Genomic DNA, 55744 nt, shown 5'->3' with positions numbered 1-55744 from the left:
GGTGTCCTTTCGCTCCCGACCGAGTGTATGCGGAAGGACGCATACACCGCGCGGCGCGCGCCTCAGTTCTGCGCCGGAACGGGCTGCGGCATAGGCTCGCCCGTCTCCAGCAGCGTCTTGAGCCCGGCGATGATGCCCGGCCAGCCCTGCCCGATGGAACGCCGTACCGCGCTCTCGTACGGGAATCCGTCGTGCACGACGGTCAGCTTCACGACCTCGCCCTGCGGCTCGATCTCGAAGCTCACCGTGGACCGGGGCTCGGCGGCGAACGCCGCGAGTTCGGCTGTGCTGAAACCGAATTCCCGGCCGAAGGCGGCGTCGAAGGTGTGCCAGGTGTAGGCCAGCCGCCGATACGGCTCCGATATCAGCACCTGCTGCGCCGGATCGCTGCCTGTCCAGTCGCGCTGCTGCCAGACCATGGACGAGCCTGCCCGCCAGTCGGTCTCGAAGGTGGCGCCCCAGTAGCGGCGGGTGAATTCGGGCTCGGTGAGCGCGCGCCACAACTGCTCCGGCGTGGTCCTGATGTATGTGGTGTAGACGAATTCGTCGGTCGTGTCGGCACGGGTGGTCATGTGCGTGTCCTCCGATGTCATTGCGGCACTCTCCAATACGGATTTCAGGTCGGCCAGGGCCTGCGCCCGGCCACGGTCGTAGCGATTGATCCAGCGATCGGCGATGGCGTTGATGGGCTCGGCGTTGAGGTAGTGCAGCTTCTCCCGGCCGTTGCGGCGTGTGCTCACCAGGTTGGCCGACTCCAGCACCGCGAGATGCTTGCTCACGGCCTGCCTGGTCATCTCGAGGCCGGCGCACAGCTGCCGCAGGGTCTGACCGTTGTGCGCGTTCAGGCTGTCCAGCAGGCGGCGGCGACTGCCGTCGGCCAGCGCCTTGAAGACCGCCGCCCGATAGGCCTCGTCGTCCACACCTGCTCACCACTCTCCATAGGCAACCATTCGGATGCATATTTCACGATAGGCATCCAAATGGTTGCCTGTCAATGTTCGAGGGCATGCTTCCGACAACACACGCGGACGTCGCGGCCGGCGGTGCGGCGGCCCGGTGTCGGCCCCGTGCAACCCGGACGGCAGGATTACTCGCGTGCTGCGCAGTTTTCAGGTGACGAATCACAGATCGCTGGCCGGACCGCAGGAGCTGCGACTGACCGGCAGCCGAGCCGGGGCACTCCCCGCGCCGGTCACCGCCGTGCACGGCCCGGCCGCGTCCGGTAAGTCCAGCCTCGTCGATGCCCTCGGCCACATGCGCGACGCGGTGCTGAACTCGGTCACCGGCTGGGACCCGTATGCCGGGCCGGCGCGCACCCCGCACCTCGGATTTGCCGACCGTCCTTCGGAATTCGCCGTCACGTTCGTCGCCGAGGGCATCCCGTACAGCTACGGGTTCCGCCTGGACAACGCCGACATCTGCGCCGAGTGGCTGCACAGCCACCCGCACAATCGCAAGCGGATCGTCTACGAGCGCGAGGGCGAACAGATCCGCGTCGGCCCGATGTTCGAGCCGGTCCGCTACGGCATCGGCGCCCTGGCGCCGCTGGTACGCCCGAATGCGTTGCTGCTGAGCCTGGCGGGGCAGATGTATGCCGAGGCGCTGGTGCCCGCGTACCGCTGGTTCTCCACCCAGCTGGAGGTGGTGCGCGGGCACCAGGACGCACAGACGACCGCGCACCGCCTGAGCAGCCACATCTCCCGCTCGGCCGACAACGCCGCCCGGCTGCTGACCCTGCTGCGCTCCGCCGAGCTGGGCATCGAGGACATCTTGATCGCCGAGCACGATCCGATGTACGCCGATTATCTGCGCGATCTCGATGCCGAGATCGCGGGCGCGGCAACCGAACTCGATGCCTGCCTGGCCTCACCCGCGCGCGCCGCCGACCTCGAGCGCACGCACGGTCTGTCCCCCGTCGGCCTCGAGCGCGAGCTGAGCAACCTGCGCGCGGCCCGCGATACCCTCTTCACCCGCATGGTGACCCGGCGCGGCGCCGGGCTCAGCCTGGTGCACGAGGGTTCGGCCACGCCCTTCGACATCGCCGACGAATCCACCGCGACCCTGGCCCTGCTGCGGCTGCTGCCCACCGTGCTCGACGCCCTGGACACCGGGCGCGTGCTGGCCGTGGACGATATCGACGCCCACCTGACCGGTGACACGGCGGATCGGCTGATCCAGCTGTTCCAGAATCCGGAGACCAATTCCCGTGGGGCCCAGCTGATCTTCACCACGCGTAACCGCACCCTGGTCGATCGCGGCAACGGGCGCTCGCAGTCCCGGCGCACGACGGTCTGGCAGCTGCGCCGCACAGCACAGGGGACCAGCGAGCTGACCGCGAGCTGAGCGGCCCGAAGGCCGCGCCCGCCACGCGCCACCCACCGCACGCGCGCCTAGCATGGAGTTCATGCTGCTGCAGATCGTGTTCATCGTGGTGATCGCCGGCGCGCTGGTGAGCATGCTGACGATGTATCGGCGCGGGCGCGGCAGATCGTTCTTCGCCGGAGCCCAGGCCGAGTCGGGCACGCTGTACGTCACCGGCGTCAGCCCGCGACCGGCGGCACAGGGCGAGCAGTACGTCACCATCACCGGCACCATTTCGGGCCCGTCGGTCGCCGGGGAGACCGTGTACGGCCGTTATGCCTGGGATGTGAACCGGTGGCCCTCCCCCGGCGAGATGATCCCGGTGACCTACCCACCCGGCAAGCCCCGCAACTGGACCCTCGCCCATCCGGGCGCTCGGCCTTACTTCGGCTCCTGAGGACTAGCTACTTGCCCCGGTGCCGGTGGGCACGGCGGTGCCACCTACGCCTCGAGTCAGTCGAACGTCAGTGCTTCCGGTTCGTCGGCGAAGGCGCGTGCCGTTTCGGTGGCCAGCGTCAACGCCCGGCGGGCCCAGGACAGCGGGGCATTCGCGAGTCCGCAGGCCGGGGTGACCAGGACGCGATCGGCCAGGGCGCGGCGCGGGAATCCCAGCCGATCGACCAGACGCACGGCGGGTTCGGCAACCTCGCGCCAGGTGAACGGCCCGGGTGGGGTTTGCGCCGGAATCAGGCCCAGCGCCAGCTGTTTTCCGGCCTCCAGGAGTTCGCCGATGTCGTCGAGATCGGCGGTGCCGATGGTGGCGAGGTCGAAACCGATTGCGGCGGCGGCGCTCCCACGCAGGAAGCCCAGGGCGGGCCGCGAGGCGCAGGTGTGCACCAGGACCGGCCCCGGCACACCGGTGATCACGGGGTCCAGCACGGCCAGCGCCTCGGGCGCGGGAATCGCTCGCACCGTGTCGAGCACATCGGTCCCCTTCAGGGATCCTTCCAGCACCGCGGTCAGCGACGGCTCATCGAACTGCACAACGACTTTCGCGCCGAGCCTCGACTCGATTTCGGCGGCGTGCCGGGTCATGCCCTCGGCCAGCGATTCCGAAAGGTCGCGCACCGCACCGGAGTCCGTGAGCACGCGATGCCCACCCACCAGCTCCACCTGCGCGGCCAACGTCAGCGGACCCGGGGCCTGCACCTTGAGCGCGCGGCCCGATCCCGCGAATCCCGCACCCTCCCAGGCCTCTTCGAGGGCGTCGAGATCCGTCCGCAACAGGTCGCGGGCGCGCCGAGACACCGCTCCCGGCCGCGCCGCGAGGCGGTAGCCGCGGGTGGTCGTATCGAAGGGCAGATCGACCAGCAGCGCGCTCGCTCGCCCGATCATGTCCGAACCGGCACCCCGCCCTGGCAATTCGACCAGGTGCACCAGATCGCCCAGCTCGCCGACGATGGTCGCGGCGGCCTCCCGCGGATCGGTTCCGGGCCAGGACCCGACGCCGGTCGCGATGCCGCCGCGCAGTACCTCACCATTTACCTCAGTACCCACAGCGCACAATCCCCACTCGCTCGTTGTCGTCCCGGATTCGCAGGCGGATACGCCACCATCCGATGATCATCGCATCACCCGGAGCAGGAGCGATTCTCCGGACAGCCGATTCGACAGCCGCCCCACGGCGGAACGACCATCGTGCTCGCGACGGCGACGACTTCCGGCTTTCCGGCGACACCGTCGCAGCAGTGCCGCCGACAGGCTCACTCGCCGCTGTTCGAGGCGGACCGGGTCGCGACGACCTCGTCCCGCTCGTTTCCGGTACCGGTGATGGTGCCGCTGCCGATCACCTCGTCGCCGAGCGTGTCCGGCCGGTACAGCACGACGGCCTGGCCACGGGCGACGCCGGTCAACGGCTCCCGGAGGCGCGCCACGAGCCCGCCGTCCACGGCCTCGGCGATGGCGGGGGCGGTGCCCCCGTGCGCGCGCACCTGCACGACGCACTCGAGGGGGCCGGCGGGCGCCGCACCGGAGGTCCAGATCGCCCGATCCGCCCGCACGCTCCACACGTCGAGATCCTCGGCCGCGCCGACGCGGACGGTTCCCGAGTCGGGGTCGATCCCGGTGACGTAGCGGGGACGCCCGTCCGCGGCGGGGCCGGGCAGCCCGAGTCCCTTGCGCTGACCGATGGTGAAGCCGTGCACGCCGTCGTGATCGCCGAGCTTGTGCCCGCCGGAATCGACGATCGCGCCCGGCCGGATGCCGATCCTGGCGCCCAGGAACGCACGGGTGTCGCCGGAGGGAATGAAGCAGATGTCGTGTGAGTCGGGTTTGTTCGCGACCGCCAGCCCGCGCTCGGCAGCCTCGGCGCGGATCTGCGGCTTGGGAGTGTCCCCGATGGGGAACATCGCGCGCGAAAGCTGCTGGGCGGTCAGCACCGCGAGCACATAGGATTGATCCTTGTCCGCGTCGACCGCGCGGCGCAGCACGCCGTCGTCCAGGCGCGCGTAGTGACCGGTGGCGACCGCGTCGAAGCCCAGTGCCACCGCGCGATCGGCCAGCGCGGAAAACTTGATCTTCTCGTTACAGCGCAGGCACGGATTCGGCGTCTCACCCGCCGCATAGGACGCGACGAAATCGTCGATCACGTCCTGCTTGAACCGGTCCGCGAAATCCCAGACATAGAAAGGGATGCCGAGCACATCGGCCGCCCGGCGGGCATCGCCGGCGTCCTCCTTGGAGCAGCAGCCGCGGGAGCCGGTACGCAACGTCCCCGGCGCCTCGGACAGCGCCAGATGCACGCCGACCACCTCGTGCCCCGCATCCACCGCGCGCGCGGCGGCCACGGCCGAATCCACGCCGCCGCTCATTGCCGCAAGCACTCTCATCACATACCTCCCTTCATACTTGCCAATCCTGCCGCCCGAGCCCGCTCCACCACCGGCGGCAGCGCCTCGAGCACTCTGTCGATATCGGCTCGGGTCGTGGTGTGCCCCAGCGAGAATCGCAGCGATCCCCGGGCCTCGCGCGGGTTCGCCCCCATTGCCAGCAGCACGTGGCTGGGAGCGGAAACCCCGGCGTTGCAGGCCGATCCGGTGGAGCACTCGACCCCGGCGGCATCCAGCAGCATCAGCAGCGAATCGCCCTCGCAGCCGGAGAAGGTGAAGTGCGCGATGCCGGGCAGCCGCCCGCGCGCGGGACCGTTGAGCACCGCATCGGGCACCGCGGCCCGCACACCGGCGATCAGTTCGTCACGCAACAGCGTCAATTCCACTGCGCGGTCGGCCATTTCCCGCACCGTCTGGCGCAGCGCGGTCGCCAGCCCGACGGCGCCGGGCACATCGGAGGACCCCGAGCGCAGATCGCGTTCGTGCCCGCCGCCGTGCAGCAGCGGTACGCACGGCACCTGGCGGCCCAGCAGTAGCACGCCCGCGCCGTGCGGCCCGCCGAGCTTGTGCGCGGCGAAACTGGCCGCGGCCGCACCGCTCGCACCGAAGTCGATGGGCAGCTGGGCAGCGGCCTGCACCGCGTCGGTATGCAGCGGCACGTCGAATTCCTGTGCCACGGCCGCCAATTCGGTGATCGGTTCGATGGTGCCGACCTCGTTGTTGGCCCACATGACCGAGATCAGGGCGACCTCGTCGGCGTGCCGCTCCAGGGCCGCGCGCAGCGTCTGCGGGGACACCACACCGTCACGGTCGACCTCGAGCAGGCTCACCCGGGCGCCCTCGTGCTGTTCGAGCCATTCGGCGGCGTCGAGCACCGCATGATGCTCGATCGCGCTCACCAGGATCCGGGTGCGCGTGGGACTGGCGTCGCGGCGCGCCCAGTAGATGCCCTTGAGGGCGAGATTGTCGCTCTCGGTCCCGCCCGAGGTGAAGATCACCTCCGAGGGCCGCGCCCCCAGATCGGCGGCGATCGACTCCCGCGCCTCCTCGAGGGTCCGCCGCGCGGCCCGCCCGGACCCATGCAGCGACGAGGCATTGCCGACCGTGCTCAGCGCAGCGGCCATCGCCTCGATGGCGGCAGGGAACATCGGTGTGGTGGCCGCGTGATCGAGGTAGACCGTCTGGGGCACCGCACCGACCGCACCCGGGAAGACCGACTTCATGACCGTGTAAGCCTAACCGACCGTTGACCTGCGCATCGTGGGGGTATCCCTCCTGGATCTACGATTTTTCTACGATTTACCCACGAGTCGTAACCCGGTGACCGTCTTGCGGTATTCCCGCAGACCGCTGTGCAACGCTTCGCCCAGGGAGAGCGCGCCTGTCCGCTGGCCGTCCACCAGATGGGTGTAGACGTCAAGAGTGGTGGTGTTGTGGCGCATCCGCCGAGTGACGTCGGCCAGGCTGTAGGCACCGTCGGCCAGCAGCGAGCCGTAGAGGTGGCGCAGCGAGTGCCCTTTTCCACTTCGGGCCGTAATGCGGATCTCGAATTCAAGCCGCGGCTTCCCGTGCAGTTGCCGCACATCTCGCCGCGCGTCGTCGCGACCGTGCTGATACACGGCCGCGATGACGCGTGCGACGCCGAGGCGGTGAGCGTCGACCCCCAGGCGATCGGCGGGTCTTCACCGTCCAATGGTGAGAATCGCTTTGCCGCGTAGCGTGCGGTCGGCGAGAGCCTCGAAAGCTTCCGGGGTTCGCGTCCAGTCGAGGGTGAGGCCGATGCGGGGTCGCAGGCGGCCGTCAGCGACGAGTGCGGCGAGAATGCCGACGTCGTCGCCGAGGGTTTCCTCGGGTACCGGGCTGATGAAGCCGACGATGTGGGCGTTCCAGGCGCCGGCGTGGCCGAAGAAGTCGGCGAGGGTCAATTCGGCTGCGCCACCGACGTTTCCGTACCAGGCCAGGTGGCCGCCCGGAGCCATGCGACGGATCGCCTGCGCGAGCAGCGGTCCACCGATCCCGTCCAGAACCAGATGGAACGGGCCGAGTGATTCGTCGGCGAGATCGGTGACGACATGGTGCGCGCCGAGTTCGTAGGCTTCCTGGATACGGCCGGGGCCGCTCACCTGCGCGGTCACCCGAGCGCCCGCCGCCACCGCCAATTGCACGGCGAACTGGCCGACGCCGCCGGTGGCTCCGGTCACCAGCACCTCACGCCCCAGGATCGCGCCGCCCACCCGGACGGCACGCAGGGCGGTCACACCGGCGATCGGCAGCGATGCCGCCTGTTCGAAGCCGACGGCGTCGGGCAGCACCGCCACCCGCCGGGTGGGGACGGGAACGCGCTCGGCCCAGCCCTCCCAGTCCATGTAGCACACGACCCGGGCTCCCACCGCGGGCCCACTGCCGTCGTCGGCCGCCCGGATCACCACACCGGCGACGTCCTGCCCGGGTCGCCAGCCGGTGGGTCGTCGCGCGATCAGGTTCCGTTCGTCGTGATTGATCGCGTAGGCCTTTACCTCGACGACGACCTCGTCGGCGGCAGGTGTCGGTTCCGGCAGGTCGTCGGCGAGCCGCAACCCGGCTCGGCCGGCCGTGTCAGTGATGAAGCCAAGCATGCCGGATAGTTCAACACGCCGACGGCAGCGCCGCGAAAACGGGGCAGCGGAAGGGCCCGAGCACGTGTGCACTGGTCATTTCATTGCCAGGGATTGCGGTATCCCTCGGGAACCATGCTGTCGAACATCGCGCGAACCTGTGGGGACAGGCGCAGCAATTCGATGTACGCGCCCAGCGGCCCGCCGTCCAGGTAGATCGACTCCATGCCGATCTCGGGGAAGACTCCTCGCGCGACGATATCCGTGCCGTTCGCCTCGATCGCGGTCAACGCGGCATCGAAATCCTCCGGCACCCAAGCGATGTGGTGCAGGCCGGGCCCGGACCGTGTGAGCATGTCGGTGTAGTGGCTGTCTCCGGACACCGGAGTGATGAGTTCCACCTGCTGCCCACCCGCATAGCCGAGTGAGGAATCGATCGTGAAATCCGCCGGCTTGCCGTGGAATAGGCAATGTTCTGGGCCGAAATGGATGCCCGGCACCCGCACCCAACGCTCGACGCCGTAGCGGTCGCCGAGCTCCTTCTCGGCGGAGTCGAGGTCGTGGACCACCCACGCCACCTGAAAGATCGGTCCGAAGGCGATGTTCATTGCGATGCTCCTTAGAGATGCTGGTCGGTAGGACTGTCCGGCCCGGCCGGTCGGCCGCGCCGCAGGAGAAGGCCGCAGACGAGTGCGGCGAGAAGCATGACCACGGCTCCGACCGCCGCCATGGTGTCGAGGCCGTCGGTGAACGCGACGCGCGCGGCGGACAGCAGCGGGTCACCGATGCGCGCGGGCAGCTCGGAGGCGACCCCTGCCGCACCGCCCAGGGTTTCGCGCAGGGTGTGCGCGGCCCGCGCGGGCAGGTCCGCCGGGATCGCCGTTTCCACCCGGTGGCGATAGACGGCCGCGCCGATACTGCCGAGAATCGCGATCCCCAGTGCGCCTCCGAGCTCGCCGCCGGTCTCCAGCACCGCGGACGCCGCGCCGGCGCGCTCCGGGGTCACCGTGCCGACGGCCAGGTCGGTGACGAGGGTCATCACGATCACCAGCCCGGCACCCAGCAGGCCCGCGCCGATCAGGATCGGGATCAGTGCGTGCATTCCGATCGTGGCCATCACGGCGAAACCCGCTGCGGCGATGATGAATCCGGCGGCCACCACGGGTCCGGCCCCCAGCTTCGGGGCCAGCACGGCGGCCAACGGGGCCGCGCCACCCACGAGAACCGCCGGCGCGAGGCTCCACAGCGCGGAGATGAAGGGGCTCATGCCGAGCACGGACTGCAGGTACTGGGTGACGAAAACGGCGTTGCCGACGAGGGCGAACATGGCGAGCAGCTGTGCGGCCACCGATACCGTGAAGGCACGCTGGGTGAACAGACTCGCATCGAGCACCGAATCGGGAACTCTGCGCTGCCGCCGCACGAACAGGGCGCCGATCACCGAGCCGGCCAGCACGCAGGCCAATCGGGCCACGGTGAATCCGTCGGCCGCCCACTCCTTGATCCCGTAGATCGCGGGCATCACCGCGGCCAGCGACAGGATTGCGCTGACTCCGTCGAAAGACCCGCCACGCGCACCGCGGAATTCCGGCAGCAGCAGCGGTGCCAGTATCAGGAGCAGAACCATGGCCGGGATATTGATCAGAAATACCGATCCCCACCAGAAGTATTGCAGCAGCGCCCCACTCGAGATGGGACCGATGGCCACGCCGCCGCTCATCACTCCCGCCCACACGGCCATGGCCTTGGCGCGGTCGCTGTCGTGCGCGAAGATGTTGCGGATCAGCGCCAATGTGGACGGCATGAGTGTCGCTCCGGCGATGCCGAGAACACCACGGGCCGCGATGAGAGATTCCGCATTCGGCGCGTAGGCGGCGGCGAAGGAGGCCGCGCTGAATCCGGCCGCGCCGATGAGCAGCAGTCGCCGCCGCCCGATGCGATCACCGACCGCGCCCATCGTCAGCAGCAGTCCGGCGAGGACGAATCCGTAGATGTCGAAAATCCAGAGTTGTTGTGTCGCCGTCGGATTCAAATCGCGAGCGATGAAGGGCACCGCGAAGTAGAGCACCGAGACATCCATGGACACCAGCAATAAGGGGAGGATCAGGACCGCGAGCGCGGTCCATTCCCTGCGACCCGCGCGCTGCGGGAGTTGATCGACCGTCATTTTCGGCTCGCTTTCGAGATCTCGTTTCGGTCGGTAAGACCTGTGGTACAGCGCCGACGACGCGGAGGCTGCTGCGCCGCCCGTCGACCGGAGCGGCGCGGGGAGAGGGGACGTGTGATCGGGCGTCGCGCTACGGGAGCGGTCTCGAGCGTGAATGCCCGGATTGTTTCGAGCATGCGGAAGCGATGGCCATCGAAGTCGACGAAGGACCGGCTCACGAGCAAGGCCAGCGTCCCGAGCACATCGCCGGTGCACGATTGTTCCAGCGTGTCGAGTGAGGTGCCGTCCGGCAGTGTCGCAAGCTCCCGCGCGAGCCGACGCTCCGGATGGCCGAGTGTCTTCCAGCTCCCGAGGATCGCCGCATGCAGTGAGCGATGTCGTTCCGCTCCATGCTGATTGCCCACCAGCAGACGAAAGCGGTCGGAGAGCCGGTCCAGAATCTGCTGGGGAGTCATGAACCGGACGCGGGCGGCGGCGAGTTCCAGAGCCAGCGGTATACCGTCGAGTCGACGGCAGATGGCGCTGATGGTTGCGGCATTGTCGTCGGCCAGCACGAAGCCGGGGCGTACCGTGCGGGCGCGATCCAGGAACAATTGCACCGCAGCGGATTCCAGGACGTCGGCAGGCACGCAGTCGAGGGGTGGCAGCGCGAGCGGGCGGACCGGGAAGAGCGTTTCCCCGTCGATGCCGAGTGGCTGCCTGCTGGTCGCGAGGATTGTCAGGTTCGGGCACAGGCTCAGCAGCTTCGAGATCGCTGTGGCGACATCGCGCCGATGTTCGCAATTGTCGAGCAGCAGTACCATGCTTCGGCGGCCGATCCGAGCGGCGACGCGACCGAGGGCAGAGTCCTGTGCGACCTGCGGGCCCTCGGCACGAACGAGATCGCCCAGCTGAGCGAGGACAGCTCCGGCTATCGGCTCGAATTCGCCGACCGCGGCCAGTTCGACCAGCCGGCATCCGCCCGACCAGTGCGGTGCCAGCCGGGTGGCGACTTCGACTGCGAGACTGGTTTTCCCGACGCCTCCCGGACCGGTCAAGGTCAGCACACGCACGGTGTCGAGCTGCGCCGCGACCTGTTCCACCTCGTACTCACGCCCGATCAGGCTGGTGATCCTCGCGGGCAGTCGCGAACCGGGTTCGTCGGCGCTGCCGGTCATTTCATCCCGGGCGCGTACGAGCTCGGGGGAAGGCACGACGCCGAGCTCGGCGTGGAGCAGCCTGTGGGTGGCGGCGAACACCTCGTGGGCGCGGCTGTGTTGACCACCGGCCGCAAGAGCCCGGATCACTCTCGCCGCCAAGGATTCCCGCAACGGATGCATCCGCAGTTCGTGTTCGAGCGATACACCGAGTTCCTGTCCGCGGTCCGCGGACAGGTAGGCGTCGGCGCGCGCCTCGACCGCATCGAGCCGCAGTTCGTTCCATCGGTCCGCGTGCCAGTAGAGATCGGGAACATCGATCAGGTCGGCGAATGCCGGACCGCGCCACAGCAGGAGCGCGGCATCGAGTGTCCGCGCCGCCGTTCCGGTCCGGCCGGCCGCCAGCTGAGCCGTGCCCTCGTCCACCAGGCGGAGGAACCGATGGATGTCGATATTGTCGGCATCGACCAGCAATCGATAGCTCGCTGCCGCGTGTTCCATCGCGACGCCGTCCGGCAGCACCGCACGCAGTCGTTTCACCAATGTTTGCAAGGCATTCGCTGGATCTGCGGGCGGGTTGTCACTCCAGATCGTGCCGATCAATGCCGAACAACTCACCGCGCGACCGGGTTCGAGCGCGAGCAATGCCAGCAGCAACCGTACCCGCGGACCACCGACGCGGACCACCGAACCGTCCGCCGCCGAAACCTGCACCTCGCCAAGGAGTGCTATCTGCACCATGTTCCTCACTCACCAAGATCTCGAGTGCCGCTATCGCACTCGCACGGCAAGTCTCGCGGTGATCTGGGCCGTTCGAGGAGGACGAAACGTGCCGTCCGCAATGCAAAAGGTGCCAAATTCCGGGCGATGGAGTCAGTCGCCCCAACGTTGCACGGCGCGACGCGCGGAGCGCACATCCTTGTAGCCGAGCAACGCGGCCTGTCGCGAGCGGGTGAGGACGCCGTCCGCCCGCGCGTTCTCGTAGCGGGTGCGGCGGGCGAGTTCGAGTTCGGCTCGCCAGGTCGTGTCATGTGCTGCCAGCTTGCGTTGCAGCGTGCGCCGACTCATGAACATGCGCGTGGCCACGCCGTCGATCGTGGCCGAATCATCGTGCAGGGCAGCGGAGATGACCGCCGCCAGATGGTCGAGCCAGGTTGTCGCGCGGGGCGGTGGTCCGGGCAGTGTGGCCGCGTATCGTTGCAACACCGCGGCGAGACCCGCGTCCGCGGTGCCCAGCCGGACGTCCAGGTCGGCTCGGCGAAGAGTGATCCTGTCCGCGGGTGCGCCGAATTCGACCTCGCTGGTACCGAATACGCTCACCAGTCCGCGATGATCACGGGGAGCGGCCTGACGGAATTCGACCCGAGCCGGGCTCACCGGCCGCTCGGCGACCAGCCGGCCGCGGGCGAAGATCGCGGCGAGCGCCCACTGCATCGCGAGATCCCGCCCGCGACCGTCCCCGTTGATCATCGTGACCTCGAAACTGACGTCGCGCTCGGTCTCCGGACCCGGTTCGAAACGGAAATTCGTGCTGATCGCGCCCACATACGGACCACACAGAGCCAGTCCCGCACCGACGGTCGGCGCGGTCTTGAAAAGGTAGTCGTACAAACCGACCTGGCCGATCACATACTGCTCGGCAATCCGCACGGCGATATTCGGATCGTCGAGGCAGTGCTCCACCACCTCCCAGACACGCAGATACTGCGTGCTGGGAACCCGATACTCCTCGCCGCCGGCGGCCGTCCAACTGGGCAGGCCCGACTCGCGCTCGATCCGGTCCGGCGGGAGTCCGGCCGACACAGCGTGACGCAATATCGATATCGGCAGAAGAGCATTGTCCGTGGCCTCGAACGACTCTCCGGACTCCCGGTTACCTATCACCTGACACCCTGCTACCAGCTCAGTTCCCATAGCGGGTGTCAGCATCTCCCGCCAGCGGCCGGCCCGCAACTGTCATCCACCATGGGTGACGACCACGCACCTGGGCGTAGTGGCTCTGATACAGGCCGTGCCCGGCGTCGATGTACTCCTTCAGCACGGCATTGGGCGCGATGTCGACCGTGCGGCGGCTGGACAGGTCGATCGGGATCGACTGATCCTGTTCGGTCCGATATGGCCGGTCGGCCACGCCGCGCACTATCCACCACAACGCTGGCAAAGTGCTGGCATCACGATCGCCGGCGTGATCGGAAGCCTGCAGCTTCCGTAGCTCCCGCCTGCCGGACCTGCCCGGGTCAGGGGGCCTAGCTGAGCCGCTTCTTCTCCTGCGGGGACCGGAAAGTCGCGCTCATCGGGGAGCGGTCCAGCGCATGCGATCCCCGCCGGCCCGCTCGTCGATCTTGCCGCGGACGAACTCACCCAGTGGCACGCCTGCGAACTTGCGGAACACCACGGGCCGCGTGCCACGAAGCCGCTCCTCGGCACGGTCCGCCCGCACCTCGTCGACCGGACCCAGCACGCCGCGCAGCTCCCGGTCCGCGCGCTGCCGATTCGCCCGATGGGTCTGGGATCGCCTGCTGGGCAGCGCTTTACGCGAGGCGGGATCCCGACCGAAGACGGCCCGGTGATCCCGCTCGAGGCTGAGCCGCTTCTTCCGCTGCGGGGTACGGTGGGTCACACCCTCACGATACGGTCGCCGTCGAGCGAATTTCGTTGTCCTGGACGATCTCCCGGGTCGGACCGGTGCCCACCGCAGTGGCATGGGCGTCGATGTCGACCGTTTCCGGGCCGCGGATCGCCTGCTCGCAGCGTCTGGCAAGGTCGTGACGGTCCGGCCCGGGAGTCTGGCGCGGGAGCAGCACGATCTCGGCGGTCACGCCCTTGGAGTGCAGCACCCGGCTGACGGAATCCAGAAAGGTGTCAGTCCCGACGAAGCCGGGGACGGTGGACACATTGCCGTCGCGATCGAGGTAGCGCACGCGGATCGGCTGGACCGCAGCGCCGGTGTCGACGGCCGCCTGGTACAGCGCGGGGCGGTGGCGGCCGTGGGCGCGGCCGCACCATGTGGTGCCCTCGGGAAAGACCGTGACGCGATCACCGGCGCGCAGGCGCGCGGCGATGGCCGAGATGACCTCGGGCAGCTGCCGCAGCCGCTCCCGCTCAATGGGGATCACCCGCATGAACCGGGCCAGGCGGCCAAGCAGTGGCCATTCGATCAGGTCGGCACGGGCCACGAAGCCCATCGGCTGCACGGCGGCCAGCGCGATCACATCGGTCCAGCCGACATGTCCGGCGACGACCAGCAGGCCCTGGGGATCGGCGGCGCCGGAGACGAGCTGCCCCTCACCGGCGGCCCGTATCTCCGGCACATCGCCCGCCGGATCGGCACAGGCGAGCGGCTTTTGTGCACCGGCGTCACCGAAACGCTGATCAACGATGCGCAATCCGATTCCGCAGCACCGTAATACGGCCCGGGCATACCCGCGTTGCAGACCGTGCCGCCGCCCGCGCGGGGTAAGTGCATTGACCGCAGGGAAGGAGACGAACAGGCCGACCACGCCCATCGCCCGGCCCACGGCGCGCAGCCCACCGGTCTGCGCGACCGTCTCGACACAGCCGGGACTGCAGGGGCTCGACGGCATCCACGCGTGCACGGGCGCGCCGGGCGGACAGGACAGGACCGAGGAACCCGGAGTCGATAAGGCAGGCACCGGATCTCACCGCCCATCCATGGCAGTGGCGGCGGATTGTAAACGCTCGAGGTAGCGGCGGTTGATGGTGTCCAGGCCGAGCAGGCAGACGAAATCGGCGACCGCGAAGTCGGGATCGTGGGCCGGCTCGCCGCAGATCCACGCACCCAGGCGCAGGTAACCGCGAAGCAGCGGTGGAAGTTTCGGCCGCGCGGGCGGTTCCAGCTCGTCCAGAGTGCGTCCGTCCACGACGACCGGGTTCAACGGGCGCACACGCCGCGCCGGATCGCCGGCGTGCTTGGACAGCAACAGATCCCGCACACCGCGCACGTTCACCCCGGCCGGATCCGCGGGGCTGTCCTGCATGGGCACCGAGACGCAGCCCATCACCCAGTCGTAGCCGGTGAGCTGGATGTAGTGCAGAATGCCCGCCCACATGAGCGTCAGCACCGAACCGTTGCGATGATCGGGTACCACACACGCCCGGCCCATCTCCACCATCCGATGCCCCTCGGGATCCATTGCGGTGAGGTCGAATTCGGTGGCCGTGTAGTAACCCCCGGCCGCCGCGACCCTGTCCGGCGGCAGCATCCGATAGCAGCCGACGAACTGATCGGTCAGCTCGTCGCGCACCAGCAGGTGGTCGCAGTGCTCGTCGAAGACGTCGGCGTCCAGCCCGTCCGCACGCTCGGGGATGTTGAAGCCCGGTTCTCCGGCGAACACCTGGTAGCGCAGGCGCTGCGCCGCGGTACGGTGCTCGAGATCGGAGGACACCACGAGGGAGTATTGTGGCTGCGTCGAGCGGGCCGCCCCCGGAGTGAAAAGGGCGGTATCTGATACTGCCTTTGTCGCCATGTCCTGATGAAGCCAGCCCGAATCGGCCCTGGGGCGACCGCCGAGTGTCGTTTCGATGCCAGTCGGGTGAACGAGACGAGCGTCACACCGGACGTTCACCACGCCGATGCGCCCAGTTCGCCCAGTTTCCGAACAGTCTCGTTGCCGGACGCCTGCTCGTGATCTTCACACCCGTCCGATCCCCGATCGTGACCTCGTGATCGCCGCGCCCGGCGGAGTGTGCAAGATACTCGACGATGCCGCGGACGCCGCCGACGGCCCTTGCCGACGCTTTCCCGGGACATCCCGGGGCGTGCGGCTCCGACCCCGCTGTCGCTCAGGCGTTCTCCCGCGCGAAACTGCGCGCGCCGACCACGACGAGCGCCAGCGAGACCCCGACGGTGAGCCCGGTGCCGAGGTACACCTCCGAGGCGCGGCACGGACAGGCTGTTGAGCACCGAGGCCAGGGTATCCTCCGAGCGGGCCCACAGCGCCAGGGCGTAGGAGCCCGAGGCGAGCCCGGCGGCCATCACCGCGATCAGCAGCACCGAGGCGAACAGCCCGATGATTTTGGGCCGCAGCGAGAATGCCACCCCCTCGGAAGCGCCGCCATAGGCACAGCCGCGAGATTCACCAGCGGCGCACGGTCGCCTGCGAATGCGAGCGGATCGCCTCGGACTCCTCCTCCGGCACGTACACCGACTGCACGGCGACGCGCCCCGGCCCGACCAGCCGCAGCCAGATGCTCCGATAGCTGAAGCTGCGCCACCATCCCAGGCCGCGGGTGTGCGGATATTCCAGGTGCAGGTGCGCGGTCACCGACAGATCGCGGTACAACAGCGCCGACGGCTTGACCAGCAGGCTCTGCCCCGGAGCCAGGTCGCGAATGAAGGTGTTGCCCGGCGAGTGCAGGAGCAACAGCCCGGGGCCGCCCTGCGCGGTGAAGATGTCGCCGAACATGCCCAGCGGATAGTGCGTCTTGCGGTCGTCGCCGGAACCGGTGACGAACCAGACGTTGTTGTTGGCCCAGTCGTAGGAGATATTGCCGCTGGCCCCCAGGAATCGGTGCTCGTGCACCCACATTCGCTGATTGTGCGCCAGCGGCAGCACGACGATGTCCCCGGCGTGGGTGCCGGCCAGCGCGATGTGCCCGGGCCCGCGGCCGGTCATCATGACCAGCGGCAACCCGCCCATCATCCGCTTCCACGCACCCTTGAGGCTCATCCTGTCCAGCTGTGCGCTCGGATCGGCCCAAAGCAGGTGGTGGTGCGAAAAGTAGATCCAATCACCCTGTGCGAGGGCGAAATCCGCGGCCGGGAGCAGGGTTCCCTCGATCTGACAGCGGGATTGGCCGAACTGGATCCGGGCCATGTCCCGGATCGCGGGCTGCTTGGTCCAGCCCGAGGCACTGACGGCAGCCTGGATATCCACCGGCGCACCGCAATTGGGGCAGGTGCGGGCGTTGGGATCGCTGGGCTGACGGCAGAACAGGCAGGTGTAGGCGGGTGCATTCATCACGGCCTACCCGGACCGGTGGTGCACGTACATCGACTGGATGCCGACGCGGCCGGGGCCCGTCATCTCGGCCAGATACAACCGGCCGAACAGCCCCACCTTGATGTTCTGCGGCACCGCCTGCATCTGCACGGTGGCGTCCTTGTAGAGGAATCCGCCCGGCTCGACCAGGATCTTCTCCCCCGGCCGCAGCATCCGCTCGAAGACGTTGCCGTAGCCGTGCAGCATCAGCAGCCCGGGATACCCCTGGGTGATGAAGCGGTCCATGTACATGCCGTTGCCGCCGTGCAGGACGTTGGCCAGGCCCTTGATGCGCACGAAGGAATAGTTGATGCTCCCGGACGCCAGCAGGAAGGCGTGCTCACGCACGTCCAGTTCCATACCCGGATGCATCGGCAGCACCACCAGCTCGCCCGGCGAATCCCGGGAGAACGCCACCCGGCCCGGCCCCTGGGACACGGTGATCACGTGCGGCATCCCGGCCAGCGAGCGCTTCATGCCGCCGCCGGTGTTGAGCGCGAAGATCGGGACCTGCTCGTCCTTCCACAGCATCACGTGATGCTCGTAGTACACCTGATCGCCTGGGCCCAGCGCGATCTCGGCCACCGGCACCAGCTCGCCCTCGACCTGGCAGGTGCTGTTGCCGAACCGGAATTCGGTCATGTCCCGCAGCCGCGGCGCCTCCCGCCAGCCCGAATCGCTGACCTTGTTCGCCTCGTCCAGCGGCGCACCGCAACTGGGGCAGGTCCGGCCGGTGCCGGGCGGCGTCTGCACCCCACACCAGTCGCACTGCAGCTTGTCCACTGCCGAATCCTCCCCACGCGCAACCGGTCCGCGACCGGCTCATGTCGAAATCGAGTAGAAGGTAACACCCGTGAGCGATCGGTCCGAAACCGAATTCCGGGTACGCGGTCATTGCGGTGTGCTCTCGGCCGGAAGCCACCGCGGCATCCCGGCCGACAGCGCGCCGGGACGAGGACGAATTCAGTCGGAGTTCGGATCCCGTTCCGGCAGTGGGCGTTCCACGACAACGGGACGGCCCAGCGGCGTCCGGACGCGGCGCTTGGCGGCCTGGTACACCTGAATTGTCTCGGCCGCGACCACATCCCAGGCAAAATCGGCCGTCAACCGCTCTCGCGCGGAATACGCCCGATCCTGGGCCGCGGCCGGATCGTCCAGCACCGCGCAGACGGCCTCGACCAGCCCGTTGACATCGGCCGGCTCGAAGGACGCGCCGGTGACCCCGTCCACCACCAGCTCGCCCAGTCCGCCCGCGCTGGAGGTCACCAGCGGAATTCCCGCCGCGGCCGCCTCCAGCGCCACGATGCCGAACGGCTCGTAGCGGCTGGGCAGCACGATGGCATCCGCCCCGTGCAACCAGCCCAGCAGCTCGTCGTGATCCAGGCGCCCGACGAAATTCACCGCCCGCGCCACCCGGTGCGTGCGGGCCCGCTCACGCAGCCAATCGAATTGGGTGCCCACGCCCGCGACGGTCAGCGTGGCGCCCGGATGCGCGCGGCGGATCCGCGGCAGCGCCGCGATCGCGTCCTGCACGCCCTTCTCGTATTCCAGCCGCCCGACGTACAGCAGCCGCGGCGGCCCCGTGCGCGGCGCGCGGGTGCGAAAGGACCAGGCGGCCACGTCGATTCCGTTGCGGATCACCTGGATCGGCACCCGCTCGGCGCCGTAGAGCCGCTCCACCTCGTCCTGCATCGAGGCCGAGCACGTGATCAGCGCGTCGGATTCGTTGGCCAGCCACCACTCGACCGAATGCACCTGCTTGTTGACCCGGCCCGACACCCAGCCGCTGTGCCGCCCGGCCTCGGTGGCGTGGATGGTGGAAACCAGTGGCACGTCGAAGTATTCGGCCAGCGCGATCGCCGGATGCGCGACCAGCCAGTCGTGGGCGTGCACCACATCGGGGGCCCAGCCCTCGGCGATGCCGGGCTTGCTCAGCGCCACGCCCGCGCGCACCATCGCATGGCCCATCGCCAGGGTCCAGGCGAGCATGTCCTCGCCGAAGTCGAAGGCGGGCGGATCCTCGGCCACCGCGACGACCAGCACCCGGTCCTCGATATAGGAGTACGTGGGATGGCTGGAGGCATCGGTGCCCATCGGGCGGCGCGCCAGCACGACGACCTCGTTCCCGGCGGCGGCCAACTCGGTGGCCAGGTGATGCACGTGCCGGCCCAGCCCACCGACCACGACCGGCGGGTACTCCCACGACACCATCAAGATCTTCATGCGGGGTACCTGTTTTCCATTGGCAATACCGGGTCCGGGGAGCCCACGCCCAGTCGCCGCGCATCCAGCGCCGGGAACAGCCCGTCGGCCGCGCTCCATCCTGCCGCCAACTGCCGTGCTTTGGCTAGCTGACCGGACGCCAACATCGCCGCGATCTCGCGCACCGCGTGCGCGTGCTGGTGGGCGCGGTCGCGCGCGTATCCGGCCGCGGAATCCTTGCTGACCATGAATGCCCAGTCGCTGGAGACCGCGAGGACGGCCTCCCGCAGCAGCTGGTCCGCGACCGGATCCCGCACGTCGGCGCGACCCGCATCCGCGCGGTGCTTGTCCAACGTGTCCAGCGCGAACTGCACGATCTCCGCGTTCAGCTCGACCAGATCCCGCACCTGGTCCCCGGCCCACACCCGCCAGTCCTTGCCCGAGCCCCACGACGAGTCGGCCAGCGGAACCGGTTCTCCCACATAGCCATCGGCGCGGGCATCGGCGAGCGTGCCGACGGTGACCCCGGCCTCGGGCAGCGCCCGCAGCACCTGCTCGAGCCACTGCGGGCCCTCGTGCCACCAGTGCCCGAACAGTTCGGTGTCGAAGGCGGCCACCACCAGCGCCGGACGCCCGATCCGGGCGGATTCGGACAGCAGCCGCTCGCGCACCGTCTCCACGAAGTCCGCGACATCGCGGCGCACCGCCGCCGCGGCCAGCTCGGCGTCGTAGGGCGCCTTGTCCTGCCCCTCGACCTTCTTGCCCGTGACGCGGTACGGCTTGAGCCCGGTGGCGTGATCGTAATGATGGAAGTCGCGATAGGCGCCGTGCCCGGGATACCCCGACTTGGGCGACCACACCCGGTAACTGACCTGCAGATCCCGCCCGAACGCGACCACATCCGACTCGTGCACGGGTCGCCCGAGCGTGGTGTCGCCGCGCAGCGCGGGCCCGTCGACCATGAAATGCGTCACACCCGCCGCGGCATAGCCTCGTTCCATGCCCGGGGTGAACCCGCATTCGGGCGCCCAGATGCCCGAGGGGGTGTGGCCCCAGCGATGCCGGGCATCGGCCAGCCCCTCGGTGAGCTCGAAGGCACGCAGGCGCGGATCCAGCAGCGGCTGGAACGGGTGCGCGAGCGGCCCGCCGAGCAGTTCGATCGTCCCCGCGTCGATCAGCTCGCGCCACACCGGCGACCCGCCGTGCCGCCATCGCTCCTCGAAGTCGGCCAGCGCCTCCGCGGCCAGGGCGTGCTCGCGGCGTCCGAGCGCGAGATTGCCCGCCATCGCGGCCTCGTCGGCGCGCAGCTGCCAGTTGCCGAGCCAGTGATGCATCCCCGACAGGCAGTGCGGGTCGTCCAGCTGGGCGGCCAGCACCGGAGTGATCCCGAAGCTCAGCAGCCGCGAACGCCCCTCGGCGGCAAGGGTTTTCAGTACCCGCGCGACGGGAATGTAGGAGGCGGCCCAGGATTGGTACAACCATTCCTCACCCACCGGCCACCGGCCGTGATGGGCCAGCCACGGCAGATGCGAATGCAGGACCAGCGTGAACCGGCCCGGTACTGCCTCACTCACGGCTTCACCGCGATCGCCACCAGGTCCAGGCTCGCATCGATGCGGGGATCCCAGCCGTCGGTGGGCGCGAGGTCCAGCTCGAAGTCCTCGGTGCGCACCGCCGCGACGTCCGCGGCCAGGTCGGCGGGCCACGGCTCGCCCGCCAGCGCGCGCTCGATCTGGGCGTCGATGATCGATCCGCCCCACTTGCGGTCCAGCGCAACCACTTCCGGCCCGTGATGCACGCCGGTCATCACCTCGACCCGAAATCCCGCCTGCACCAACAGCTCCGACAGCTCCGCAGCGTTGAGCTCGCGGGTGTGGAAGGGGTTCAGGGGCGTATCGCGGCCCGGCGAGAACGTGATCCGGTTCGGCGTGCTGATCAGCAGCTCGCCGCCCGGCGCCAGCACCCGCAGGCATTCGCGCAGGAATTGCGCCTGGTCCCAGAGATGTTCGATGACCTGGAAGTTCACCACGACATCCACCGAGCCGTCCTCGAGCGGAAGCTCGGCCAGGTTCCCCTGGAGCATCTCCACGCCCGGATACGCGGCGCGCACGTGTTCGACGGCGCTCGCGTCGTAGTCCAGCCCGATCACCCGGGCCGCGACACCGCTGATCATGCTGGCGCCGTAGCCCTCTCCCGATCCGGCCTCCAGCACCGTGCGACCCGCGCAGCGCGAGAGCAGTCGCGCATAGGCGATCTCGTGGCGACGGAACCAGTAGTTCTCCTCCGGGATGCCGGGCACCGTCCGCTCGCCGGTCAGTGGCAGCGGATCGAGGGCATCGGACTGGGAGGAAACGGCCTCACTCATTCACCCGACGTTAGCGGTTGCCCGTATCACACCGACGCCCGGAGGTGGCGATGCAGAACATCACATCCTAAGTTACCCATGAGTAACTTAACGTAGGGTAATGTCCCGAGCTGAGCTACTTCGTGGACGTACGACACCCGTGCGACCCCACTTCACGTGCCACCAGAACAGGAGGTCGACGAAGACCAATGCCGAACATCGTCGTACTGATCAAGCAGGTTCCCGACACCTGGTCCGAGCGCAAGCTGACCGATGGTGACTACACCCTCGACCGGGAGGCCGCCGACGCCATCCTGGACGAGATCAACGAGCGCGCCGTCGAAGAGGCCCTGCTGATCAAGGAGGCGCAGGGCGGCGAGGTGACCGTGCTCACCATGGGCCCCGACCGTGCCTCCGAGGCCATCCGCAAGGCGCTGTCCATGGGCGCCGACAAGGCCATCCACATCAAGGATGATGCGATCCACGGCTCCGACGCCGTCCAGACCTCCTACGTGCTCGCGGCCGCGCTCGGCCAGATCGAGGGCATCGAGCTGGTCATCGCCGGCAACGAGGCCACCGACGGCCGCGGCGGCGCCGTGCCCGCGATCATCGCCGAGTACCTGGGCCTGCCCCAGCTCACGCATCTGCGCAAGCTGACCGTGGACGGCGAGCGGATCACCGGCGAGCGGGAGACCGACGAGGGCGTGTTCAAGCTCGAGGCCACACTGCCGGCCATCGTCTCGGTCACCGAGAAGATCAACGAACCTCGCTTCCCCTCCTTCAAGGGCATCATGGCCGCCAAGAAGAAGGAAGTGCAGACCTTCACCCTGGCCGACCTGGGCGTGGATCCCGACACGGTCGGCGTCGCGAACGCGGGCTCCGCCGTCTCCGGCGTCACCCCGAAGCCGGCGCGCACGGCGGGCGAGAAGATCGTCGACGAGGGCGAGGGCGGCAACCAGATCTCCGCCTACCTGGTCGGCCAGAAGATCATCTGATTCCCGCCCCTCGAGCAACCCCCAGGAGATAAAGACAATGGCAGAAGTACTTGTGCTCGTGGAGCACGCCGACGGTGCGGTCAAGAAGGTCAGCACCGAACTCCTCACCGCCGCCCGCACGCTGGGCACCCCGGCCGCGGTCGTGCTCGGCCCCGCCGGCACCGGTGACAAGCTCGCCGACGCGCTGGCCGCGGCCGGCGCCGAGAAGATCTACGTCGCCGAGTCCGACGACGTCGACGGCTTCCTGGTCACCCCGAAGGTCGACGTGCTGGCGGGCCTGACCGAATCGGCCGCCCCCGCCGCCGTGCTGGTCGCCGCCTCGGCCGAGGGCAAGGAGGTGTCGGGCCGCCTCGCCGCCCGCATCGGCTCCGGCCTGCTGGTCGACGTCATCGACGTCAAGGCCGACGGCTCGGTCGCCCACTCCATCTTCGGCGGCGCGTTCACCGTGGACGCCAAGGCCACCGGCGACGTCCCGGTCATCTCGGTACGTCCGGGCGCCATCGAGGCCGCGCCGCAGCAGGCCGCGGGCGAGAAGGTGACCGTCGAGGTCCCCGCGCAGGAGGAGGGCGTCACCAAGGTGATCTCTCGCGAGCCCGTGGTCGGCGGCGACCGCCCCGAGCTCACCGAGGCCGCGATCGTGGTCTCCGGCGGCCGCGGCGTCGGCAGCGAGGACAACTTCCACAAGGTGGTCGAGCCGCTGGCCGACGCGCTCGGTGCCGCGGTCGGCGCGTCGCGCGCGGCGGTGGATTCCGGTTATTACCCGGGTCAGTTCCAGGTCGGCCAGACCGGTAAGACGGTCTCCCCGCAGCTGTACGTCGCCCTCGGCATCTCCGGCGCCATCCAGCACCGTGCCGGCATGCAGACCTCCAAGACCATCGTGGCGGTCAACAAGGACGAAGAGGCGCCGATCTTCGAGATCAGCGACTACGGCATTGTCGGCGACCTGTTCAATGTCGCCCCGCAGCTGACCGAAGCGGTCAAAGCGCACAAGGGCTAGCTCGCGAGCAGCACCTATAGTGGCCCCGGCTGGAAACAGCCGGGGCCACTGGCGTTTTCGGCGGGTCGAGTTTATAACGGTTCGGTCGCTACCGACCCGAAAGGCTGCTAATGTTGGCCCCCGTCGGGTCATGGAGCGATCGATGTCCTATTTCCAGTGGGTGTCGGTCGTGGATTCACTTGTCCCGTAGGTATTTCTAGATCTTCCCGATGGGCGCACGGCATCAGTGACCCTTCGGAACAAGAGCATGAGTAGTCCGGGGCCGCGGTAAACGCGGCCGACAAGTTCAGGAAGGCGAGGCGGCCGGGCACCCGGCGACTGGGGAACTGATGAATCAATCTACTGCCGTGACGATTTCGTGGACCCTCGCCGGAGTACTCCTCGTCGCCGTCGTGGCGGCGGTGTACGCGGCGTTCTATGCTGCGCAGCAACACGCCCGGGCAGAGGCCGCCGCCCGCGAGTTACGCTCCCGCGAGGACGAGCTCGAATACTTCGTTACCAGCACAATGAATTTCGCCGCCGAGGCGGGGCGGCACGCGGAGGCCCAGGTCGATCTGCCCGCCGGGGCAGAGCGCTTCCCGCGGCTGCTGCGCGGGCTGGCCGAGCGGTACATCGGCGATCTGCGCGCGATGCAGGCCGAGACCCGGGAGCGGGTCCGGCGTGAGGCCGATTACGAGACCCAGCAGGCGGTTTCGCGGGCCGAGGCCGCCGGTCGCGCCGAGGTCGAGGCCGCCCGGGCCGAGGTGGAGAAGGCGCGCTCGGATGTACAGTCCACCTCACAGGAGGTGACCAGTGCCGCCGTGCGCTCCTTCGGCACTTCGGTCGTGAGCCTGGGCGCCGACGTCGGCCAGGTGCTCAGCGAGGCACTGCGCCGGCACCGCAGCGACGACGTCTACGAGACGCTCACCATCATCGACCACAACGTGCAGCAGATGATTCGTCAGGCGCAGTCCTACGTCATCGTCTGTGGCGGTCTGCCCGGCCGGCGCTGGCCCCAGCAGTCGCTGACCGATATCGTCGGCGGCGCCATCGGCCGCGTGCGTGACTACACCCGCGTGCGGTCCGGTCAGCTGGAGCGGACCGTCATCAGCCGTGCGGTCGAGCCGCTGGTTCACACCCTGGCCACGCTGCTGGACAACGGGTTGCGCTACTCCCCCCCGACCTCCTTCGTGGACATCGGTTTTCAGGAGGGGCACCACGGCGTCACCGTGATCATCGACGACGCGGGCGTCCGGATGAACGCGGAGCAGATGGAGGAGGCCCGCCAGGTACTGGCCGGCGAGCGCGCCATCGATATCCACCAGCTCGGCCCCGCGCCCCGCGTCGGACTGCCCGGCGTGGCGGCCCTGGCGCGACGGTACGGATTCAGCGTCTACGTCGACGGGCCCAACGCCTACGGCGGCATGCGCGCAATGGTGTTCGTGCCCGAGTCGCTGCTGACCGAGCGCCCGTCCGCCGACTCGATCGCCCCCGCGGTTTCACCCCCGACGGCGGTGCCGTCCGTGGCTCCGATGATGCCCACCGTATCCGCCGTGGCACCCGTGGAACCGGTTGCGCCCCAGCCGATCACCCCCGCACCGATGCCGCAGCCCGAGCCGATTCGCGAGCCTGTGCCTATGCTGGAGCCGGTGTCCGTCCATGATTCGTCATCTACCCGCGATTCGGAGCCAGGCCTGGACTCGGTGCCGTTCCAGGAGAACGAACCGGTCATCAAGCAGGAGCCGATGACCACCTCGACCGTTTCCGACATAACCCCCGGCGGGTTACCGCGCCGACGCCGCAGAACTGTCTCGGTATCCAGCGTCTCTCGCCTATCCGCCGGACCCGAGTCCGATTCCGCCGCACTGCCACACCCTGAGATCGCCGACGCGTGGCACCGCGGTTCCCAGAGCGGCCGCGCCGCTTACGGCGAACACACCGAAGGGATGACATCCTGATGGGCACACCCGCTACAGCCGTCACCGACGGCAACAAACTGGCCTGGATGCTCGAGGACCTCAACGTTCCCGGCGTCCGCTTTGCGGTCCTGCTGTCCGAGGACGGCCTGCGCATCGCGCACGTCGGTGCGATCACCCTGGACGACGCGGAACGCTTCGCCGCCGCGTCCTCCGGACTACGGTCACTAGGCAAGGCCCTCGGCGAGTTCTGCGGCTCGGCGAATTCGGTGCGGCAGAACATGACCGAGTACAACGACGGCATGATCTTCATCACCGCGGCCGGCGAAGGCGCCCTCATCGGCGTCTCCACCACCACCGAGGTCGATGTCAGCCTGGTTGCCCATCGGATGAACGAGCTCGCCGGCCGGGTCGGCCGCGAGCTCGGTAGCCTACCGCGCCAGCACTAAGCGATGAGTCGGCACCGGCGCGACCCCGATCTGGTGCGGTCCTATGTCCGCACCGGCGGTCGATCGCGGCCCAGTCGCGAGCTGGATTTGGTGACACTCGTTGTGGCGGCGCAGGATCCGTCACCCGCCTCGAGTCCCGACGCGCGCCGGGTACTCGGAGTCTGCAGCCGCAGCCGGGTGCTCTCCCTCGCCGAGATCGCCGCCTATCTGGATCTGCCACCCTCGGTGATCAAGATCCTGGCCGCCGACCTGTTGGACAGCGGCCACCTTTCCACACCGGCCCCGGCTCCGGCCGTGCCGGAGCTTGCTTTGCTCGAGGAGGTACTCAATGGGCTCCGCGCTCTCGCCGTCTGAGCCTGCGCTGCAGTCCAATCGCCCTGTTGACTACGTTCCCGAGACAGTGACCCGGTCGGTCAAGCTCTTGGTGGCCGGTAACTTCGGGGTTGGCAAAACCACCTTTGTGGGCAGCGTGTCCGAGATCAAACCCCTGCGCACGGAGGAGACGATCACCGAGGCCAGCGTCGGCATCGACGATATGGCGGGCCTACCGGGCAAGGTGACCACCACCGTCGCAATGGATTTCGGCCGTATTACGCTGAATCCGCAACTGGCGCTGTATCTGTTCGGCACCCCCGGACAGCGCCGGTTCGTCCCGCTGTGGGAGGAACTGTCGCGCGGCGCACTAGGGGCGCTGGTCCTGGTAGACACCCGGCGCATCGACAAGGCCGACGAGGTGCTGGCCGTGCTCGAGGAGCGCGGGGTGCCGTATTCGGTGGCGGTCAACGAATTCGAGGGTTCGGAGCGCTATCCGCTCACCGAGATCCGCGATGCACTGGATCTGGAGCCGAGCACGCCGCTCACCGCGTTGGACGCGCGGGACCGGGGCACCTGCCTGCGATCGCTGATCACCTTGGTGGAGTATCTGTTTCACCGCCAGTCGCAGGGCTGAGCACCGCTCCCCCGCCGTCGTCCCGGCATTCGAGTGCCCGTCGTCCCGCCATGTTCCGGCCGGGGCGACGAGCACTCGGGTCCCGGCCACGGGCATGCCCGGCCGACTGCGCGGTCAGGAGCTGTGCAGCGCCGCCAGCAGCGTGACCAGGATCGGCGAGAGTCGCACGTCGCTGCGCACGACGGAGGACACCGGGATGCGCAGCGGACGCCCCGCGAGGTTGAGCCGCGCGAGCCCCTCCAGGGGACTGTTCGCGTACAGGATGGTCCAGGCGTCCGGGCGGTTGATCAGTTCCATGGTGGCGGTGTGGTCCGGCGGGATCGGCGGGCCGAAGGTGGGACGGATCGGTAGGTCCGCGAATGCGGCGCGGACGACCGTGTGAAGCAACACCTGTTCCTGTTCCGGGGGCAGCAGGAGCGGATAGCTACCCAACTGAGTGAGTGTGACGTCCTCGCGTCCGGCGAGCGGATGGGTCGTCGAGGCGGCCAGCACGAGGTCCTCCACCCACAGTTCTTCGACCGTCAGACCGGGCTGATCGACGCTGCCGCGGATGAGAGCAAGATCACAATCGCCGTCCGCGACCGCCGCGATGCGCTGGCGGAACGGTTTGATCACGAACTCGATCTCCGCACCCGGATGCGCCTCCCTCGCGCCGGCGATGGCCGACAGCGATCTTGTTGCGAAGGACATGTTCGCGGCCAGGCGAATCCTCGGCCCGGATGCCCGCACAGCTGCGCGAATGGCAGATTCGAGGCTTAGCATCTGTTTCGCAAGGGGAAGTAGCCGAGCGGTTGCGTCGGTCGGGACGACCGAGCGCGTCGAGCGTTCGAAGAGCTGTACACCAAGATCATGTTCAAGTCTGGCGATCTGATGACTGATAGCCGATTGCGATATGAAGCACCGCGAGGCGGCCCGGCTGAAGCTCAACTCCTCGCACACCGCGACGAAGTACGAGAGCTGCCGCAGTTCCATCACGATCTCCATTCATGAGGGATCCAGATAAGAGTCATCTAAATTATGCGCCTGACCCGTGAAACGGTCTGCTTCCGAATCGCGTTTACTAATGACAGAAGGAGGATGTCATGCAGAACGTGGACGCGGGAATCGAAGCCGCAGAGGTTGTCATTGTCGGATCGGGCTTCGGCGGGCTCGCCGCCGCGAAGCAGTTGAGCAAGTCGGGGGTTGGTTACGTCCTCATCTCGAGTACGCCCGAACACCTCTTCCAGCCGCTGCTGTACCAGGTTGCGACCGGTGTGCTCCCCGCCACAGACATTGCCCCGCCGATCGCGCAGGTGCTGCGCCGCCACAAGGGCGCGGACGTGCGCCTGGGCAAGGTCGTCGGTGTCGACGCCGATGCCGCGGTACTCACCTACGACACGGCCGAGGGCCAGAAGCAGATCCGGTACGGCTCGCTGATCGCGGCCACCGGCGCCAACCAGTCGTATTTCGGCCGTGACGATTTCGCCGAGAAGACCTTCTCGCTCAAGACCATCGACGACGCCACGCGGCTGCGCGCGCAGATCGAGCGCGTCTTCGCCGAGGCCGCGGGAGCGGACAAGACCACCCGGGAGCGGCTGCTGAGCTTTGTGGTCGTCGGGGCCGGGCCGACCGGCGTCGAGGTCGCCGGTCAGCTGAAGGAGCTCGCCAAGCGGCACTACCACCAGGAGATCTCGGTCACGCTCGTCGAGGGCGCGGGCGCGGTGCTGCCCCCGTTCGGCGGCACCCTGTCGGAGTACGCGCGGGAATCGTTGAGCGGCAGCGGGGTCGAGGTCCTGCTGGACACCTTCGTCACCGATATCGACGAGGGCAAGGTGACCGTCAAGTCGAAGGACGGCGTCGAGCGGGGCATCGCGGCGGAGACCGTGGTGTGGTCGGCGGGCGTTGCGGCCGGCGGATTCGCCGCGCTGCTGGCCGAGGCCACCGGCTGCGAGACCGACCGCGCCGGGCGGCTGCTCATCAACCAGGACTGCACCGTGGGCGGGCGTGCCGATATCTACGCCATCGGCGATATGACCTCGCTCAACGGTTACCCGGGCCAGTCGCCGACCGCGATGCAGGAGGGCCGCCACGTCGCGGACATCATCCGCCGCAAGAAGCAGCCCGGCACCCCGTTCGTCTACTGGGACAAGGGCTCGATGGCGGTGATCAGCCGCTTCAGCGCCGTCACCAAGGTCAACGACAAGATCAAGTTCACCGGCCTGATCGCGTGGGCGACCTGGCTGGCCGTGCACCTGTTCTACCTGGTCGGCTTCCGCAACCGGTTCATCGCGGTGATGTCGTGGCTGGTCGCCTTCATCGGCACCGGGCGCCCGGGATTCGCCGAGGTCGAGAAGACCGCGGCCGAGGCGATCACCGAGGAACGCCGAGCGGCATAGCTCCGCGCATCCTGCCCTCCGGTACCCACCGGAGGGCAGTGTCGTATCCCCGGACGGCCTCGTCGCGCACCAGGAAGGGCCGCACGGTCGCCTCGTGACACCGCACGCTCGGCATCGGCGCACAGCCACGACTCCGCCTGCGCCGCACCACAATCCGGCGCGTGCCGCGATACTCGGCCGCGCTCGATGCGCGGCCGGGCGCCGTATGCTCATGCCTCGCGTGCCACCTCCGCGTCCGTCGTCGCCATCTCGAACAGATCCTGCGCGAGCGCGTCCGGGTGGACCCGCTCGAACTCGCCCGCGTCCACCGAGTCGAAGTGACCGGTGTCGAATACCTGCTCGGCCGCACTGGTCTCGATGAGCCTGCCGATCAGCAGACTACCCACGCGCACGCCCCGCGGGCGCACCTGTTGGTCCACCGAATAGAGGTAATTGAGCAGGCCGGACTGGGGCACGCTCACGCTGGCCAGCATCGTCCGCGGGTGCAGCACCGAACTGCCCTGCGCAACGAGGATCGCGCCGGATCCGCGCTCGATCATGCCCGGCAGCAGGGCGTGCATGATCCGGACCGGGGTCGTCAGGTTCGTAGGCAGCCAGGCCCGCAGGGTGTCCGCGTCCAGGGCGAGCGCATCCACCGGAAGCCGATCGAGACCGGACGGGCTGTACAGCACGACATCCGGAATGCCGTGGTGCGCCCGCAAATCCTTCAGCGCGACATCAACCTGCGGGTCGTCGGCCAGATCGGCCACCTGCACATCGGCCTCGACGCCGTCGGCCGCCAGGACGGCGCGCATCTGCTCGAGCCTGTCCGGGTTGCGGGCGATGAGCGTGACCGAGTATCCGGCGCGGCCGAAGCGACGCGCGGCCGACAGGCCGAGAGCGGGACCGGCGCCGAAGACTGCGAGATGAGCCATGGGGATGTCCTTTCACGAAGTTGAGAGGGTACTCAATTTGAGCACCCTCTCAACTTAGCGCGAAGTCGAGGGGGCGTTCAAGTTGTTAGGCTGGAGGCATGGTCGAGGCGGTCGGAACGGCGACGAACGCGGTCCCGGGCAGCGCGCGGCCGCGCCGCCGGGACGCCCGCGACAACCGGGAGAAGGTCATCGCCGCCGCCCGGGCCCGATTCACCGCCGAGGGCCTGGACGCCTCCCTGAACGCGATCGCGCGCGATGCCGGGGTCAGCATCGGAACGCTCTACAACCACTTCCCCACCCGCGACGCGTTGATCGGCGAGGCGATGCTCGAGCGGGTCGAACGGTCGGCGCGCAGCGCCGAGGCCGCGCTCGCGGCCCCCGACCCGTGGACGGGTCTGGTCGACCACCTGACGGCCCTGGCCCAATGGCAGGCGGTCGATCGCGGATTCACCGACCTCTGCGTGCGCTCGCTGCCGCCCGAGAGCCCCCTCGAGATCACGAAGATGCGCGGGCACAGGCTGTTTCGCGAGGTGATCGCGCGGGCGCAGGCATCCGGCGCGCTGCGCGACGATGTGGACGTGACCGATATCGGACTGCTGCTGTGGTCGGTCGTGCGCGCGACCGACGGGGCCCGCGAGCGCGCACCCGAGGCCTGGCGGCGGCACATGGGCGTGCTGCTCGACGGGCTTCGCAGCGGCGCCGCCCATCCCCTGTCCGGGCCGGCTATCGACGACGAAACATTAGGTGCGGCAATGCGATCGGGGCACTGATCCGTCACCGGCGCCACAGTGGCGCCTGACGGATCGGGTCGCGGAAGTCAGCGGGGCATACCCGATCACGGAGCAAGGTCGCGCGAAGGCCGAGGCCCGCGGGCGAACGTCTGGCTGAATCCGCCGCGGCGGGTCGAGTCGATACTCAGCCGTCGATGAGGAAGTCCTTGGCGGCGGCCAGGATTCGTTCGGACAGCTCATCGTCCGCGGTCGCCCGGGACAACATCAACGCGCCCGCGAGCACGGCGAGCTCGACGAGATGGTCGCGGTCGGCACCGCCGGAACGGTTTTCGTCGAACTTGGCCAGGTCGTCCAGGATTCCGTGCACGCCGTCGAGGTAGGCCTCGCGCAGCGGGCTGCCGGGCTCGGCACGCGCGACATCCCCCGCCAGCGCGGCGATCCCGCAGCCCTGCCCCGGGGTGTCGCGATGCGGGGTGGACAGGTATCGCTCGACGAATACGCGGCGCGCGGCGGGTTCGTCCGGACCGGCCGCGAGGATCTGCTCGCGTTCGCGTTCCTTCTCCGCGTTGGCCGCCGAACATGCCTGCGCCACGAGATCTTCCTTGGACTTGAAGTGCCGGTAGAACCCACCGTGGGTGAGCCCGGCCGCGGCCATCACCTCGGGCACGGTGACGCCGCCGACGCCCTCGCGCCGGACCAGCGCCGAGGCGGCGTCCAGGACCTCCTTGCGATGTACTTCCGCCTGCGCTCGGGACGATCGCGGCATGTGGTCCCCTTTCCTCGGCTCTCCGTCTCCAGTCTTGCGCATCGGAATAGATGATGGCAATAATCTATTTGAATAGAGGGTACGGACATCGCCGGATCGGGCCGAATCCGCGTCGCCGCGAGCGCCCGATCACATCGAAAGGACTCAGGATGACCAGCATCGAAGGCGCCACCGCGCTCGTCACGGGCGGACAGCGCGGCCTGGGCCGCGCATTCGTCCAGGAACTGCTGCGGCGTGGCGCGACGAAGGTCTACGCCACCGCGCGACGGCCCGTCGACAGCGAGGACGCGCGCATCATGCCGCTGCCCCTCGAGGTCACCGACCCCGATTCGGTCGCCGCGGTCGCCGCGCGCGCGACCGATGTGAACATCGTCGTCAACAACGCGGGCCTGCTGCGCCCGGCGCCGCTACTGAGCGCCGATATCGCCGACGTCGTAGCGACGTTCGACACCAACGTCTTCGGACCGCTGCGCATCGCACAGGCATTCGCGCCGATCCTCGGCGCCAACGGCGGTGGCGCGCTGGTCGATATCCATTCGGTGCTGTCGTGGGGCGCCGGGTCCGCCGCCTACGGGGCGTCCAAGGCCGCGATCTGGTCGCTGACCAACTCCCTGCGCATCGAGCTGGCCGGGCAGGGAACGCAGGTGATGGGCGTGCATCTGGGCTTCGCCGACACCGACATGGTCAAGAACCTGACCGCGGACAAGATCAGCCCGCAGGCGGTCGCCGAGGCGGTGGTCGATGGATTGGAGAAGGGCGAGAACGAGGTCCTGGTCGACGAGCTGACCAGGCGGGTGAAGGCTGCCCTGTCGGGGCCGGTGGAGAACCTCGCCCTCTCGATCGGCCGCTGAACGCAGCCCATTCATCCACCGAAACAGACACCGAGACAAAAGGATTCGTCATGCCGCTGTGGAATATCCATCACCCGGCCGGGGTATATTCCGAGCAGGACAAGCAGGATTTCGCCGCCGACATCACCCGCATCTACTCGAGAGTGGGCCTTCCGGAGTTCTACGTCGTCGTCCTGTTCCACGAGATCACCCCGTCGAATTTCTATGTCGGTGGCAAGCCCACGGGCGACACCGTGCGCATCGACGTCGCCCACATCGCGCGTCATCTCGACGATGATCAGCAGCGCATCCGGATGGCCGAGCGCCTCAATGCGATCCTGCTCCCCTACACGCGAGATCGCGGTCTGCACTGGGAATTCCATGTCGACGAGACCCCGCGCGACCTGTGGATGATCGAGGGGCTGTGGCCGCCCGGGACCGGCACCGACGCCGAAAAGGCCTGGGTCGCGGCCAATTCGCCGTTGCCCTATTGATCGGCCGCCGCACTCGGGGCATCGGATGCGCCGAGGCGGCGGCCTCGCGCCGGACTACGCGCGGCGCAGCGCCACGACCGGGATCGTGCGAATTCCCTTGGTCTTCTCCTCGTATTCGGCGAAGTTGGCCATACGGGACGCCTGCTCGCCGTAGATCCGATCGCGATCCGGGCCCGTCACCTCGGCCACGGTCACCGGATACGACTCGGTGCCGCGCTCGATTTGTGCCTTCCCGGCCGCGACGAGATTGTGGTACCACTCCGGATGGGTTGGTGCGCCGCCCTTGGTCGCGAAGATGTAGATCAGATCCGCGTCCTGCTTATCGGGTAGATACACCAACGGGATCTCGAGGTCCCGTCCGCTCTTGCGGCCGCGGTGATGCAGCACCAGCATCGGCGCGCCCTCGAAGCCCCCGCCGACGCGGCCCTGGTTCTCCCGAAACTCGCTGATGACATTCGCATTCCAGTCAGTCATACCGACCATCTTGCCGATAGCCGGCCCGGTTGGCCGGAATTCGCCGTCGGCACGGCAGCCGACCGGCGATCGGGATGCCGTCGCGCACCTGAGTACGCCGAGGACAACCCGGCGTGGCAGATGCCATTTCAGATCTGCGCCGAATCGCGCGGCGGCCGGGCGACGGCCGCGCGATAACGGCCGGGGGTGTCACCGAGCACCTGGCGATACACATCGATGAACGCGCTCGGCGTCGCCCAGCCGCACCGGTGCGCGACCGCCGTCACCGATGCGCCCTCGGCCAGGAGTTGGGTGGCGTGATAGAGCCGCAGCTGGGTACGCCACTGCGGATAGGTCATCGCGAACTCGGTGCGGAACAGCCGGCTGAGGGTGCGTTCGGCGACGCCGGCGCGGCGGCCGAGTGCGGCCAGCGTCCACACCTGTGTCAGGTCGGCCTCGACGAGGTCGCACACATCACGCAGGCGCGGATCGACCGCGACGGGCCGCCGGAGCGGCTGCTCGGGGCAGCGTCGCAACTGGTCGAGCAGAACGCGGCGCATGCGCGCGAGTTCCGGGGCGGGCAGCGCCGGCTGCTCATCGGCCGGCTCGTCCGCGGGAGACGTGTGTGCCGGCTCGGCCGAGTCGGAGTAGTGCCCTCCGTCGGGCAGGTCCTCCGGACGGGGCAGGTGGGCGGGGTCCGGCAGATCGGCGGTCGAGCAGGCGATGATCAGCTCGCGGGCCAGAGGCGTGACGGCGAGGACGACCGGCGACGTCCGGCCTCGGATCAGATTCGTCGCGAAGCCCATGGAGTGGAACGAGGTCGGGCCGTGGAAGCGGTGCGCGTGCGGGCAGCCCGCGGGTATCCAGATCGCCCGGTCGGGCGGGGCGATCCAGCTGCCCGCATCGGTCCGCACCTCGGAGGCGCCCGAGCTCATGTACACAAGCTGATGGTTGTCGTGCATATGACGCTCGAACCGGAAACCGGCGGGCAGATCCATCGCCACCGCGGGCCGAGCGGGGCGATGGCTGATTATCGACATACTCTGGCATATTATCGGAAGCCCGTCGCCCGCTCCGTTCCTAGGCTCTGCTGTGGAACGAAAGGGGCCGCGGCAGTGACCATCAACATCTCGACCGTCCGGATCGACCGTCCGTCCGCCTGGAAACGCATGCGGTACTGGATGATTGCGCACGCGGTCGACGACTTCTATCAGGGCATCGTCCCCGCCAGTGTGCCGTTCTTCGTGCTGGAGCGTGGCTATTCCTATACCGCCGCCTCCGGGCTCGCGCTCGCTGCAACGCTGGGAAGCGCACTGCCGCAACCGATTCTGGGCATCGCCGTCGATCGGTGGGCACTGTTGTGGATGGCGCCGGCAGGGTTGACGCTCGCCGGGGTCGGCGCCGGGCTGTCCGGGCTCGCACCGGCCTATCCGATCGTGTGGATCCTGTTGCTGCTGTCGGGAATCGGTGTCGCAGCCTTCCATCCGGCGGCGGGCCGCGATGCGCGCCGCGACGCGGGCGACAGCGCGTCGGGGATGAGCCTGTTCGCCGCGGGCGGCAGCGTGGGCTTCTTTCTCGCACCGGCGCTGGCGACTCCGGCGCTGGTGTCGCTCGGGGTCGGCGCGACGGCGCTGTTCCTACCGCCGGCGGTCCTGATGGGGTTCGTGCTGTGGCGCTATCAGCGTCGGTATGTGCTCGCAGCACGGACCTACGCCGCCGCCGGCGGGCGCGATCGGTGGCTGCCGTTCCTCGGGCTGACGGCGTTCGCCGTCGTGCGCTCGATCATCACCTTCGGCACGAACACCTTCATCGCGCTGTATTGGATCAGGTATCTGGGCGCGTCCCGCGAGCTCGGCGGCGCCGCCCTGACCTGCTTCCTCGTCGGCGGCACGCTGCTCGGCGGCCGTCTCGCCGACCGGTTCGGCATGCTGCGCACGATCCACATCGGCGGGATCGCGGCCCTGCCCGCGCTGGTGGCGTTGCGCGCGATCCCGGATTCGCATCTCGCCCTGGCGGCGGCGGCCATCGCCGGTGTCACGGTGAACATTCCGTTCGCGGTGCTGGTCAAGCTCGGTCAGGACTATCTGCCGTCGCGCCCCGGCACCGCGTCGGGGGTCACCCTGGGTCTCGCGGTGAGCGCGGGCGGGCTGTTCGTGCCCGTGCTGGGCATGATCGCCGATCGGTACGGACCGCAGGCGGTGCTGACCACGCTCTGCTTCGTGCCGATCGTCGCGATCGTGCTCGGGTTCCTGCTGCCGGCCGGGGATCGCAACACGAGGTAGGCGGGATGCGTTACTCAGCGGCCCGCGCTGCCGACCGTTATTACCATGCCGGCCCGACGTTTCCGGTGCTGTGCCGCCGAAACCGGATAGGTCCCTGGGTTCAGCTCGCCGTGCAGCCGGGATAGGCCCTCGGTCAGCTCGCGGTGCAGGCGATGGTTGCGTACTTCGCCTTGCCACGCCACAGGACCTGTGCCCGGCGCGCGGCGTCGTACGTGTCGCCCGGGACCTGGAGGGTCACCGGCGCCAGCGCATGTCCGGCCCAGTCCTGGGCGGTACAGGTGAAGTTCTGCGGGACCTCCGGTCGGTGCGGATATCCCTGGGCCTGTGCGGGCGCCACCGCGGTCAAGGCGGTGAATCCGGCCAGCACAACCAATCCCATCAGGGGTTTGCGCATACGCATGGGCAGCACTCTCGACGACGACACGATGATCGGGGGCCGAGATTACCGGGGCCGCCCGAGAAGATCGCCGGTTGTTGCTTTCATGGAATGGCGGGGCCGCGGATCGTGGCGCGGCGGGCAGGGGGAATTCACGACGCCCACAGCGTGCCGCCGACCGGCGCGCGCCCGTAATGTAGGCGCATGATCGAACTGCGCGCCCGGGTGGCGCGGCTGTGGTCGATGCCCGCCGCACTGCGGGCACTCCGCGCCGCCCTCGTCGTTCCGGGACTATTCGCCTTGACCGCCAAGGCAATCGGCAACATGGATATGGCGACCTTCGCGGCGTTCGGCGGTTTCGCCACGCTGGTCATGGCCTCGTTCGGGGGCAGCCGCAGGGATAAGCTGCTGGGCCACCTCGGGCTTGCGGTGGTGGGCAGTGTGCTGCTGGCGATCGGCACCGTGGTGCACACCATCGTGTGGCTCGCGGTGGTGGTCACGCTGGTGGTCGGGTTCGCGGTGCTGTTCGCCGGGGTGATCGGGCCGAATGTGGCGGCCGGCGGGACGGCCGCGCTGCTCGCGTTCGTGCTGCCCGCCGCCTCCCCCGGCGCGATCGAGGCGATCCCGTCGCGGCTGGCGGGCTGGTGGCTGGCCTCGATCGTGGGAACCGCCGCGGTGCTGCTCATCTCGCCACGGCCGAACAGCGATGGGGTGCGCGCGGCCGCGGCGACGCTGGCGCGCGCGCTGGCCGACCGGCTGGACGCGGCGCTGGCGGATTGCGAGGCGTCCGCGCCCACCGCCACGGCCGCGCAGGGCCGCGGCGTGACCGAATCCGGTGCCCTTGCGGTCCAATCCGAGCCGACGGCATCCCAGACCACGGCCCAGGCGGCCAGGGTGGCGGCGATCGAGGCCAAGCACCGGCTGCTGGAACAGTTCAATTCCGGGCCGAACCGGCCCACCGGGCTCACCGCGGCCGACCAGGCGTTGACGGCAATGGTCGGCATGCTCGAGTGGATCGCCAGCGTAATGGACGACTGCCTGAGCGAGCATGCCGACCTCACCATCCAGATCGACGTGGAGCAGGCGCTGTTCGTCACGACCGCCACGGTGCTGCGGGAGGTGGCGGGACTGCTGGACGGCTCCGGGGACGGCCCGCGGGTCACCGCCGATCTCGAACGCCTGGAGCGTGCGCTGGACGAGAGCGTCACCACGCTGCGCCACATGGATATCGGACGGCCCGATTACGCCGACGCCGTGGACATCTCCTTCCATGCCCGCACGATCGGCCTCGGGGCGCGCACCGCGGCCCTGCAGACCCTCACTGTCGCCGGGCTCGCGGACTACGCCGTCGAATCTCCTTCCGCGACGGATGAATTGCCCGCTCCGCGGCGACGTCTCGGAATTCTGAGCGCCGTCGGCGGCGTCACCCTCGGGCACGCGAGCCTGCGCTCGGTGTGGTTCCTCAACGCCATGCGCGGCGCGCTGGGTCTGGCGGCCGCGACCGCGGTCGCGGACATCAGCGGGGTACAGCACGCGTTCTGGGTGGTATTGGGCACCATGTCCGTGCTGCGTACCAGCGCATCCACCACGGGCGCAACGGCTTTGCGGGCGCTGGCGGGCACGGTGCTCGGATTCGTGGTCGGCGCGGCGCTGCTGCTGGCCATCGGCACCGGCCCGGTCGCGATGTGGATCGCACTGCCGGTGGTCTCCCTGATCGCCGCGTATGCGCCCGGCGTGGCGCCCTTCGCGGTCGGCCAGGCCGCCTTCACCCTGACCGTCTCGGTGCTCTACAACCTGATCGTCCCGGTGGGCTGGCAGGTCGGCGTGCTGCGGGTGCAGGACGTGGCGATCGGCTGCCTCGTCAGTGTGGTTGTGGGAGCGCTGTTCTGGCCGCGCGGGGCGGGGCAGATCGTGCGCGACGACCTATCCGACGCGTTCCATCAGGGCGGGCACTATCTGGCCGGTGCGGTGGAATGGGCACTGGGGATGCGCAACTCGCCGCCCGATCAGGGCCGCACGCTCACTGCTGATATGCGCCTGGAGGAGGCGGTCCGCGGCTACCTGGCCGAGCGTGGCACCAAACGCATGCCGCGCGAACATCTCTGGCGCCTCGTGACCGGCACGACCCGGCTGCGCCTGACCGCCCAATCACTGGCCGGTCTGCCCCATCCCGACGCCGAACCGGACCCGGTGAGCCAGGCCCTGCACGGCCAATCCGCCCAATTGGCGCTCTGGTTCGACGAATTGGGCGACAGCCTGGTCGGTCGTGCCCCGCTGCCGGCCGCCTCGCTGGTCCCGCCGGAGCTGGACACCATCGCGGCGTCGGCCTCGGTCTCGGTGCTGCCGTGCACCCTGTGGGTGGAGCAGCACATCCAGCACGTCAACCCACACCTGGCCGAGTTGGTGGAGGCCGCCGACGAATTGGCACGCCAGCGCGCGCTGCCGTGGTGGAAGTAGGCGACGGCTCACCGCGGCCCGGTCATGCAGGTCCGCGCGGGCGTGACCGTACCGAGACGTGAATGTTCATGCCGGGGAATCGTGGCAGGTCGTAGCGTTCGGTTCATGCGCGCGCTGATGTTCTCGCTGTGGGCTTCGGTGTTCTTCGTCGTGGTGTCGCTGCTGTGGGGGATCGCGGCGGGATCGCAGATGATCGTTTTCGACGGGTTGTATTCGTTGGTCAGCATCGCGTTGTCGGGCTTCGCGATCGGGGCCCGGCATACCGCGGACAAGGGTGCGGACGCCCGATATCCGTGGGGGCGGGAGATCTGGGAATCGATCGCCGTCGTGGTCAAATCGACGGCGCTGGCAGGACTGTGTGTTTACGGGTCGGTCAATGCCGTGCGGGAGATCTTTCACGGCGGGCGAGCTGTTTCGGTGTCCTCGGCGCTGGCGTACGCGGTGACCGCGTCGCTGACGAGCGTCGTCGTCGCGCTGGTGCTGCGCCGCGCGGCACGCGGCGATTCGGCGCTGGTGCGGGCCGAGGCCGCGGAATGGATGGGCGATGCGATGTTGAGCCTGGTGACGCTGGCCGGGTTCGGGGTGGCGGCCGTGCTGGAGGCGACGGACCACCGGTATGCCGCGCGGTTCGTCGACCCGGCCCTGGTCATCGGCGTATCGCTGATCTATCTGTGGATTCCGCTGGGGCTGTTCCGCTCGGGCTTCCGGGAGATTCTCACCATGGCGCCGCCGGAACCGATGCTGCACGAGTTGCGGGATCTGGGCGAACGGATTCGGGCGCGGGCCGGATTCGAGGAATCGATCGTCCGGGCCTCGACCGTGGGCAGCCGAGTCGATGTGGAATTGGCATTCGTGGTGGGTGCGGCGGCGGCGCGCCGCGACATCGACTATTTCGACGGTCTGCGTGCCGAGATCGACCACGATCTGCACACGCTGGGGCACCGGTATTCGACCTCTGTGGTCTTCACCGCTCAGCGGAGATGGGTCCAATGAGTCTTTCGGGCTCGGTCACGGGGTTGGGGTGGAGCGGCAGGCTTCGATGAGGCCCTTGAAAACGCCGCAGTCGCTTGTGGTTTCGGGGTGCCATTGGACGGCTACGGCGAAGCGGGGGCCGGGGGCCTCCATAGCTTGGATGACGCCGTCGGCGTCGCGGGCCGTCGCTACGTACCCGGGGTGTGTGGCGACGGACTGGTGGTGGTGGGAGCGGACGAGTAGCTCGTTGCCGATGAGGTCGGAGATGCGGTGGCCGGGGGCTACCGTGACGGGGACCGTCGAGTAGTCGCCGTCGCCGCCGGAGTGCACCGCGTGGCCGACGACGTCGGGGAGATGCTGGACGAGGGTTCCGCCGGCCGCGACGGCCATGAGCTGCATGCCGCGGCAGATGCCGAGCACGGGCAGGGGCCGGGCCTGGGCGGCAGCCAGGAGCCACAGTTCGGAGGCGTCACGGTCGTCGTACCAGGCGGTGACGCTCTCGTGCGGGGGCCGGCCGTAGCGGGCGGGGTTGATGTCCGCACCTCCGGCCAGGAGCAGCCCGTCCAGGCGGTCGACCGCGGAGGACGCGGCCCGCGCGGTCGCGAAGGTCGGCAGGAGCAGCGGGATACCGCCCGCGCGCTCGACCGCGCGGGCGTAGTCCGAAGGCAGCAGATCGGCCTCGACCCCGCGCCAGGACGACCAGTCGGCCGCCTGGCGGTAGGTGCTGAGGCCGATGACCGGCGTGTCACTCAAAGTCGGAATCCAGCGGCGTGACATACGCGTTCGACAGGCCGCCGTCGACGAGGAAGTCCGTCGCGGTGATGAAGCTCGACTCGTCGCTGCCCAGGAACGCGACCGCGTTCGCGATCTCCTCGGGCTCGGCGAAGCGGCCCATCGGGACGTGCACGAGGCGGCGCGCGGCGCGCTCGGGATCCTTCGCGAACAGCTCCTGCAGCAGGGGCGTGTTGACCGGTCCGGGGCACAGCGCGTTGACCCGGATTCCCTTGCGCGCGAACTGCACACCGAGCTCGCGGGTCATCGCGAGCACGCCGCCCTTGGACGCGGTGTAGGAGATCTGGGACGTCGCCGCGCCCATGATCGCCACGAACGAGGCGGTGTTGATGATCGAACCGCTCCCCTGCTCGAGCATGTACGGCAGCACCGCCTTGCAGCACAGGTACACGCTCGTGAGGTTGACCTTCTGGACGCGATCCCACGCGTCGATGCCGGTCTTCAGGATCGAGTCGTCGTCGGGGGGCGAGATGCCCGCGTTGTTGAACGCGATATCGATGCGGCCGTAGACCTGTTTCGCGTGCGCGAACATCGCCGCGACGTCGTCGGCGTTCGTGACGTCGGCGCGCACGAACTCCCCGCCCACCTCCGCGGCGATCTCCTTGCCGCGCACCTCGTCGAGGTCGGCGATGACGACCTGCGCGCCCTCGGCGACGAACTTGCGGACCGTCGCGAGGCCGATCCCGCTGCAGCCGCCCGTGATGACCCCGACCTTGCCGTCGAGCTTTCCCATGCCTGTGTGCCTTTCGTCAGATGCTCAGTTGTCCGTGGCGATGAAGACGTTCTTGACCTCGGAGAAGGAGTCGGGTGCGTCGGGCCCGAGTTCGCGGCCGAGCCCGGACTGCTTGAACCCGCCGAACGGGGTCCAATAGCGGACCGAGGAGTGCGAATTCACCGAGAGATTGCCGGATTCGACGCCGCGCGCGACCCGCAGCGCCCGCCCGATATCCCGCGTGAAGATCGATCCCGACAGCCCGTATTCGGTGTCGTTGGCCTTCGCGATCGCGTCGGCCTCGTCGGTGAACGGCATGACCGCGACGACGGGCCCGAACAGCTCGTGCCGCCACACCGGGTCCTGCACTCCGCGGGGCAGCACGACGCGGGGGGCGAGCCAGAAGCCCTCGGAGTCGCCGACCGTGCGGCCCGTAATCGCGACATCGGCGCCGTCGAGATGCGCGGTGACCGAATCGCGCTGCCGCGCCGAGATGAGTGGCCCCATCTCGGTGTCCGGCAGGGTCGGATCCGCGACGCGGAAGCCCTCGACCGCCGGCCGCAACAGGTCGAGGAAGCGCTCGAACACCGTGTGCTCGACCAGGATTCGCGAGCGCGCGCAGCAGTCCTGCCCCGCGTTGTCGAACGCGCCGCCCGGTGCGCTCGCCGCGGCCCGCTCCAGGTCCGCGTCGGCGAACACGATGTTCGCGCTCTTGCCGCCGAGCTCGAGCGTGACGCGTTTGACCTGGTCCGCGCAGCCGCGCATGATGCCCTTGCCCACCTCCGTCGAGCCGGTGAAGCACACCTTGCGCACGAGTGGATGGGTCACGAAGCGCTCACCCACAACGCTGCCCTTGCCCGGGATGACCGTGAACACGCCCTCGGGCAGGCCCGCCTCGTGGGCGAGCTCGCCCAGGCGCATCGCGGTCAGCGGCGTGAGTTCCGCGGGCTTGAGCACGACCGTGTTTCCGGCCGCGAGCGCGGGTGCGAACCCCCAGCCCGCGATGGGCATCGGGAAGTTCCACGGGACGATGATCCCGACGACGCCGAGCGGCTCGTGAAAGGTGACATCGAGCCCGCCGGACACGGGAATCTGCCGGCCGAAGTGCCGCTCGGGCGCGGCCGAGTAGTAGGTGAGCACGTCGCGGACGTTGCCCGCCTCCCAGCGCGCGTTGCCGATCGTGTGGCCCGCGTTCGCGACCTCGAGCCGTGCGAGCTCCTCGAGATGCTCGTCGACGACGGCGGCGAAGTTTCGCAGCAGCCGCGCGCGGGCGGCGGGTGCGACCTCCCGCCAGGCGGGGAAGGCGCGATGCGCCCGCTCGATCGCGGCATCGGTCTCCGCGAGGCCGGCCAGGCGCACGGCGGCGACCGGTTCGGCCGTCGCCGGATTCAGGGCGGTGACTTCTCCGCCCGCGCTGAAGGGGGACGTGGGAATGCGCATATATCAGAGCCTTTCGAATCCGCGACGGAGTTCCCAGTCGGTGACCGCCGCATCGAACGCGGCGATCTCGGTGTCGGCGTAGTGCAGGTAGTGCTTGACGACGTCGTCGCCGAACGCCTCGGCGGCGACCGCCGACCGCGCGAATGCTTCGCGCGCATCGCGCAGCGTGGCCGGCACGGTCGGCGCGCCGGATTCATAAGCGCTCCCGAGCATCTGGGGCTCGAGCGGAAGTTCGTGCTCGATGCCGTGCAGTCCGCCCGCGAGCATCGCGGCGATCGCGAGGTACGGGTTGACATCACCGCCGGGCAGGCGGTTCTCGAGGCGCGCGCTCGGCCCGTGACCCACGAGCCGGATCGAGCAGGTGCGATTGTCCAGGCCCCAGGCGACCGCGGTGGGCGCGAACGAGCCCTTGACGAAGCGCTTGTAGGAGTTGATGTTCGGCGCGTACAGCAGCGTGAATTCGCGCATCGTCGCCAGCACGCCGGCGACGAAGTGGTCGTAGAGCGGGGTTCGGCGCCCGGCGGCGTGGTCCCAGAAGACGAGCGCATCGTCCAGGCCGCGCAGCGACAGGTGAATGTGGCACGAATTACCTTCGCGCACATTGGGTTTGGCCATGAAGGTGATGGACTTCCCGCGTTGCTGGGCGATGTCCTTGGCCGCGGTCTTGTAGACCGAATGGTTGTCCGCCGTGGTGATGACCTCGTCGTACTTGAAGGCGATCTCGTGCTGGCCGAGATTGCATTCGCCCTTGGCCGATTCGACGTTCAATCCCGCTCCGTACATGGCGTTTCGGATCTCGCGCAGAATCGGCTCGACCCGTGCCGAGCCCAGGATCGAATAGTCCACGTTGTACTGATTGGCGGGCGCCAGCTCGCGATAGCCGCTCGCCCAGGCGTTCTCGTAGCTCGTGTCGAACAGGATGAACTCGAGTTCCGTACCGGCCAGCGCCTTCCAGCCGTGGGCCGCGGCCCGCTCGACCTGCCCGCGCAGGATCGAGCGCGGCGACACGCGAACGGGAGTCCCGTCCTCGAGCGCGAGATCGCACTGGATCATCACGCTTCCCGGACGGTGCGGCAAGCGGCGGATGGTCGCGAGATCGAGCTCGAAGACCATATCCCCGTAACCAGTGTCCCACGACGAGATGTCGTACCCGGCAACGGTATTCATCTCGACGTCGACGGCGAGCAGGTAATTGCAGCCCTCCGTGCCGTGATCCAGCACCGTGTCCAGGAAGAACTGGCCGTGCAGGAGCTTGCCCTGCAACCGGCCCTGCATATCGGTGAAAGCCAGGATCACCGTGTCGATGTCGCCGAGGTCGATCGCGGAGCGGAGCTCGTCGACCGTGAGCATTCGATCGTTGCGGACCGAGACGTCGGAAAGGTTCATGTGGGAGAACTCATTTCAGTAGGCCCTTGAGAAGAGCGGCGGTCGCGTCGCAGTGCTCGTGCATGACGAAACGCGCACGTTCGGCGTCGCCATCGAGAATCGCGTGCACGATCGTGTAGTGCTGGCCGTCCGAATTGGCGATATTCGCCTGGAGGAACGGGATTTCCGCGAGAAACTGGTGGACCTTGGCCTGGACGAGACTGCACGCCTTGGACAGCTCGTCCGATCCGCACACCGTGGCGATCGCCAGGTGGAGCCGGGCATCGGCCTGCCGGTAGTCCGCGGGTGTCGCGGCGTGTTCCAGATCGCGCAGACAGCCGGTCAGCAGCGCGCGCTGCTGCGAGCCCAGGGCGGTCTTCGCGGCCCGGTACGCCGCCCCGGGCTCGATCACCGAGCGGAATACGACGATGTCCTCGATCCCGGCCCGCCGGTCGGCGGCGGGATTCACCTCCCCCGGCCACTCCCCCGCGATCGCCGCGACGACCGTGCCGCCCCCGCGCCCGCGCGTGGTCGTGACGAACCCGGCGGTGCGCAGGGCGCTGATGGCCTCGCGGAGCGTCGCGCGGGAGACGTTGAGCCGCTCGGCGAGCTCGCGCTCGTTCGGCAGTTTCGAACCCGGCGGGAAGATCCCGAGCTGGATGGCGGAGCCGAGCTGCTCGACGCACGACTCGAAGGCCATGTGCCCTCGCACGGGGTGCAACATGGCATCGACAAGGGGCGAATCCATCGTGCTGCTCACGGTGGTCAGGCTATTCCTCGAGGAGCTTCTCGGCCCGGATGGTCAGGTGTGAGTCCTGTTCGGATGTCATGAAGTGCCGGCGCCCCCGGGTCAGCCACAGCACCGTGGCCAGCGCGGCGACGATGACCACGGCGATGGGCGCGTAGTTGAACGTGCTGACGGTGATCGGCGAGGTGGGCGGCAGGACGAACAGGATCACGATGAAGACCACCCAGACCACCGCGATCCAGCCGATGATCGGGCTCCATTTGCCGAGGCTCCAGGGCCCGGGCACGAAGTTCCGGTCCAGGCGGCGCAGCAGCACCGGCGTCACATACGCGATGTAGAGGCCGATGACGGCGATCGAGGTCACCGCGAGGCACGCGGTGTAGTTGAACAGCGCCGGCGCCGCGAGCACGACCGAGAGCGCCACGCACAGCCAGATCGAGTTGGTCGGCGTGCCCGTGCGGGGGTTCACCCGCGCCCAGAGACGCGATCCGGGAATCGCGTTGTCGCGCGAAAACGCGTAGCTCATACGGGAATTCGCGGTCACCGACGCCATTCCGCAGAAGAACTGGGCGCCGCACACCAGGAACAGCAGGAACTTCGCGACCGCCGGATTGTTGAGCGCGTCGAGGAAGACCTGGGCCGGCGGCAGGCCGGTCGATGTCCCCGCGAGCTTGGTGAGTCCGTCCTGGCTGCCGTTCTGAATCGCCGCCGTGATCGAGTACAGCAGGATCCAGCCGCCGATGATCGAGACCAGCACGCTCATCACGATGCCGCGCGGCGCGGCGGTCGCGGCGTTCTTCGTCTCCTCGGCGACGTGGGCCGAGGCGTCGTATCCGGTGAAGGTGTACTGCGCCATGAGCAGGCCCATGCCGAAGACGTAGGGGCTGAACCCCCAGCCGGTCTGGTTGTGCCAGGCCGTGAACGTCCAGGCCGCCGACTGGTGCGAGGTCGGCATGATCCACAGCGCGCCCACGATGATCGCCACGCCTGCGATGTGCCACCACGCCGAGACGTTGGACAGCAGGCTCACGAGCGTGACACCGAACGTGTTGAGCAGGCCGTGCACGACGATGAGGACGACGAACAGGATGAACGTGTTGAGCGGATGCGGCGCGACGCCCCACATGAGGTTCGCGAAGGCCATCATCGTGACCGCCGCCCCGTAATCGATCGCGGCGGTCACCGCGACCTCGCCGAGGAAGTTGTACCACCCGACGAACCAGGCCCACTGGCGCTTGTTTCGCTTGGCCAGGCGCCCGGCCCAGAAGTACAGGCCGCCCGCGGTGGGGTACTTCGAGCAGACCTCGGCCATCGCGAGCGCGACGCACAGCACGAAGGCCCCCGTGAGCGGCCACCCGATGTCGATGGCCGCCGGGCCCCCGGAGATCAGCGCGATCCCGTACGAGGTGATGCAGCCCGCGAGGATCGAGATGATCGAGAACGACACCGCGAAGTTGGAGAAGCCGGTCAGCCCGCGGTGCAGTTCCTGCTTGTATCCGAGCTCGGCCAGGACAGCGGCATCGCTGTCGACGGGGGGAATCTCGCGGCCCATGGCTTCTCCTTCAGGCACAGGAGGGTGATGAGCGAATGTTGCCCGCGTCACAGCTAAATGTCAATGGCCTGACTTCAATCCATTTATTTCACACCGTGAGGATCGTGCGGCCGATCGCCGTTCGCGATTCGATCGCGGCATGGGCCGCGGCCGCATCGGCGAGCTGGAAGGTCTGGCCCACAACGACTTCCAGCTTTCCGGCGGCGGCCTCCGCCAGCGCCCGGCGGCCCGCCGCTGCCCAATCGATATCCGCGCGCAGCAGATCCGGCAGCATCGTCACGGCGACGCCCGACGCGGCCGCGGATTCGGCGGAGATCGCGGCGAATCCGCCTGCCGCATTGCCGTACCCGAGGAACCGTCCGCCGGGCGCGACCGCGCCCAGCGCGTCGATGCCGATCGGCCCGCCCGCGCCGTCGAAAACCACCTGCACGCCCGTGCCACCGGTCAGCGCCAGCACCTGGTCGGCCCAGCCGTATTCGTCGTAGTCGACCACCGCCTCGGCGCCGAGGCGTTGTGCCAGTGCCAGTTTCGCCTCTCCGCGGGCCGCGGCGACAACCCGCGCCCCGGCCGCGCGCGCCAGCTGGATGAGCAGCGTGCCCAGCCCGCCGGCCGCCGCGGTGATCAGCACCCACTCCCCCGGCTTCGGATCGGCGAATTCGGCGACCGCGACGGCGGTGCGGCCGTCGGCGACCAGCGCCGCGGCCTGCACCAGGTCCAGCCCCTCGGGCACCTCGAGCAGCGCATCGGCCTGGGCGAGTGCCCTTTCCGCGTATCCGCCGGTCGGCACCCCGCCACCGATCGCGCTGGCGGCGGTGCGGGCGATCACGCGCTTGCCCGCCCAGGCCGGGTCGACGCCGGGCCCGACGGCGGACACCACACCGGACACCGACCCGCCGGGCACGTAAGGCGTTTGCACCGGGAAGTAGTTCACCCCCGACCCGTCGCGCAGGCGGGTATCGAGGAACATCACGTCCGCGGCGGCGACATCCACCACGACCTCGCCCGCGCCGGCCACGGGATCGGGCGCCTCACCGGGCACCAGCACATCCGGGCCTCCGAACGACTTCGCCTCTACCACACGCATTTCCGGCCACATCCCTTCGTTGTCGAACAATGGGAACAGCCTCTTACCTCAACATAGATTGAGGTCAAGTTGTTCGCTGCGAGCGAAAGTCGCGGGCACACCGGGCATCTCCGGTACCCGCGGATGCGATTTGCTGAGGGATCGCGGCGTCGCTACCATGATCGGTGAGGGGAGTACTTCCCAAGCGCCATTCCGGTCAGTACGGATTCCACCGTTGGATTCCCCGGATGGTCGCCCGGCAGCGGGTGAAGGAGACCTCGGGTTATTTGCCGTACCCGAGGAGATCCATGAATCCGGCCACATCCGCACTCGCATCGTCCCAGCTGCACACGATCGCCTCGCCCTGGCTCTGGGCCGTGACCATCGCCGGGGTGCTGGCCCTGCTCGTGCTGGACTTCGCAGTCACCCGCCGCCCGCACGAGGTATCCATGCGCGAGGCGATCGGGTGGACGGTGGTCTACCTGGCCCTGCCGCTCGCCTTCGGTTCGGCCATCTGGGCCGGGTACGGCGCGCGGCCTGGCACGGAATTCCTCACCGGCTATCTACTCGAAAAGTCGCTGTCGGTCGACAATCTGTTCGTCTTCATGCTGTTGCTGGCCGCGTTCGCGGTGCCCGCGGCGCTCGCGCAGCGGGTGCTGCTGTACGGGATCGCGGGCGCGCTGGTGTTGCGCGGGCTCTTCATCGCGCTGGGCGCCGCCGCGCTGGCCTCGCTGGATTGGGCATTTCTGCTGTTCGGTGCGATTCTGCTGGTCACGGCCGCGAAACTGCTGGTGGACGCGGCCGGCGGACAGGAGCAGGAGGTCGAGGTCTCCTCGATGCGGTCGGTGCGGCTGCTGCGCCGGATACTGCCGGTGACGGACGATTACCGGAGCACGCGGATAACCGTGCGGGAGGCCGGACGGCGTGCGCTGACACCGCTGGCGCTGGTGGTCGCCGCGGTGGCGACCACCGATCTGGTGTTCGCGGTCGATTCGGTGCCCGCGGTGTACGGCGTCACCGGCGACCCGTACCTGGTGTTCGCCACCAATGCCTGTGCACTGCTGGGACTGCGCGCGCTGTACTTCGTGCTGCGGGCGGCGTTGAGCCGGTTGGTCCACCTGGCCTACGGGCTCGCGGTGATCCTGGCCTTCATCGGGGTGAAGCTGGTGCTGCACTGGGCACACGGAATCTGGGACGGGATGCCGCAGATCCCGACGCACGCCTCGCTCGGGGTGATCGTGGCGGTGCTGGCGACGGTCACCGCCAGCAGCCTGTGGGCCACCCGGGCAGCGCGGGAAAACGACGCCACCGCAGCGGGTTCCGCGTCCTAGCCCGGCGTTACTCCGCCGACGGCGACGGCCCTCGACCGGTCCGGATACTCAGTGCGGGACCGTCCCGACGTGCTCTCGCGGGTCCAGCAGCAATCGCATCTCCCGCGCGAGCCTGGTCGTCCAGGGATCCTCGTGCTTCTCGAAGTGCCAGCCGGTCTTGTTCATTTCTCGCAGATGATTCGGACCGAAAAAGATCATGAGATGCAGCAGGGCGTCGACGAACACCGCCAGCACGACCGCCGAGATCAGGGACACGGCCAGCATCGCAAAAAAGATTCCGACATATGCCATACACAAGCGTGTACCTACCAGCGACGCAAGTGCAAGCCCCCGCTCTCGATCCGGTCGCCGCGAGCGTGCGACCGACCCGCCGCGGTCGGGATTCGGCAGCCCCGAAAGCGCTTGTGCCCCAAGCCCGGTCGAGTCGGTGCGGGTACGCATTGCACATCAAGGGACTGACACTACGTCTTGTCCAGCGGATCTTGATTGAGAGCTGCCAAGAGACGCGGGACCAGGGGGTTTGAATCGTTCTTGCGCCAGGCGACGGCGATTCGTGTGCGCGCGGTGTTGGGCTCGATCCCGCGGAAGGCAACGCCTTTGAGGCGAATGCGGCGGATGCTCTTCGGGGCCAGCGACACTCCCAGGCCGGTTTCCACCAGGGCGCAGACGGTCTGCCATTCCACGGCGTGCTGAGTCACTCGGGGGGTGAAGCCTGCGGCGGTGCACAGGTTGGTGATCTGGTCGTACAGCGGCGGGCCGACGGCTCGAGGCAGGAGCACGAAGGGGTAGTCCGCCAACTGCTCGACTCGGACGGCTCGTTGTGCCGCGAGTGGGTGTGAGGAGGGCAGGACGGCCACGAACTGTTCGGTCAGCACGGTCTCGAATCCAAGTTCCGCGTCATGGGCAGGCGGCTCCCGCAGCAGGCCGATGTCGATCGTCCTTTCGCGCAGAGCGGCCAGTTGGGGCGTGGTGGTCATCTCATGGATGTCCAGGTCCACGGCGGGAAACCGTTTCCGGAAGGTATGCAGCAAGCCGGGGAGGACGGTGAGGGCAAGGGAGGCGGCGAAGCCGATCCGCAGCCGGCCAGCCCTGCCGCTGCCGACCTCTCGGGCTGCGGTCAGGCCCTCTGCGAGGTCGGTGAGGGCATGCCGGGCAGCGGGGAGGAGTTCCCGGCCTGCCGGGGTGAGGCCGATGCGCCCGGGCTCGCGGCTGAACAGCGCGTATCCGACCTTGTCCTCCAGGCGACGGATCTGCTGGCTCAGCGGCGGTTGGGCGATGCCCAAGCGGGAGGCGGCGTGGCCGAAGTGGAGTTCCTCGGCGAGCACGACGAAGGCATGCAGCTGCGGAAGGGGAAGTTCAGGGCGCTCCATACTAATAGAGATATCACTCCATGCCTGAAGGCGTATTAGACGTATCAGTGCTGGTCACTTAGCATTCGGCGCATGACAGAGCGACGTTCGATCCTCAGCGGCTCCACGTTCGAGGAACAGATCGGCTATGCCCGCGCCGTGGTCGACGGCGACTGGGTTCATGTGTCCGGGACGACCGGATTCGACTACACCACCATGACGATCTCAGACGACGTGGTGGAGCAGGCCGAGCAGTGCCTGCGCAACATCGAGGCTGCCCTGGCCGAAGCGAAGTGCACCTTCGCTGATGTAGTGCGGGTGCGCTACCTGCTGCCCGACCGGGCCGACTTCGAGCCCTGCTGGCCGGTACTGCGTTGCGCCTTCGGCGAGGTCCGGCCGGCCGCCACCATGCTCATGTGCGGCCTCGCCGATCCCCGCATGAAGATCGAGATCGAGGTGTACGCCCGGCGGATCACCGAGTAACCGTCCGCGTAATCCGATCTGGGTGAACGGGCGCGGCGCTGGATCGATTGGTCGCCGACTTCGGTTAGGCCGGTAGCGGCGGGATCTGTCGGTGTGGGCGACTATGGCCCTGCTCACCCGGTCGGCGCACCGTGATATCGGCTGCTGGAAGTCGGTACGTGCCAGCCGAGAACCAATGATCTCACGGCCGTCTGGATCACCGCGTCGATGTACGCCGAGGGCAGGGTCCCGTCGAGTTCGAGCGTGACGAATCCGTGCAGCGTCGCCCAGACCGCGACAGCGATGTGGTTCACCTCTGCGGTCGGGTGCAGGGAGGCGTGTACGCGGCTGATCGCCTCGACGAGCGGCGCCGCCGGGTCTTGGTCGCTCGGGGCGCCGCTGGGAGTGTAGGTCGTGCCGCCGCCGAAGATTACCGCGTAAAAGTGCCGCTCGTCCAGGGCCCACCGCCGATAGGCCGACGCCATCGCCAGCAGGTCGGTGAGCGGGTCGTCACCCGCGGGTACCGCGACCAGAACTTCGAACAGCTGCGCCGCCACGCGCCGGCGCACGGCGGCGAGCAGACCCTCCCGGCTTCCGAACAACGTGTAGATCGAGGTGGTCGAAGCGGTTGCGGCAGCGGCAACTTCGCGCATCGACAAGCGATCCGACGAGCGGTCGCGCAGCAGATTCGTCGCAGCGCTGACGAGGCGTTCGCGCGTGGCGTCATCGTTGGTTGGCGGACGTCCCATGGAGACGCAGTCTACTTCGCAGGTAACACTGTTACAGAACATTGTTCTGAAACAGTGTTACAGTTTTTTAGAACAATGTTCTGAAATTGAGGAGATCGTAGTGACGTTCGTTCGACAGAGCTTGCGAGTGTTACGGACCACGGCCATCCACGTCACGGCCGTACTGGCATTGGTCGTGGTGTTCCTGGCTGTCGTGGTGCTGACCGGCGGGGCTGGGCGTGGATGGGCGGCATGGACCGTCACTGCCATGATCGGCACGGCCACTGCCGGACTACTGGCGGCCCGTGACCGCCGGCGCGCCGCCGTGCACATGTTGATTCAGACGGGTCTGGCCTGCGCGCTCACCGCCAGCGCCTGCGTACCAACCGTTTCGACGAGCTGGCAGTATCGTCCGGACCTACCCGGAGTTTCGAGCGAGCGTTGGACGCTGGCGACGGGCAGCCGTGTCGCTGTGTATCACTACGCACCGCAGGCGGGCGTCGCGCATCACGGTATACCGCTGCTGTATCTCAACGGTGGTCCCGTCCGCAGCATCGCCCTGATCGACCACACGTTTCTGCGGCGGCTGGCCGACGATGGCTTCGATGTGTACGCCTACGAACAAGCCGGCGGCGGGCGAAGCGATCCGCTGCCCATGCGCGACTACACCATCGACCGCTCGGTGCGCGACCTCATGGCAGTGCTGGAGCACGTCCCCGGCCGACGCGCCGACGTGATCGGTTTCTCCTCCGGGGCAGTGATCCTCACGCGAGCCCTGGCCGACGCCGCAAGCACGGTCTTCATCCACAGGGCAGTGATCGTGGAGCCGGGACCGATGGACGGCCCCACGGAGCATCTGGCCGGCTGGATCGGAAGCGCCACGGCCGCCGGGATCGCTCCCCCACCCGGCGGCCCACGCTCGGTCTCCATGCCGCGCTATGCGGTTGCCTTCGGGCTGCAGCGGCTGGGGCTACTGTCTCCCCAGGATCAGATGGTCGGCCAGGCCGAGGCGGTCAACGCCTTCCGGGCCGCCGATCTCGGCAGCGACACGGCGAACAGCTACTGCGCGAAGGACGCCCAGCGCATCCCGGTCGAGGACAGCGCCGCGAACTTCTCGTTCAACCCGGCCGCCAGCCTCCGCATCCAGGACACGATCACCCATTCGCCCTCGATCGCTCCGCAACTGCGCGCATCCAAGGTTCCGGCGATGCTGGTGATGGCCCAATGTTCGCACCAATTGCGCCAATGGGCGACGGCCGTCCTGGCGTCCGATCCCGCGATTGCCCGGACCCAATACATCACCGGCGTCGGCCATCACATCTGGAACAGCCTCGATGACAACCACGACCGCGCAGCATCGGTCATCACCGCCTTCCTCGACAACAAGCCGGCACCGCTTCCCAACTACCCCACGGCCGCAGACATTCCGACCTTCCTCGGCGAACACCGGTAGGGCCGGTCCGGCGGCCAGGGAACACCGTGGGCGGCTGATGTGTCGTCAGCCGGCCCGACGCCGCCCACCATCGCACCCTCGCGCAGCACACCTCCACGCGCGCATCTCGACATGAGGCATCGGGGCCACCGGTTGCGGCGACCGCTTCGAGCTGCACGGCAGGTCAGCGCGAGCCGCCCCGGTTCACACCTCAGGTCAGCTTCACCCGTGCCGCGACGAATCGGGCGATCGCCGGCGCGAACCGATGGAAGTGATACTGCAGGTGGGCTTCCGGTGTCACCGGAACGACGTCGCGTCCGTCCTGCACCGCACGCACGATCTGCGCGGCGACCTTCTCGGGCCCGTAGTGCCGCTTGCGGTACAGCTCATCATATTTGGCCTGCTTGGCCGCCTCATCCTCGGCCGAGAGGCCCGAGAATCGGGTGGTGGCAACGATATTGGTGTGCACGATGCCGGGGCAGATGGTGTGCACGCCGATCCCCTTGCCGGACAGTTCGGCTCGCAGGCAGTCGGAGAACATGAACACCGCCGACTTGCTCGTCGAGTAGGCGCTGAAACCGCGCTGCGGGGTGTAGGCGGCCATGCTCGACAGGTTCACGATGTGCCCGCCGAGCCCGCGCTCGGCCATGGCGGCGCCGAAGGTGCGGCAGCCGTTGATCACCCCGCCCAGGTTGACCCGCAGCACCCGGTCGAACTCGGCCGCAGACGTGTCGAAGAAGTCGCCCGCCTGGCCGATTCCGGCATTGTTGACAAGCACGTCGGGCACCGCGTGCGCGGCGATCACGGTCGCGGCATGCTCGGCGACGGCGTCCGCATCGGAGACGTCCACCGAATATGCGTGGGCCACACCGCCTTCGGCCTCCACGAGCGTGACGGTCTCCTTGGCCGCATCCAGATTGACATCGGACACCACGATCTCCGCGCCGCAGCGCGCGAAGGCCAGGGCGGTCTCGCGGCCGATTCCGCTGCCGCCGCCGGTGATCACGACCAGCTGATCCTCGAACGGGCGCCGCACACGCGCGCTCACCTCCGCGCGCCGCAGTGCGCGCGACGGCGTACCCGCGGTGAGCGAGTCGATGAGTTCCGTGGTGGCAGTGGCCAGTAGCTCCGGATGCGAGAACGGCAGCCAGTGGCCCGCCGGGACCTCCCGCCGCCACAGCCGCTCGGTCCACTGCGATTCGTTCTCGTATCCCGCGGGCCGCACGGCCACGTCGCGGCCGGCGATCACCAACTGCACCGGCACCTCGGTGCGGCGCTCGCGGGCATCGACCAGGCGCTGCACGATATTCGCGCGGTAGATGCGCATCCCGTCGAAGAAATCCTCGCGGAAATTGGGGCCCAGCCGCACGTTCTCCGGGGCCGTCTCGTTCATCAGGCCCACGAAGCGCCGCCACACCGCCTCCGCCGACAGCGGCCGCAGCACCACGCGCGGCACACCCGGCGTCATGAACAGGAAGGTGTAGGCCGAGGACAGCAGCTGGGTGAACGGACCCCACGCCGCGCCGCGGGACAGCTTGGCGCGCATCCACTTACCCATGTGGTCCAGGTTCGGCCCGGACACCGAGGTGAACGACGCGATCCGCGCGGTGGCCCGCGGTTCGCAGACCGCCTCCCACATCTGCACCGAACCCCAGTCGTGCGCCAGCACGTGCACCGGCTTTTCGGGGCTGATCGCATCGGCGACCGCGAAGAAGTCGGCGGCGAAGGCATCCAGGCGATAGTCCTGTGTGCGGCTGGTGCGGGTGGAGCGGCCGTGCCCGCGGGTGTCGTAGGCGACGACGTGGAAACGCCCGGCCAGCAACGGAATCACCCGGTCCCACAGGTGGTGGTCGTCGGGCCAGCCGTGCACCAGGATCACGGTCTCGGCGGCGGAATCGCCGTATTCGTAGACGGCGAGGTCGAATTCGCCGCTGCGAACGGTCCGCTCCGCGTCGGGAGCAGGGGGCGAGGCGGGCATTGTCTCTCCTTCGACGAGGGGAAGATTCACAGATCCAGTACGAGACGGTCACCGCCGCAGCGGGATACGCAGATGAGCATGTCGCCCTCGGCGCGCTCGGCGTCGGTGAGCACGGTGTCGCGATGGTCGACCTCGCCGGACAGCGCGGTCACCCGGCAGGTGCGGCAGAAGCCCTGGCGGCACGAGTAGGGACGATCGGGCCGCACCTCGAGCACCGCGTCGAGCACCGAGCGATCGGCCGGGATCGCGATAACCTCGCCGGTCCGGGCCAGCTCCACCTCGAAGGCCGTGCCGTCGAGCACCGGCGGGGCGGAGAAGCGCTCGCAATGCAGTTCGACGCCGGGCATCTCGCGCACCGCGGCCGCGATCACCGCGGTCATCGGGACCGGCCCGCAGCAGTAGACCGAGGTGTCCGCGCCGACGCCGGGGAGAAGTTCGTCCGCTCCGGGCAGGCCGTGTTCGTCATCGGTGCGCACGCGCACGCGATCGCCGAACGCCTCCAGTTCCTCGAGGAAGGCCAGCGAGTCGCGACTGCGGCCGGTATAGACCATCGACCAGTCGACGCCGAGCCGGTGCGCCATCCGCACCATCGGCAGGATAGGCGTGATGCCGATACCTCCGGCCACGAAATGCACACGGGCGGCATCGGATCCGTGCCCGGGCAGCACGAACGGGAAGGCGTTGCGCGGACCACGCACGGTCACCGCACGGCCGACACCCAGGTCGTCGTGCACCTCGATCGAACCGCCGCCGCCGTCCGGAATCCGGCGGACCGCAACGCGATAGCTGTGCCGATCGGCAGGATCACCGCACAGCGAGTACTGGCGCAACCGGCCCGAGGGCAGTTCCAGATCCAGGTGGGCGCCGGGACGCCAGGGCGGCAGCGCGCGGCCGTCCGGCGCGGTCAGCAGCAGGCTGACCACGTCGGCGTCGTGGGCCTCCACCCGCCGCTGCGCGACCCGCAGGTTCAGGCGGTGATCGTCGACCGAACCGTGCGCGGGGCGCCGGTTGATCAGCGTGGCCCAGCGCAGCCTGCTCGTGGCCACGGCATCGATGACCCGAATCGCCCTGTCGCCGCGCCGATTTCCGTACAGGTCGGCGGGCCGGGACAGCGGAACGCGTCGCGTCACGACGCCAGCGCCTGCGCCGCGGGCGATTTGGCCAGGTAGGCCACGGCCTGGGCGGTGGATCCGACGGATTCGGGGTTGTAGCCGGGCAGCAGC

The 55744-nt window shown here is 68.6% G+C and carries 56 protein-coding genes (1 of these 56 running past the window's edge); 18 read left to right on the top strand and 38 right to left on the bottom strand.

Translation table 11 applies throughout. The features are described 5' to 3' along the window. Positions 1-62: 62 nt before the first annotated feature. A complete protein-coding gene (locus ABH933_RS00450) occupies positions 63-920 on the bottom strand; it encodes an ArsR/SmtB family transcription factor (protein ID WP_429413748.1) in 858 nt (285 codons plus the stop codon). A gap of 175 nt (positions 921-1095) precedes the next feature. On the opposite strand from ABH933_RS00450, the gene ABH933_RS00445 reads away from it, so the two are divergent. Continuing rightward, positions 1096-2343 carry an AAA family ATPase gene (locus tag ABH933_RS00445; RefSeq protein WP_429413745.1) on the top strand — a complete coding sequence of 416 codons (1248 nt, stop codon included), beginning with the start codon at positions 1096-1098 and terminating at the stop codon, positions 2341-2343. A gap of 61 nt (positions 2344-2404) precedes the next feature. Beyond that, positions 2405-2758 carry a hypothetical protein gene (locus ABH933_RS00440; RefSeq protein ID WP_215918610.1) on the top strand — a complete coding sequence of 118 codons (354 nt, stop codon included), beginning with the start codon at positions 2405-2407 and terminating at the stop codon, positions 2756-2758. Positions 2759-2814: 56 nt separating this feature from the next. Here ABH933_RS00440 and ABH933_RS00435 read toward each other — a convergent pair whose 3' ends face one another. The 18 genes from ABH933_RS00435 to ABH933_RS00350 form a co-directional block, all read right to left on the bottom strand. Beyond that, the gene (locus ABH933_RS00435) at positions 2815-3858 is read right to left on the bottom strand and encodes a methionine synthase (protein ID WP_429413742.1); all 1044 of its coding nucleotides are present in this window, start codon (positions 3856-3858) and stop codon (positions 2815-2817) included. A 206-nt stretch (positions 3859-4064) separates the two neighbouring features. Beyond that, positions 4065-5189, bottom strand: coding sequence for a tRNA 2-thiouridine(34) synthase MnmA (gene mnmA / locus ABH933_RS00430; RefSeq protein ID WP_429413739.1), 1125 nt, complete (start codon positions 5187-5189; stop codon positions 4065-4067). After that, complete coding sequence (locus ABH933_RS00425; RefSeq protein ID WP_429413736.1) at positions 5189-6412, bottom strand: cysteine desulfurase family protein; 1224 nt, start codon at positions 6410-6412, stop codon at positions 5189-5191. Before ABH933_RS00425 ends, mnmA begins: the two co-directional genes overlap by 1 nt. Positions 6413-6481: 69 nt before the next feature. Then, positions 6482-6808, bottom strand: a complete 327-nt coding sequence (locus tag ABH933_RS00420) for a hypothetical protein (RefSeq protein WP_429413733.1) — start codon at positions 6806-6808, stop codon at positions 6482-6484. A 63-nt stretch (positions 6809-6871) separates the two neighbouring features. Then, complete coding sequence (locus tag ABH933_RS00415) at positions 6872-7804, bottom strand: zinc-binding dehydrogenase (RefSeq protein WP_429413730.1); 933 nt, start codon at positions 7802-7804, stop codon at positions 6872-6874. Positions 7805-7884: 80 nt separating this feature from the next. After that, positions 7885-8391 (bottom strand): VOC family protein, encoded by a 507-nt coding sequence (locus tag ABH933_RS00410; protein ID WP_215915166.1) that lies wholly within the window; start codon positions 8389-8391, stop codon positions 7885-7887. Between the two features lie 11 nt (positions 8392-8402). Next, positions 8403-9950, bottom strand: a complete 1548-nt coding sequence (locus ABH933_RS00405; protein WP_429413727.1) for an MFS transporter — start codon at positions 9948-9950, stop codon at positions 8403-8405. Then, positions 9947-11827 carry an ATP-binding protein gene (locus tag ABH933_RS00400; RefSeq protein ID WP_429413724.1) on the bottom strand — a complete coding sequence of 627 codons (1881 nt, stop codon included), beginning with the start codon at positions 11825-11827 and terminating at the stop codon, positions 9947-9949. Before ABH933_RS00400 ends, ABH933_RS00405 begins: the two co-directional genes overlap by 4 nt. Positions 11828-11959: 132 nt before the next feature. Further along, positions 11960-12889 (bottom strand): AraC family transcriptional regulator ligand-binding domain-containing protein, encoded by a 930-nt coding sequence (locus ABH933_RS00395; protein ID WP_429413721.1) that lies wholly within the window; start codon positions 12887-12889, stop codon positions 11960-11962. Between the two features lie 100 nt (positions 12890-12989). Continuing rightward, positions 12990-13217 carry a hypothetical protein gene (locus tag ABH933_RS00390; protein ID WP_429413718.1) on the bottom strand — a complete coding sequence of 76 codons (228 nt, stop codon included), beginning with the start codon at positions 13215-13217 and terminating at the stop codon, positions 12990-12992. Positions 13218-13376: 159 nt separating this feature from the next. Next, on the bottom strand, positions 13377-13706 hold the full coding sequence (locus ABH933_RS00385) for a hypothetical protein (protein ID WP_429413715.1): 330 nt from the start codon (positions 13704-13706) through the stop codon (positions 13377-13379). A 4-nt stretch (positions 13707-13710) separates the two neighbouring features. Next, entirely contained in the window at positions 13711-14739 is a 1029-nt protein-coding gene (locus ABH933_RS00380) for a lysophospholipid acyltransferase family protein (protein WP_308166684.1), read from the bottom strand. A gap of 6 nt (positions 14740-14745) precedes the next feature. Continuing rightward, on the bottom strand, positions 14746-15573 hold the full coding sequence (locus ABH933_RS00375) for a GNAT family N-acetyltransferase (protein ID WP_429413711.1): 828 nt from the start codon (positions 15571-15573) through the stop codon (positions 14746-14748). Positions 15574-16182: 609 nt separating this feature from the next. Continuing rightward, positions 16183-17067 carry an AIM24 family protein gene (locus ABH933_RS00370; RefSeq protein ID WP_429413708.1) on the bottom strand — a complete coding sequence of 295 codons (885 nt, stop codon included), beginning with the start codon at positions 17065-17067 and terminating at the stop codon, positions 16183-16185. Between the two features lie 6 nt (positions 17068-17073). Further along, entirely contained in the window at positions 17074-17871 is a 798-nt protein-coding gene (locus ABH933_RS00365) for an AIM24 family protein (protein WP_215918594.1), read from the bottom strand. A 180-nt stretch (positions 17872-18051) separates the two neighbouring features. Further along, complete coding sequence (locus ABH933_RS00360) at positions 18052-19311, bottom strand: glycosyltransferase family 4 protein (protein WP_429413705.1); 1260 nt, start codon at positions 19309-19311, stop codon at positions 18052-18054. Further along, the gene (locus ABH933_RS00355) at positions 19308-20864 is read right to left on the bottom strand and encodes a 1,4-alpha-glucan branching protein domain-containing protein (RefSeq protein ID WP_429413702.1); all 1557 of its coding nucleotides are present in this window, start codon (positions 20862-20864) and stop codon (positions 19308-19310) included. The genes ABH933_RS00360 and ABH933_RS00355 overlap by 4 nt, the downstream gene beginning before the upstream one ends. Beyond that, on the bottom strand, positions 20861-21655 hold the full coding sequence (locus ABH933_RS00350) for a class I SAM-dependent methyltransferase (RefSeq protein WP_429413699.1): 795 nt from the start codon (positions 21653-21655) through the stop codon (positions 20861-20863). The genes ABH933_RS00355 and ABH933_RS00350 overlap by 4 nt, the downstream gene beginning before the upstream one ends. 188 nt (positions 21656-21843) lie before the next feature. Here ABH933_RS00350 and ABH933_RS00345 point away from each other — a divergent pair, with 188 nt between their 5' ends. The 6 genes from ABH933_RS00345 (at position 21844) to ABH933_RS00320 (ending at position 26919) form a co-directional block, all read left to right on the top strand. Continuing rightward, positions 21844-22629: an electron transfer flavoprotein subunit beta/FixA family protein gene (locus ABH933_RS00345; RefSeq protein ID WP_429413696.1), complete on the top strand. Its 786-nt coding sequence runs from the start codon at positions 21844-21846 to the stop codon at positions 22627-22629. Between the two features lie 37 nt (positions 22630-22666). Continuing rightward, positions 22667-23626, top strand: a complete 960-nt coding sequence (locus tag ABH933_RS00340) for an electron transfer flavoprotein subunit alpha/FixB family protein (RefSeq protein ID WP_429413693.1) — start codon at positions 22667-22669, stop codon at positions 23624-23626. A gap of 347 nt (positions 23627-23973) precedes the next feature. Further along, positions 23974-25563: a sensor histidine kinase gene (locus ABH933_RS00335; protein WP_429413690.1), complete on the top strand. Its 1590-nt coding sequence runs from the start codon at positions 23974-23976 to the stop codon at positions 25561-25563. Continuing rightward, on the top strand, positions 25563-25970 hold the full coding sequence (locus tag ABH933_RS00330) for a roadblock/LC7 domain-containing protein (protein ID WP_429413687.1): 408 nt from the start codon (positions 25563-25565) through the stop codon (positions 25968-25970). The genes ABH933_RS00335 and ABH933_RS00330 overlap by 1 nt, the downstream gene beginning before the upstream one ends. Before the next feature lie 3 nt (positions 25971-25973). After that, entirely contained in the window at positions 25974-26324 is a 351-nt protein-coding gene (locus tag ABH933_RS00325) for a DUF742 domain-containing protein (RefSeq protein WP_429413684.1), read from the top strand. 46 nt (positions 26325-26370) lie between these two features. Then, positions 26371-26919: a GTP-binding protein gene (locus ABH933_RS00320; RefSeq protein WP_308166681.1), complete on the top strand. Its 549-nt coding sequence runs from the start codon at positions 26371-26373 to the stop codon at positions 26917-26919. A 114-nt stretch (positions 26920-27033) separates the two neighbouring features. Here ABH933_RS00320 and ABH933_RS00315 read toward each other — a convergent pair whose 3' ends face one another. Continuing rightward, a complete protein-coding gene (locus ABH933_RS00315) occupies positions 27034-27891 on the bottom strand; it encodes a LysR family transcriptional regulator (RefSeq protein WP_215918584.1) in 858 nt (285 codons plus the stop codon). A gap of 110 nt (positions 27892-28001) precedes the next feature. On the opposite strand from ABH933_RS00315, the gene ABH933_RS00310 reads away from it, so the two are divergent. Then, complete coding sequence (locus ABH933_RS00310; protein WP_215918583.1) at positions 28002-29294, top strand: NAD(P)/FAD-dependent oxidoreductase; 1293 nt, start codon at positions 28002-28004, stop codon at positions 29292-29294. Between the two features lie 209 nt (positions 29295-29503). On the opposite strand, the gene ABH933_RS00305 is transcribed toward ABH933_RS00310, so the two are convergent. Beyond that, the gene (locus ABH933_RS00305) at positions 29504-30208 is read right to left on the bottom strand and encodes an SDR family NAD(P)-dependent oxidoreductase (RefSeq protein WP_429413679.1); all 705 of its coding nucleotides are present in this window, start codon (positions 30206-30208) and stop codon (positions 29504-29506) included. A 98-nt stretch (positions 30209-30306) separates the two neighbouring features. Between ABH933_RS00305 and ABH933_RS00300 the strand changes: the two genes are divergently transcribed. Beyond that, the gene (locus tag ABH933_RS00300) at positions 30307-30978 is read left to right on the top strand and encodes a TetR/AcrR family transcriptional regulator (RefSeq protein WP_215918581.1); all 672 of its coding nucleotides are present in this window, start codon (positions 30307-30309) and stop codon (positions 30976-30978) included. A gap of 145 nt (positions 30979-31123) precedes the next feature. Here ABH933_RS00300 and ABH933_RS00295 read toward each other — a convergent pair whose 3' ends face one another. Then, positions 31124-31705, bottom strand: coding sequence for a TetR/AcrR family transcriptional regulator (locus tag ABH933_RS00295; RefSeq protein ID WP_429413675.1), 582 nt, complete (start codon positions 31703-31705; stop codon positions 31124-31126). 149 nt (positions 31706-31854) lie between these two features. Here ABH933_RS00295 and ABH933_RS00290 point away from each other — a divergent pair, with 149 nt between their 5' ends. Together ABH933_RS00290 and ABH933_RS00285 are read left to right on the top strand one after the other, a co-directional pair. Then, a complete protein-coding gene (locus ABH933_RS00290) occupies positions 31855-32556 on the top strand; it encodes an SDR family oxidoreductase (RefSeq protein ID WP_429413672.1) in 702 nt (233 codons plus the stop codon). A gap of 50 nt (positions 32557-32606) precedes the next feature. Beyond that, positions 32607-33029 carry a tautomerase family protein gene (locus ABH933_RS00285; protein WP_215918578.1) on the top strand — a complete coding sequence of 141 codons (423 nt, stop codon included), beginning with the start codon at positions 32607-32609 and terminating at the stop codon, positions 33027-33029. 54 nt (positions 33030-33083) lie between these two features. On the opposite strand, the gene ABH933_RS00280 is transcribed toward ABH933_RS00285, so the two are convergent. Both ABH933_RS00280 and ABH933_RS00275 read right to left on the bottom strand, forming a co-directional pair. Beyond that, on the bottom strand, positions 33084-33503 hold the full coding sequence (locus tag ABH933_RS00280) for a nitroreductase/quinone reductase family protein (RefSeq protein WP_429413669.1): 420 nt from the start codon (positions 33501-33503) through the stop codon (positions 33084-33086). 128 nt (positions 33504-33631) lie between these two features. After that, positions 33632-34522, bottom strand: coding sequence for an AraC family transcriptional regulator (locus ABH933_RS00275; RefSeq protein WP_429413666.1), 891 nt, complete (start codon positions 34520-34522; stop codon positions 33632-33634). A 129-nt stretch (positions 34523-34651) separates the two neighbouring features. Here ABH933_RS00275 and ABH933_RS00270 point away from each other — a divergent pair, with 129 nt between their 5' ends. Further along, positions 34652-35764 carry an MFS transporter gene (locus tag ABH933_RS00270; RefSeq protein ID WP_429415609.1) on the top strand — a complete coding sequence of 371 codons (1113 nt, stop codon included), beginning with the start codon at positions 34652-34654 and terminating at the stop codon, positions 35762-35764. Between the two features lie 133 nt (positions 35765-35897). On the opposite strand, the gene ABH933_RS00265 is transcribed toward ABH933_RS00270, so the two are convergent. After that, positions 35898-36164 (bottom strand): hypothetical protein, encoded by a 267-nt coding sequence (locus ABH933_RS00265; protein ID WP_429413663.1) that lies wholly within the window; start codon positions 36162-36164, stop codon positions 35898-35900. A 180-nt stretch (positions 36165-36344) separates the two neighbouring features. Here ABH933_RS00265 and ABH933_RS00260 point away from each other — a divergent pair, with 180 nt between their 5' ends. Both ABH933_RS00260 and ABH933_RS00255 read left to right on the top strand, forming a co-directional pair. Further along, on the top strand, positions 36345-38597 hold the full coding sequence (locus tag ABH933_RS00260) for an FUSC family protein (RefSeq protein ID WP_429413660.1): 2253 nt from the start codon (positions 36345-36347) through the stop codon (positions 38595-38597). A 105-nt stretch (positions 38598-38702) separates the two neighbouring features. After that, a complete protein-coding gene (locus ABH933_RS00255) occupies positions 38703-39590 on the top strand; it encodes a cation diffusion facilitator family transporter (protein ID WP_429413657.1) in 888 nt (295 codons plus the stop codon). A gap of 15 nt (positions 39591-39605) precedes the next feature. Here the strand turns inward: ABH933_RS00255 and ABH933_RS00250 are convergent, their stop codons facing one another. The 7 genes from ABH933_RS00250 to ABH933_RS00220 all read right to left on the bottom strand — a co-directional run bounded on the left by ABH933_RS00250 (position 39606) and on the right by ABH933_RS00220 (position 47262). Next, positions 39606-40322 carry a gamma-glutamyl-gamma-aminobutyrate hydrolase family protein gene (locus ABH933_RS00250; protein ID WP_429413654.1) on the bottom strand — a complete coding sequence of 239 codons (717 nt, stop codon included), beginning with the start codon at positions 40320-40322 and terminating at the stop codon, positions 39606-39608. Beyond that, positions 40315-41094, bottom strand: coding sequence for a 3-oxoacyl-ACP reductase (locus tag ABH933_RS00245; RefSeq protein WP_429413651.1), 780 nt, complete (start codon positions 41092-41094; stop codon positions 40315-40317). The genes ABH933_RS00250 and ABH933_RS00245 overlap by 8 nt, the downstream gene beginning before the upstream one ends. 24 nt (positions 41095-41118) lie before the next feature. Further along, on the bottom strand, positions 41119-42513 hold the full coding sequence (locus tag ABH933_RS00240) for an aldehyde dehydrogenase family protein (protein WP_429413649.1): 1395 nt from the start codon (positions 42511-42513) through the stop codon (positions 41119-41121). A gap of 3 nt (positions 42514-42516) precedes the next feature. Continuing rightward, a complete protein-coding gene (locus ABH933_RS00235; protein WP_429413646.1) occupies positions 42517-43899 on the bottom strand; it encodes a glutamine synthetase family protein in 1383 nt (460 codons plus the stop codon). A 10-nt stretch (positions 43900-43909) separates the two neighbouring features. Then, positions 43910-44638: a FadR/GntR family transcriptional regulator gene (locus ABH933_RS00230; RefSeq protein WP_429413643.1), complete on the bottom strand. Its 729-nt coding sequence runs from the start codon at positions 44636-44638 to the stop codon at positions 43910-43912. 10 nt (positions 44639-44648) lie between these two features. Next, entirely contained in the window at positions 44649-46178 is a 1530-nt protein-coding gene (locus tag ABH933_RS00225; protein ID WP_429413640.1) for an amino acid permease, read from the bottom strand. An 88-nt stretch (positions 46179-46266) separates the two neighbouring features. Then, a complete protein-coding gene (locus ABH933_RS00220; protein WP_429413637.1) occupies positions 46267-47262 on the bottom strand; it encodes a zinc-binding dehydrogenase in 996 nt (331 codons plus the stop codon). Between the two features lie 287 nt (positions 47263-47549). Between ABH933_RS00220 and ABH933_RS00215 the strand changes: the two genes are divergently transcribed. After that, positions 47550-48572 (top strand): TerC/Alx family metal homeostasis membrane protein, encoded by a 1023-nt coding sequence (locus ABH933_RS00215; RefSeq protein WP_429413634.1) that lies wholly within the window; start codon positions 47550-47552, stop codon positions 48570-48572. 48 nt (positions 48573-48620) lie between these two features. Here ABH933_RS00215 and ABH933_RS00210 read toward each other — a convergent pair whose 3' ends face one another. After that, positions 48621-48836 carry a hypothetical protein gene (locus ABH933_RS00210; RefSeq protein ID WP_429413631.1) on the bottom strand — a complete coding sequence of 72 codons (216 nt, stop codon included), beginning with the start codon at positions 48834-48836 and terminating at the stop codon, positions 48621-48623. Between the two features lie 197 nt (positions 48837-49033). Next, a complete protein-coding gene (locus tag ABH933_RS00205) occupies positions 49034-49942 on the bottom strand; it encodes a LysR family transcriptional regulator (protein WP_429413628.1) in 909 nt (302 codons plus the stop codon). A gap of 72 nt (positions 49943-50014) precedes the next feature. On the opposite strand from ABH933_RS00205, the gene ABH933_RS00200 reads away from it, so the two are divergent. Further along, positions 50015-50404, top strand: a complete 390-nt coding sequence (locus ABH933_RS00200; RefSeq protein ID WP_429413625.1) for a RidA family protein — start codon at positions 50015-50017, stop codon at positions 50402-50404. Positions 50405-50517: 113 nt separating this feature from the next. On the opposite strand, the gene ABH933_RS00195 is transcribed toward ABH933_RS00200, so the two are convergent. Continuing rightward, positions 50518-51132 (bottom strand): TetR/AcrR family transcriptional regulator, encoded by a 615-nt coding sequence (locus ABH933_RS00195; RefSeq protein ID WP_429413622.1) that lies wholly within the window; start codon positions 51130-51132, stop codon positions 50518-50520. Here ABH933_RS00195 and ABH933_RS00190 point away from each other — a divergent pair. Then, positions 51131-52564 (top strand): alpha/beta hydrolase, encoded by a 1434-nt coding sequence (locus ABH933_RS00190; protein ID WP_429413619.1) that lies wholly within the window; start codon positions 51131-51133, stop codon positions 52562-52564. The two genes, ABH933_RS00195 and ABH933_RS00190, sit on opposite strands and share 2 nt — an antisense overlap. A 190-nt stretch (positions 52565-52754) precedes the next feature. Here ABH933_RS00190 and ABH933_RS00185 read toward each other — a convergent pair whose 3' ends face one another. The 3 genes in view from ABH933_RS00185 to ABH933_RS00175 are tightly spaced (at most 26 nt apart) and all read right to left on the bottom strand, a layout consistent with a single transcriptional unit that may run on beyond the window. Further along, complete coding sequence (locus tag ABH933_RS00185) at positions 52755-54521, bottom strand: SDR family oxidoreductase (RefSeq protein WP_429413616.1); 1767 nt, start codon at positions 54519-54521, stop codon at positions 52755-52757. Between the two features lie 26 nt (positions 54522-54547). Continuing rightward, complete coding sequence (locus tag ABH933_RS00180; RefSeq protein WP_429413613.1) at positions 54548-55651, bottom strand: PDR/VanB family oxidoreductase; 1104 nt, start codon at positions 55649-55651, stop codon at positions 54548-54550. Continuing rightward, positions 55648-55744, bottom strand: the end of a protein-coding gene (locus tag ABH933_RS00175) for a metal-dependent hydrolase (protein ID WP_429413610.1). The gene runs 821 nt beyond the window's last position; only the last 97 of its 918 coding nucleotides appear in the window; its start codon lies off the right edge, out of view — the gene reads right to left on this strand; it ends in the stop codon at positions 55648-55650. The genes ABH933_RS00180 and ABH933_RS00175 overlap by 4 nt, the downstream gene beginning before the upstream one ends.

Source organism: Nocardia sp. GP40 (assembly GCF_050434125.1).
In the GTDB taxonomy this organism is placed as follows: domain Bacteria; phylum Actinomycetota; class Actinomycetes; order Mycobacteriales; family Mycobacteriaceae; genus Nocardia; species Nocardia albiluteola.
Note: the sequence above shows the minus strand (reverse complement) of the source record. Positions and strands in the feature narration are given on the sequence as shown.

What these genes read in the sequence shown, in the direction of transcription:
- ABH933_RS00405 (WP_429413727.1), bottom strand. Translation starts at nt 9,950, where the DNA reads ATGACGGTCGATCAACTCCCGCAGCGCGCGGGTCGCAGGGAATGGACC.
- mnmA (WP_429413739.1), bottom strand. Translation starts at nt 5,189, where the DNA reads ATGAGAGTGCTTGCGGCAATGAGCGGCGGCGTGGATTCGGCCGTGGCC.
- ABH933_RS00270 (WP_429415609.1), top strand. Translation starts at nt 34,652, where the DNA reads ATGCGGTACTGGATGATTGCGCACGCGGTCGACGACTTCTATCAGGGC.
- ABH933_RS00330 (WP_429413687.1), top strand. Translation starts at nt 25,563, where the DNA reads ATGGGCACACCCGCTACAGCCGTCACCGACGGCAACAAACTGGCCTGG.
- ABH933_RS00350 (WP_429413699.1), bottom strand. Translation starts at nt 21,655, where the DNA reads ATGAGTGAGGCCGTTTCCTCCCAGTCCGATGCCCTCGATCCGCTGCCA.
- ABH933_RS00280 (WP_429413669.1), bottom strand. Translation starts at nt 33,503, where the DNA reads ATGACTGACTGGAATGCGAATGTCATCAGCGAGTTTCGGGAGAACCAG.
- ABH933_RS00210 (WP_429413631.1), bottom strand. Translation starts at nt 48,836, where the DNA reads ATGCTGGCCGTGTCCCTGATCTCGGCGGTCGTGCTGGCGGTGTTCGTC.
- ABH933_RS00375 (WP_429413711.1), bottom strand. Translation starts at nt 15,573, where the DNA reads ATGGCGACAAAGGCAGTATCAGATACCGCCCTTTTCACTCCGGGGGCG.
- ABH933_RS00225 (WP_429413640.1), bottom strand. Translation starts at nt 46,178, where the DNA reads ATGGGCCGCGAGATTCCCCCCGTCGACAGCGATGCCGCTGTCCTGGCC.
- ABH933_RS00415 (WP_429413730.1), bottom strand. Translation starts at nt 7,804, where the DNA reads ATGCTTGGCTTCATCACTGACACGGCCGGCCGAGCCGGGTTGCGGCTC.
- ABH933_RS00400 (WP_429413724.1), bottom strand. Translation starts at nt 11,827, where the DNA reads ATGGTGCAGATAGCACTCCTTGGCGAGGTGCAGGTTTCGGCGGCGGAC.
- ABH933_RS00245 (WP_429413651.1), bottom strand. Translation starts at nt 41,094, where the DNA reads ATGGGAAAGCTCGACGGCAAGGTCGGGGTCATCACGGGCGGCTGCAGC.
- ABH933_RS00200 (WP_429413625.1), top strand. Translation starts at nt 50,015, where the DNA reads ATGACAGAGCGACGTTCGATCCTCAGCGGCTCCACGTTCGAGGAACAG.
- ABH933_RS00295 (WP_429413675.1), bottom strand. Translation starts at nt 31,705, where the DNA reads ATGCCGCGATCGTCCCGAGCGCAGGCGGAAGTACATCGCAAGGAGGTC.
- ABH933_RS00370 (WP_429413708.1), bottom strand. Translation starts at nt 17,067, where the DNA reads ATGAATGCACCCGCCTACACCTGCCTGTTCTGCCGTCAGCCCAGCGAT.
- ABH933_RS00425 (WP_429413736.1), bottom strand. Translation starts at nt 6,412, where the DNA reads ATGAAGTCGGTCTTCCCGGGTGCGGTCGGTGCGGTGCCCCAGACGGTC.
- ABH933_RS00185 (WP_429413616.1), bottom strand. Translation starts at nt 54,521, where the DNA reads ATGCCCGCCTCGCCCCCTGCTCCCGACGCGGAGCGGACCGTTCGCAGC.
- ABH933_RS00235 (WP_429413646.1), bottom strand. Translation starts at nt 43,899, where the DNA reads ATGAACCTTTCCGACGTCTCGGTCCGCAACGATCGAATGCTCACGGTC.
- ABH933_RS00300 (WP_215918581.1), top strand. Translation starts at nt 30,307, where the DNA reads ATGGTCGAGGCGGTCGGAACGGCGACGAACGCGGTCCCGGGCAGCGCG.
- ABH933_RS00360 (WP_429413705.1), bottom strand. Translation starts at nt 19,311, where the DNA reads ATGAAGATCTTGATGGTGTCGTGGGAGTACCCGCCGGTCGTGGTCGGT.
- ABH933_RS00325 (WP_429413684.1), top strand. Translation starts at nt 25,974, where the DNA reads ATGAGTCGGCACCGGCGCGACCCCGATCTGGTGCGGTCCTATGTCCGC.
- ABH933_RS00265 (WP_429413663.1), bottom strand. Translation starts at nt 36,164, where the DNA reads ATGCGTATGCGCAAACCCCTGATGGGATTGGTTGTGCTGGCCGGATTC.
- ABH933_RS00410 (WP_215915166.1), bottom strand. Translation starts at nt 8,391, where the DNA reads ATGAACATCGCCTTCGGACCGATCTTTCAGGTGGCGTGGGTGGTCCAC.
- ABH933_RS00310 (WP_215918583.1), top strand. Translation starts at nt 28,002, where the DNA reads ATGCAGAACGTGGACGCGGGAATCGAAGCCGCAGAGGTTGTCATTGTC.
- ABH933_RS00290 (WP_429413672.1), top strand. Translation starts at nt 31,855, where the DNA reads ATGACCAGCATCGAAGGCGCCACCGCGCTCGTCACGGGCGGACAGCGC.
- ABH933_RS00195 (WP_429413622.1), bottom strand. Translation starts at nt 51,132, where the DNA reads ATGGGACGTCCGCCAACCAACGATGACGCCACGCGCGAACGCCTCGTC.
- ABH933_RS00285 (WP_215918578.1), top strand. Translation starts at nt 32,607, where the DNA reads ATGCCGCTGTGGAATATCCATCACCCGGCCGGGGTATATTCCGAGCAG.
- ABH933_RS00215 (WP_429413634.1), top strand. Translation starts at nt 47,550, where the DNA reads ATGAATCCGGCCACATCCGCACTCGCATCGTCCCAGCTGCACACGATC.
- ABH933_RS00190 (WP_429413619.1), top strand. Translation starts at nt 51,131, where the DNA reads ATGGAGACGCAGTCTACTTCGCAGGTAACACTGTTACAGAACATTGTT.
- ABH933_RS00345 (WP_429413696.1), top strand. Translation starts at nt 21,844, where the DNA reads ATGCCGAACATCGTCGTACTGATCAAGCAGGTTCCCGACACCTGGTCC.
- ABH933_RS00440 (WP_215918610.1), top strand. Translation starts at nt 2,405, where the DNA reads ATGCTGCTGCAGATCGTGTTCATCGTGGTGATCGCCGGCGCGCTGGTG.
- ABH933_RS00305 (WP_429413679.1), bottom strand. Translation starts at nt 30,208, where the DNA reads ATGGCTCATCTCGCAGTCTTCGGCGCCGGTCCCGCTCTCGGCCTGTCG.
- ABH933_RS00240 (WP_429413649.1), bottom strand. Translation starts at nt 42,513, where the DNA reads ATGCGCATTCCCACGTCCCCCTTCAGCGCGGGCGGAGAAGTCACCGCC.
- ABH933_RS00205 (WP_429413628.1), bottom strand. Translation starts at nt 49,942, where the DNA reads ATGGAGCGCCCTGAACTTCCCCTTCCGCAGCTGCATGCCTTCGTCGTG.
- ABH933_RS00275 (WP_429413666.1), bottom strand. Translation starts at nt 34,522, where the DNA reads ATGTCGATAATCAGCCATCGCCCCGCTCGGCCCGCGGTGGCGATGGAT.
- ABH933_RS00260 (WP_429413660.1), top strand. Translation starts at nt 36,345, where the DNA reads ATGATCGAACTGCGCGCCCGGGTGGCGCGGCTGTGGTCGATGCCCGCC.
- ABH933_RS00315 (WP_215918584.1), bottom strand. Translation starts at nt 27,891, where the DNA reads ATGGAACTGCGGCAGCTCTCGTACTTCGTCGCGGTGTGCGAGGAGTTG.
- ABH933_RS00255 (WP_429413657.1), top strand. Translation starts at nt 38,703, where the DNA reads ATGCGCGCGCTGATGTTCTCGCTGTGGGCTTCGGTGTTCTTCGTCGTG.
- ABH933_RS00340 (WP_429413693.1), top strand. Translation starts at nt 22,667, where the DNA reads ATGGCAGAAGTACTTGTGCTCGTGGAGCACGCCGACGGTGCGGTCAAG.
- ABH933_RS00220 (WP_429413637.1), bottom strand. Translation starts at nt 47,262, where the DNA reads ATGCGTGTGGTAGAGGCGAAGTCGTTCGGAGGCCCGGATGTGCTGGTG.